The organism is Paenibacillus sp. JDR-2 (assembly GCF_000023585.1).
Lineage (GTDB): Bacteria > Bacillota > Bacilli > Paenibacillales > Paenibacillaceae > Pristimantibacillus.
The window spans coordinates 5,830,721-5,888,391 of the sequence record NC_012914.1 but is presented as its reverse complement, the minus strand read 5'-3'; the positions used below and the strand labels follow the sequence as shown (position 1 = coordinate 5,888,391).

The window sequence follows — 57,671 nt, the reverse complement described above, 5'->3', positions numbered from 1 at the left end:
AATGCGGAACGGACGCTGCGGCAGATCGACTTGGTCCTGGAAGTTGTTAATAAACACAAAGCCGGAGCCGTCCTTTTGTCTTACGCACCACCGGAGCGTGGAAGCATCGGTTACCTCCAGGTCGGATTGGCCCTCCGGCAGAACCGTTGTCATTGGAGCCAGAACGGATCCAAACGATTCCAGAAACAGGGATAAGGAGCGAATGCGGTCATACGATTCTCCTACACGGCCGAATTCTCCTAGAGGCGACTGGTAGTCGTATGTGATCCTAGGCAGGAACTGCTCATTCATATAGCCTTTCTTGCCGACCGGGTTAGAGCCGCCGTGGTACATGTAATAGCCAACCAAGTTGCTGCCGCTTGCAAGCTTCACAAGCGTCATCGCCTCAATGCTGGCAGCAGGTACGGAAGGGCGGGCATTATAGCTTACCTGCATGCCGCCTGCCATCTCGCAATAAGCGACCGGATATTCGTGGGTATCAAAGTTAACGGGTTCAGCGGGTACAACGCGCAGGTCCCGGAACATAAACTCCCGGCTTGGCGGTTGATTCGGAATCCAGGACGTATAGGCGTAGCCGGCCAGCATCGGGAGGAAGCCTTCCTCCGGAACGGCAGCTCCGCCCCAAGCCGTCGCGGTAAAGAACATAGGCTTAATCCCCGCAGCCTCGGCAATATGGCGTAGCTCTGCCAGATGCTTGTTGCCCCCGGTTCCCGAAGACAGGAATTTGCCGGCCTTATACCCCCATGCTTCGTTTGGAGCGCCGCAATGCATAAATTCATTCTCCAGCTGCACGGCGATGACAGGCCCGCCTTCCTGATAGAGGCTGCCTTTCATTTGCACCGCAATTTCCCGGTACAGCTTTCTGGCAAGGTTTAAGTATCCGGGGTCGTTTGAGCGGATCTCGATCGGTTTGGCAAGCACCCAGTCCGGGATACCGCCGTTGCGGACCTCGCCATGGCAGAACGGGCCAATCCGCAGAATAAGCGGATACTCGAGCTTTGCGCATAGATCGATAAAGTGTCGCAAGTTACGGCTGCCGCTCCAATCGAATACGCCCTCTTCCTCCTCATGGAAATTCCAGAAGACGTAGGTGGCCACGATATGCACGCCGCCGGCTTTCATTTTGAGCAGCTCTTCCTCCCATTGGAGAGAGGAGAATCGGGAAAAGTGAAACTCGCCAACGACGGGAATAAAAGGCTTGCCGTTCCTCGTCATATAGTAATTGGTGAAACCAAAGGATTCTCCTGTTGGATTGCTGCCGCCTTTGCCGCCCATTTTGCCCGGCCGAATCTCTACTTGGGCGCTGTCCGTAAGATTAAATCTAGTCATTTCGGTCATTGCAGGTATAGCCTCCTTATGATATGTTCGTAGCGATGAATTCTACTGTTCCGATAATTTTATAAATGCTGTAATTTTCTTTATATTGTAGGGCAATCGCTAGATTGTGAGGTAGAGCTGATATGGCTAAAAAACAAACCGATTATGCTATTTATAATGAACGTCCATACGGAATTTTAATTGCGGGTTATTATAACGAGACTGCTGATTATGCCATCCAGCGTCCCTCGGGCAGCAGAGATTGGCTGTTGATGTATACCGTCTCCGGAGAAGGGCAGGTTCAAAAGAACAACCAGAGCACCGTTACGTGCGGGGCTGGAGATATTGCCGTGCTTATGCCGGGTATTCCTCATCACTACGGAACAAAAGGGACGTCATGGGAATTTATTTGGGTTCATTTTATCCCGGATCCGGAATGGAGTACGTGGCTAAGGCTGCCCGGTTCGGATGAGCGGTTGTTCTTCCGGCATGTGGGGAAGGGGGATTCTCGCGACAGCATTCACGAAGCGTTAGCGCGGATGGTTCGGCATGAGACTTCCGCGGGAAGCTCGAGGCTGCACCGCCGTCTGGCGGAAATGGCGCTGGAGGAGACGCTGATTTATATTCAGCAGACTTGCCCGGCGGAGAGTGCCGTTACGATGGACCCAAGAATTGCCCAGATTCTGAGGGAGCTTCAATTGTCCCCAGCCCAAAGGATCAGCCTGCCGGAGCTTGCGAAGAAAAGCTGCTTGTCCACTTCGCGGCTGTCTCATCTGTTCAAAGAGCAGGTAGGGGACACGGTTCTGAATGTTCTATGTAAAATCCGGCTGGAGAAAGCGGCCCAGCTTCTGACGGGTACAAACCGGCAGATAACGGAAATCGCTTCTGATGTCGGATTCGACTGCACGATTTATTTTACCCGCAAGTTTAAGGAGACATTTGGCGAGACCCCTTCGACGTACAGAAGACGCGAGCAGCCAGCCGCTATAAGAGAATAGAACGAAAAAACGGCCGCGCGGGATTGCACGGCCGTTTTTTCGTTCATTTTGGCAATGGGGAAGCAACAATCACTTCTATATTGTGGTCTTGCAGCAGCTTATCGAAAGGAGCAGGCGGATTAACGTCCGTAATAAGCAGATCGATAGCGTCAAACGGGCATACGCGGTGAAACAGGCTTTTATCGAATTTGGCCGAATCGGCCAGCATGATGACCTGATTCGCCCGTTTGATCATTTCCCTCTTAAGATACGCTTCTTCCTCCGTAGGGGTGAACAAACCCTCGGTTGTAATGCCGCATGTGCCGAGAAAAAGCTTGTCTACCCGGATGTCGTTCAGCATCTCGACCGTGCGCGGTCCAAAGGCGTACCGGTGCCAGGAGTTCAGCATGCCTCCAAGCAAATGGGTAGCAATCTGCGGCTTGTCGCAAAGCACGCCGGCAACGTCGATCGAGTTCGTGACAACCACATTTTCCGTTGTGGACATAAATTCGGCGACATATTGCGTTGTGGTTCCGGTATCCAGCATGACATACTCTCCGTCCCGGATAAGAGAGGCGGCCGTCATTGCGATGGAACGCTTGCTTCCTGCCTCGGTTAATCTGTCTTTGTAGCTGCTCACCGATCTGGTCATGGACGAGAGAATCGCTCCGCCGCGCACGCGGACAATCAGGCCATCCGATTCCATCTTGACCAGATCGCGCCTTGCCGTGTCGTAGGATACTTCGTACAGGGTACAGATATCTTCCATGCTAATATTCCGGTTCAGCTTCATATAATCAACGATTGATTTAATCCGTTCCTCTTGCGTCATCTTTTGCCCACCTTAATCGTCCATTTTTCTTCCATTATAAGCAACGGTACTTTTGAATGACAAGCTAAATAGGGAGGATATGCATTTTTAACTTGATGAATTGCTAGTTTTATATTTAATTTAATTATAATTATAAGTTAAATAATTAAATTTGCATTGAAATGCCGCATACCATCTTTTATACTGATAGAGATAGGACAGAGAACGGAGAGGGAGTGCGGAGCATGAGTAAGGTTAAAGTTGGATTGGTTGGCTTCGGATTGTCGGGGCAAGTTTTCCACGCTCCAATTATTCAGTCGGTTGAAGGAATGGAGATCGCGAAGGTCGTGTCCAGCAATTTCGAAAAGGTAGGACAATACTTGCTGCATGCGGAAGTTATCGCCTCGCTTGCGGAGCTGCTGGCCGATGAAAGCATCGACCTTGTTGTCATTACATCGCCTAACCAGACGCATTATGCCTTTGCGAAGCAAGCTTTGCTTGCGGGCAAGCATGTTGTTGTCGAGAAGCCGTTTGTTATTTCGTCGGAAGAAGCAGATGATCTGATCGAGACGGCGAGGCGGCAAAACAAGCTGCTAAGCGTTTATCAGAACCGGAGATGGGATAACGATTTTCTCACCGTCAAAGGCCTTATCGAGGCTGGAGAGCTGGGAGAGATTGCATCCTACGAAGCGCATTATGACCGTTACCGTCCGGAAGTATCCAATAGATGGAGAGAAACGGCAGGTCCGGGTTCGGGCATGCTGTACGACCTGGGCTCGCATTTGATCGACCAGGCGCTGCATTTGTTCGGAAAGCCGGATACCGTATATGCCGATCTTATGGCGCAAAGAGTAGGCTCCGAGGTGACCGATTATTTCCACCTGATCTTAAGCTACGGCGCGAAAAGAGTTATCTTGCACAGCGGTTCGCTTGTGTTGCGGCATGGTCCGAAGTTCCAGGTGCATGGCAGCAAGGGCAGCTTTATCAAATACGGCCTGGATTCGCAGGAGGACATGCTGCGCAAAGGCGGCTTGCCGGGCCAGCCGGAGTGGGGCATGGATCAGGAAGCGTGGTACGGTGAGCTTACGGTACCGGTTGACGGCAAGATGGAGACCAGCAAGGTGAAGACGCAGCAGGGCAGCTATGAACGCTTCTACGAGGGAATAGTTCAGGCAATTACGTCGAATAAGCCCGTACCCGTTGCGGCTGAAGATGCCAGAAACACGATTAAAATCATTGAGCTGGCCATTCAAAGCAGCGCGGAGAAGAAGGCTTTGCCTTTCCAATAAAAGAAGAATTGCCTGGCATAAGGTTGATCAAATTCGCTCCGCCAAGGATGGCGATAGCCGTTCACCTTGTGCCGGGCATTTTTTTTAAGCGAATATGTTGAAACCACTTTTTTACAACATCGTATTGTAGTAAAGTAATTTTACCTATACTAGGAAGATGAGCAAACGATGGAGGGAACTTTGTAAAGTGGAATCGGACAGGAATAAGGACAGTTTTTGGAGTTTATTGAAAAAAGGGAATACGTCTTCGGCAACGGCGGCAGTCGGGAATACGGCAGTGGCTATCGTAAAAGGCGTAGCTGCGGTGATGACGGGAAGCGGCGCGATGTTTGCGTCCACCATGCACTCCATTGCGGATGCGGTGAATCAGGGCTTCGTATTTGCGGGCAGCGTGCTTGCCGAGAAAAAGCCGACGCAAAGATTTCCGACCGGATTCGGCCGGGTGATTAACCTGTTTTGCATGATTGCGGTTATTGTCGTTACGGTTATGGCTTACGAAACGATCAGAGAGGGCTTTCACTTGTTGGCCCACCCGTCCGAGTCGCATGGCTTCTGGATAAATTTTATTATCCTGCTTATCTCCATCGGCGTTGACGGCTTTGTTTTACATAAAGCGATGAAAGAAATTGTTCACGAATCGCGTTCAGAGGCGAAAGGTCTTGCCATTGTCGCGGCGGCGTTCAAAAATGTCGGACGGGCTGCGCCTCCGACGCGCCTCGTATTTTATGAAGATTTGGTTGCTACGACCGGTGCGTTTCTTGCGCTGATTGCCGTCGTTGTCACCTCGCTTACCAGCTTTACCTTGCTGGATGGCGTGTCGACCATTATGATCGGGCTTCTTATGGTGGCGGTGGCGTTCCGCGTAGGCTACGACAACATGGTTGGCCTGATTGGCGTGGCCGCGCCGCGGGAAGTCGAGGAGAAGGTTGCGCAGTTGATTTTCTCCCATGGGGAAGTAACCGATATTTATTCGATGCGAATTTTACAGGAAGGCCGTTACTACCACGTTGAAGGTCTGATTGAATTGAAGCCGGGGATGACGCTTGCGGAAGCCGATGATATCAAGTTCAAGGTGAGGGATACGCTTTTGCTTGATCCGGCGATCGCAGACGTTACGATAGGCATTATCGAAGATAACGGAGTCCGCAACTGGCAGCCGCAAGAGGCAGGCGTATAAGCAATGGAAGGTGCTGTCCCGGGGACAGCGCCTTTTTCTATGCTCCTCTCTGGAGATCGGTAAGTTCGATCTGTTACAATAGCGTCAAAGAGGTGAAGGCATGCTGGATTCCATCGATAATCATATTTTGCAGAGGCTGTCGCAGAACAGCCGGATTTCATATACCGATCTGGCCAAAGAGGTAGGCTTGTCGGGAGTTGCGGTGAAGGAGCGGATCGACAGGCTTGTGAATCAAGGCATTATCGAGCAGTTCTCCATTGTCATCAACGCGGAAAGATTGGGCAAAAAGATATCCGCCTACCTGGAGCTGGAGGCTCAGCCTGAGCATCTGGACGAGATTCTGGAATCGCTGAAGGCCAACGAGCGCGTTGTTGTTCTCTACGAGATGACAGGTCCTTGCCTGCTTCACGTTCATTATCTGGTGGAGGATATGGACGAGGTGGACCGGTTCATGCACGAGTCGATCTATTCGCTAAAAGGGATACTGCGCGCCCAGAATCAGATTCTGCTCAAACGCCATAAGAATCAGGACGGCCTTAATATTTAAGCTGCCGTGACAGGAAGAAACGCCGGGTGGCAGCCCGGCGTTTCTTTTTTGCTGAGTAGAATGGGATGATGGCTTAATTGGTTTTGGACAGCTTGGATTGATAGAAGCTTGCGGAATAATCGCTGATGACCGCTTTTCCGCCTGACACCTGTACGGGGGCGGTCAGCTTAATCTTTTCACCGTTATAGGTTGCGGTTGTTTGGCCGATCGTCATGGCCAGAGTATTGCCGTTATAGCTGATCGTTACGGTTTGCGTTGGCGTATTCCAGCCGACCTTGGCTCCAAAGCTTTCAAAGGCGCTTCGCAGCCCTAAAGTCTTCTGTTCCGCTTCGCCGAACTGGCCTTTTGTAATGACGGCGTGAACGCCCCAGTTGCCGTCAACGACCTGCGTAATCCCAAAGTCGGTGGACACGGACATCAGGGAGTAGGCTTCATCCTCCGTCAGATCCATTCCTTTCATCAGAAAATCCTTTGTTTTAAACGCGGCGTCTTTCATGGCCTTGTCGATCGAGGAATTGTTGTAGATGTCCTTCTGGGCATTTTCTCCGAGCTCTGCCAGGTAGTTCGCGTAGCTGAAGCCGTGTACAACCCATTCATTCTCGTTCTCAAGGAGCGGGTAGCTGAGATTGTTCAGCTTTTTGTTCAAATCCGCTTTCTTGTGCAAAATCACTTGAATGTCGCCGGTCACGGATGTCTCGATGGCCGTCCCGTTAATTTCCGCATCTCCTTGGCCTGCATGCGGATCTCCGACCTGCAGCAGTGCGCCGGGGACGGATACAGGGTAATACATCGTAGCGCCTTCCGTTACGCGCCAGTCGTCAACATTGCCGCCGAAGTAGGATGGAGGAACGGAGTCAACAACGTCTGCTTCTTTCGGTGCAACGCCCATCGTGCCGAAATGGAGTCTGACCGGAACCTTAACGCCTTCCAGTACGTTGAAATTCTCTTCGACGGTATCGTGGTCAACGATAACGCCAGGATAATCGATGGTTGGATGCACTTTGCCGTCAGGATCGGTCTGAGGCGTCCACTTGAAGCTGTATAATGCCGTAGCATAGTCGGTAACGCCGTCCGAACTCATCTCATAGATCGTGACCACTTCCCGTTTCTTTGGTTCTTCCACCATATCTCCATACAAGTAACCCCAGTTGGCGGCAGCGTTGACGCCGAAGGTTTTGCCTGCGTACTTCTCATTCCCGTTCGGACGGAGCTTCATATCCAATATTTTCACTTCCAACACGTCGCCCGGTTCGGCTCCTTCAACCGCGATTGGTCCGGTCATAATATGTACGCCGGGTCCGCGCAATGCTTCATTCTTCTCGACTTGATCCCAGTGGAAAATATCCTCTACGCCCGCATCGCCTTCAATCATTCTCTCGTAATCATCGCCGGAATGATGGGTAATAGCCTCGACCGTTACGATATCCCCGGAGTTCACGGTAAGGACCGGATCCCCTTTCCCGATATTGCCCCAACGTACATTTTCTGAATTTGCGGCAAGATAATGCGTCTTTGGCAATGATTTCGCGTCAGCATTTGCGACATATACTGGCGAGCTAAACACCATCAAAGCAGATAAAGCTGTATAAACCTTCCATGACAAACGGTTTCTCATCAACACATCTCCCTTTTTGTTTTATTTGTGTGAGTTTTTCTAACATGTTAGTGAGACTGAGTATAGCAGAAGAATATGGGATTAACAATATAAAGTTTTATCTATTTTAAGTTTGATAATTTAAGTGCTTTGTGATTTATTGTTTAAAAAGTTAATAAACTGTTTGCAGCGGAGAAAACTTCTTGATCTTTATGGAGGTCCGAAATAAAGCACAATAGGTCAGTTCATAGCATAATAAGGGCTTATCAAGCCGCCTCTTGTACCGGATAATTGGAGCAAGAGCTTTATGCGAAGCAATTCATTGAGGAGGACTAGCTCATGTCAGTAGAACAAGGAAAGAATCAGCCCTTTGAGGCTTATCTGTTTGTGCATTTTACCGGCGAGCATGAGAATGGCGAGCAGGTTTATTTTTCGGTGAGCCGGGACGGGCTGCATTGGAATGATCTGAATGACAGCAAGCCGGTATTGCAATCCGGCATCGGCGAGAAAGGTGTGCGGGATCCGTTTATTATCCGCTCTCCGCTTGATAACAAGTTTTATATCATTGCGACGGATCTCCGCATTGCGAATGACAAAGGCTGGGATACGGCACAGCATCGCGGCAGCCGGTCGATTATCATTTGGGAGTCGGCGGATCTGGTGAATTGGTCAAAGGAGAGAAGCGTTGAGATGGATCTGCCGGATGCGGGCTGCGTCTGGGCACCGGAGACGATCTTTGACGAGGAAGCGGGAGAGCATCTGATTTTTTGGGCCTCGATGACCAAAGAAGACGATTTGGAGCCTAAGCAGATTATTTACAGCTCCCGGACGAAAGACTTTATTTCCTTTACGAAGCCGGAGAAATATATCGAACGCGGCAATCACGTGATCGATACGACGATTATTCGGGAAGGAAGCACGTATTACCGATATTCGAAGGACGAGACAACCAAATGCATAACGGTCGAGAGCAGCAATTCCTTAGCTGCTTCCTCGTTCCGGGAGCTGCATTCGCCGGTATTGGACGGGCTGTTCGGAGTGGAGGGGCCGGAAGTATTCAAGTTCAACGACCGAAACGAATGGTGCCTGATGGTCGATCAGTATGCCACCGGCAAGGGGTATCTGCCGCTTATTACGGAAGACTTGTCGAGCGGGCAGTTCCGTATTCTGAATCCGGAAGAGTATAACCTGGGGGCTGCGAAGAAGAGGCATGGTTCGTTCCTGAATCTGACCGGAGCTCAATATGAGGCGTTAGTAGAAGTTTGGGGCACTCCTGGCCAATAATACAGAAGACAAAAGCTTAGCATGGGGTCCTGGTCCTTGCTAAGCTTTTTTTGTTGGAGTTGCCTTTATATTCTTTATCCATTACAATACTGAATAAACGTTCAGTATCGAAATCGGAAGTTCAAGCGAGGTGAGTCAGGTGTGAATAAGAAGCAGCAGCAAACCGAGCAGACAAAGAGAAAGATAGCAGATGCGGCGCGGACATTGTTTGTGCAAAAGGGCTACAAAGCGACCTCTATCGAAGATATCGTCAAAGCGACAGGCTGCAGCGCAGGCAATATCTATTATCATTTCAAAAGCAAGGAAGGGCTGTTCCTGCATCTGATTGAGGATTGGAACACGGAATGGGAAGAGACTTGGCTCGCGAAGGAGCCGCAGTACAAGACCACCATCGATAAGCTGTATGGCATGGCCGAGCATCTGGCGCATGATCAGCTGAATCATCCGCTTACCAAAGCCGTTGACGAGTTCTTCAACAATGCGGAGAAAAATCCGGAAGTCGAAGAACGCATTAATGAGATGGTAAAAGGTTATATTGACTTTAACCGGGATTTGCTGCAACGGGGAATCGACAGCGGTGAATTTCAATCCTCGAATGTGACCGGACTTGCGATTATTTTGGACAGCTTGATGTACGGCCTGAATCAGCACACGCGATCAATGGAACGGGAGGAAGCTCTGGCGGCTTACCGGTTGGCTATGGACGTGTTTTTGCACGGCATTGCCACACCGGCCCGCTAGGCCTTTTTTTCTGCAATAATCTAGAATGAATATTCAGTATTCGAACAGCTTGGAAATCGGGGGAATTATAAAATGACCTTATTGCTTAAAAATCGGGGAGCTCTGCTTATCCTGATGTTTAATTTATTGCTAGTGTTCACGGGGATCGGGCTTGTTATCCCGATAATGCCGAAGTTTATGGAGACGCTTGGCATTACGGGAGGAATTGTGGGCCTGCTTGTGGCGGCGTTCTCGCTGACGCAGCTCTTGTTCTCGCCGCTTGCCGGACGGTTGTCCGACAAATTCGGCAGAAAAAGGATGATCGTTATCGGCATGCTTGTGTTTGCCGTCTCCGAGGCTATGTTCGGGTTCGCGGAATCCTCGGTCCTATTATTCGTATCCAGGCTGCTTGGCGGGGTTAGCGCCGCTATGATTATGCCGGCCGTGATGGCTTACGCGGCGGATATTACGACGAAGGAAGAGCGTGCGTCGGGCATGGGCTTTATAAACGCGGCCATTACGACCGGCTTTATTATTGGTCCCGGCATTGGCGGTTACATTGCCGAGTTTGGCATTCGGGCACCGTTTTACGCTGCCGGCGCAGCGGGTGTCCTTGCAGCCGTGATCAACCTGATTATTCTTCCGGAGTCGAAGCCCGTACAGGAAGAGGCAACGGAAACCTCCGCAGCCGGGAAGGAACAGCGCGGCTTTATCACGCAGCTGCGTTATTCGTATCGAGAGCCGTATTTCCTGGCCTTGATTATCGTTTTTGTCATGTCCTTTGGACTAGCGAACTTCGAGACGGTATTCGGATTGTTCGTCGACCACAAATTCGGCTATGAGCCGAAGGATATCGCCTTTATTATTACGTTTGGCTCCATTGCCGGCGCGGTCGTTCAGGTCACGATATTCAGCTGGATTCTAAGGACGTTTGGCGAGCGGCGGGTCATCTCCATATGTCTTTTGTTTGCCGGATTGTTTATCGTGCTGACGCTCTTTGTTCATAAGTTCTGGATGGTGTTTGCGGTAACGTTTATTATCTTCCTGGCGATAGATATTTTACGCCCGGCGATCAGTACGCAAATGTCGATGGTGGCGAAGGACCAGCAGGGCTATGTGGCGGGCTTGAACTCGGCCTTTACGAGCCTTGGCAATATAGCCGGACCAATCATCGCCGGATTCTTGTTCGATATGGATATTAATTACCCTTACACGCTTGCTTGCGTCGTTCTGCTTCTGTGCTTCGCATTGACGCTAAGCGATAGAAAACGCGCTCTGCAAGAGGCCCGGACGTAGTCGGGAAGAGCTCAATCAGCTGATGTCGGTTTTTTTAAACCGATGTCAGCTTTTTTAATTTAACCCCGTTATCAAAAAAAATAGGAACTTATCCCAAAAAAAAAGGCGCTTACCCGTATTTAAGTAAGCGTTTACACTTTAGGTGTCGACAAGTTCAGCCGAGAGGGGGAGGGCTTACCGTTTCAAGCTTCGCAAGCATCCATCGTCAGTCACAATCAATTAATTGGGATGAATAGGATGGTGTCAGCATGGACAGTTCGAAGGGGATAAAAAGAAGAAAGACAGCTTCATTGTTGTTAGCCGGTACATTGATGTTCAGCGGTGCGGTGCAGATCATGCCAAGCAAGGCGTCGGCGGATGCGTTAACCTTTCATACGCAGGTAGGAGGCGTATTCGACGGAATGCCTTTGTTCGACGGGGTGCCTTCTCACCTGGATGCTTTCGTGGATACTTATTTTAATTACGTTGGCCTTGAAGGTGCTTCTTTATATGCAACGGGCATCCGCGATAACTACACGTTTGTTATGGACGATAACCCGGTCAAAGGCAAGACGGTACCGGGCGGTATCGCGGCCGCGGATAACGTATACGGCGTATCGACCGACTTTCCCGCTCTCGTTGGCCTTGGCCAATCCTGGAACAAGGAGCTGCTGACGCAGGTCGGGCAGGTTATGGGCAGCGAGAAAATCAGCCAGAACAACGTCAAGCAAGGCACGGCCAATATTCATAACGGTTCGAATGCTTCCAAGCCGATCGCTTTTACCGCATTGTCGGATTTGCGCATCAACCCGCTGAACGGACGTTTCCCGGAAGGGTACGGGGAAGACCCGTATCTGTCGGCAACGATGATTGACAATATGGCGGCAGGACTGTCCGGCACGGATCAGAACGAGAGCGATAACGGCTTCTGGATCCGGGCTATCGTAGGGACGAAGCACTTCTCCATGTACAATGCGGAATGGTTCCGGCAATCCTCCAGCACCGCGGCGGGAGCAAGGGCGATCTACGAATACCAGACCCCTTCCGCGTTCAAAGGGCTGGAATCCGGCTCCGTTTCGGGTATTATGACTTCCTTCGGCCGCACAAACGGCATTCCGAATATCATTTCTCCTTATATGATTCTGGGCGATAATGTTGCGCGGTACGGCATGTACTCGTCGCCGGACTTTAACGGGGAGCAGCATCTGTACAACACAAGCTTCGGCAATGGCTACGACACGCAGTATACGCTCGACCGCAAGCACGCGCTGGCGCTTATGGTGCTTGGTCATTCGGAATCCGTCCGCGCCTCCGGTACGGATAAGACGGATGTCGTGACGCTTGCCAACGCGGTTAAAGACGGACTGTACGGCATCACGCTGCAGGATGTGCGGGATGCGGGCAGACCGCTTGTGAATCAGCTGGTCCGTGCGGGGATTTTTAACGAAACGGACGCGAACGGCATTCCGAAATATTATCCGTTTGCCAGCCAGGCGAAGGATGTATCGTCGAGCCTTACGAGCTTCAGCACCCAAGCCCATCAGGAAGTAGCTCAGCAGGCTGCTAGGGAAACGGTTGTTCTGCTGAAAAATACGGACGGCGCGCTGCCGCTTGATAAAACGAAAAAAGCAGCGGTTGTTGGGGCTTACGCGGATATGCGCATGAAAGCCCAATATTCGGCGAGCACTCCGAGTCTTCCGGCTGCAGGCAAAACGCCATTGTTCACGATTCTGAACACGATTGGCGCTTCCAAGGTGCAATTCAATACCGGCGGCGAGGTTATCGCGCTGAAGTCGAAGGCAAACGGTAAATACCTGACTGCCGGAACGGCGGCGGGAGCGCAATTAACAGCGGATTATTCAACATCGGACAATACGTTCGGCAACGCTCAGCTGTTCGAGGTCTACGATTGGGGCCAGCAGGCGGCAAGCCTGCTCTCCAAGGAAAACAGCCGCTGGGTAACGGCGCCTACAGCAAACAATGCGGCGGTTGGCAATACGGCAACGGCAAGCCTGCTGCTGACGGGTTCGGACTGGTCCAACCTGACGTCGGTCAGCAATAACAGCACGGTTCCGGCTAAGCTGCGCATCGAAGGCAATTCGGACAATTCCGTCTCGATCATTTCCGGCGGATTGGCATTCCAGACCGGCGTATACAGCGGCCGGTATGTCACGGCGGCAGCGGACGGCAAGATTGCTACGGGCGCTGCGGCAATCGGTAATCTCGCGAACTATAATTCGCGCGGCACGGATGCGAAGTTTGAGAAAACAACGGTCAAGGAAGCCGGTGCGGATGCGGCAGCTTTGGCAGACACGCAGGATTATGCTCTCGTATTTATTGGCGCGCATCCAAGCAACAGCGCTGCGGAAGGCAATGACCGCGCGGACCTTTACCTAGGTGCCAATGATTACAAGCTGGTGAAAAACGTAGCCGCGGCTTTCGCAGCCAAGAACAAGAAAACGATCGTTGTTCTGCTCGCCAGCTCGCCGGTCATCATGGAAGAAATTCAGAACGACCCTAACGTATCGGCGGTTGTGGAACAGCCTTATTCCGGCGAATTCGACGCGCAAGGGCTTACCGATGTTCTGTATGGCGACTATGCGCCAACCGGCCGATTGACTTCTACCTGGTATGCGGATATGACGGCTTTGCCTGCAATCGATAAATACTCGATTCCGGAAGGCAGCGCGACAACGCTTAGCCAGATTGATCCTCGTTACACTGTAGATATGTCCAATGCCGATCCGGTTGAAACAAAGCTGACGTATATGTATACCTCGGCGCCTGTTACCTATCCGTTTGGCTACGGGTTAGGCTATGCGGACTTTACGTACAAGGATTTCTCGGCTCCATCAAGCGCAAGCAGCACTTCTCCGTTTAACGTATCCGTAGAGATTACAAACGAAGGCAGCATCGCAACTTCCGAGGTCGTACAGCTGTATGCCCGGAAAAACGGCTCTGCTTACGGAGCCGAAGCTCCTCAGAAGAAGCTTGTCGGTTATGAGAAAGTATCCCTTACGGCAGGCGAACACAAGGTCGTTACCTTAACCGTCGATCCTAAGGATCTTGCGATCTGGGATGTGAACAAAGGCGATTACATCGTTGAGGACGGCTCGTATTCCCTGATGGCGGGCCATTCTTCGGATGATATCCGCTTTACGGGCAATATCACGATCGGAGGCGACCAACTTGCATCGCTTTCGGCCGTAACTAAATTTAACGTCTTTGATCATGCGTTCGCGTCCAGCAATGTGGCGTATTCCGAAGCTTCCAAAGCACGGACGGTGGCCAGCCTCAGCGAAGACAAGATCGCTGGCGAATACTACACCGTTAATTCGAAGAAGCAGGGAGCTTGGGTAGCTCTGCCTAAGACCGATTTTACGGGCGCGCAAAAGCTGGCTGCCAGCGTTGCGAGCAACGGCAGCGGCGGTCATATTACGCTACGCGCGGATTCGCCGGCTAATGAGCCTTTTGCTACCATTGAAGTTCCCGTTACCTCCGTATCCACGTATACAATGCCAACCGCGGCGGATCAGACGGTACGCGAGCTTGGTTTTGCGGAAGTGGAAGCCACGGTTGACAACGCGCCGGCCGGTCTTCATACGGTTTACGTGGTATTTGATTCGCCGGATATCCGGATCGACACTCTGCAGGTTACAGAGAACGAGTTGACCATCAGCTCCCCGGCAGCGAATGCGGTACTTCCTGGAGCGGAGGTAGGAACCGCTTATGACCAGCTGCTGAATCTTGGCGCAATTGGCGGAACCAAGCCTTATGCATGGAGCGTAACCGGGCTTCCTGACGGACTTTCCTTTGACCCTGCTACAGGTAAAATTACGGGTACGCCGGCGGAAGGCAGCAATAATGCCAGTCCTTATACCGTTACGATTACGGTAACCGATGCGAATAATACGGCAATTGCAGTGACTAACACTCTGGCCGTTCATAATGCCGGTGTCCTCACGGCATCCATTACGGGTGCGAGTCAGATCTATTCCAATGCGCCGTTCAGTCTGACGGTTGGATTAAACCATGTATCCGTTCCGCTGCTGGCACAGGATATCCGGATCAGCTATGATTCCAGCGCCGTAGAATTCCTAAGCGCGGATTCGCTGGTAGAGGGAGTCAGCATTGTTGGCACGAATACGGATGAACCAGGCATCGTGCGCGTACTGGTCGTCAGCGAAGGGCCGGATCACGCAGTTACGGCTGCGGGCGACGTGATTAAGCTGAATATGAAAGCCAAGCAGGTATCGGGCAATAGGGCGGCGGTGTTTGCTATAGCCAGTGCGGAATTCTCCGATGCCGCAACCGAGATTGCGGCTGAAGCCGGCGATGCCTTAAGCGTTCAAATTCTGTACGTGAATACGCAGGCCTTGCTTGATATCATCACAGAAGCGCAAGCCTTCCATGATGCGGCGGTTGAAGGTACGGCTGTTGGCCAATATCCGGCCGGATCCAAAGCTACCCTGCAAGCAGCCATTGACGCAGCGGCAAACGTTGCCGCCGGTGCGCCAACCGAGCAGCAGGTACAAGACGCGGCAGCGGCGCTTCATACGGCGCTTCAAGCGTTCAAGCAGCTTGCTGTAACGCAGGTTGTCGGCGACGTCAACGGCGACAACAGAATCAGCGTGCTTGACCTTGCTCAAGTATCCGTCAATTACGGCAAAACTTCGCAATCCGCGGACTGGAGCTCCATTAAGCGGATGGACCTCAATAATGACGGCGTTATCGATATTTCCGATCTTGTTATCATCGCGCAAAAAATTCTGCAAGCTTAATTAAAAATCATAGGCAAGCAGGAGGAGGGATAGTCCCTTCTCCTGCTTTTATGGGGGAGTAGAAGGATGCTGCGGAAATGGTTCCTCTCGACGTTGGCAGTAGGGTTGTTGCTTGCCGGTTTGCCGGTATCTTTAGTGTTTGCCGCTGCTGCTTCTTATGAAATTAGCGCCGACCAGACAAGCGTTGGCGTGAATAAGGCGTTAACCGTAACGGTAAAAGCGAGCGAGCTGAAAAACGTATACGGTTACGAGATTGTTCTTTCTTACGATACAACCAAGCTTTCCTTACAATCCGCCAATAACCTGCTGCCCAAAAACAATGCAGCAGAACAAAACGGCTTTGCCATTTCTCCGATTAAATCCGGCAGCAAAGTGACGTTTGCTTATACGAAAGTTGGCTCCGCTACAGGCTCGGAAGGGTCAAAAGCGCTGGCCGCTTTTACCTTTGGCGGCCTTGCGGCGGGCAAAGCATCCGTCAAGATTGAATCGGTTAAGCTTGTCCACACGGATCTGACCTCGGAGAAGCAAACGCCCGATAAATCGGTTCAGGTTTACGTTTTGAATGCGAGCAGAGAGTTTACGGATGTTGCAGCAGGCTTCTGGGCGAAGGATGCTATTACGCGGGCTGCCCAAATGGGCTTTGTGAACGGTTATCCGGACGGAACGTTCAAACCGCTCAAGCAGGTTACCCGGGCGGAGTTCGTAACGATGCTGGCGCGGGCTCTGGAACTGCCGGTAGCGGAGCAGCAAGGCACCGATTTTAAAGATAACGAAAGAATAGGCAATTGGGCGAAGCCTTCTATCGCAAGCGGAGTTGCCGCGGGCTGGATCAAGGGCTTCGAGGACGGCACCTTCCGTCCGGATCTTCCGATTACGCGGGCGGAAATGACGGTTATCGTCGTGCGCGCTCTTAAGCTGGATACGGCGCAGGACGGACAGCTTGCATTCGCGGATGCGGCAAGCATTCCTTCATGGGCGAAGGATGCCGTAGCCGCGGCCGTAAAAGCAGGCCTCGTAAACGGCCGGGGCAGCAACAAATTTGTTCCTTCGGATTCCGCTAACCGGGCCGAAGCGGTGACGTTAATTTTAAGAATGGTGGATGAGCAGAAATAACGGCGCATTGATTTTCCGTTCCCCTTTGTCCCATAATAATAGCGGAAAGGGGAACGGAAGATGCGTTACCACTACGAGTTTGTCGAGACCCAGGATGATTTGCCGGTCCGGCTGTTTGTGAACAGCGTAAAGGACATCCGTTTTCATTGGCATAAAGAGATCGAGCTGATCTATGTCCTGCAGGGCGCCGTTACCGTCTATGTCGACCAGCGGCAATACCGCTTGGCCGAGGATGATATTATCGCGATCAACAGCATGTCCGTACATAAGCTTGAATGCACGAACCTGGACAATGTCCTGCTGACGCTGCAATTCGGCCCGGAGCTGCTGGATGACGAGGGGACCTTGTTTGACTGCAATTCCATGAGCCAGACGGAATACAACCGGTACCGCTATGACCGGCTCCGCCGTTGTCTTGCCCGGATGGTCTGGGAGTCGAACAAGAAAGGCCCCGGACACCGCAATTATTCCATGGGTAGCTTGCAGACGCTCATTGGCCACCTGACCCGTTATTTCACGGCAGGAACTAACGGCGGACCGCGGGAAAAAGGAAAAGACTATGACTATATGCGGCTTAACCGCATTATCCAATATGTAGACAAGCATTATAACGAGAAAATCACGCTTCAGACGATTGCCGATCAGGAGCATCTCAGCCTTCATTATTTTTCGCATTTTTTCAGCGATAAAATCGGCATTCCGTTTCAAAAGTATTTGACGCTTATTCGTCTCGAGAAGGCGGCGGCGCAGCTCTCCGATACGGATAAAAGCATGACGCAAATTGCGCTGGACTGCGGCTTTGCGAACGTGAAGCTGTTCAACCAGTATTTCAAAGGGAAATACGGAAGCACGCCTGGTTCTTACCGGGATGCTCTCGCAAACGCCAAGACGGTGGACCCGGATAGAAAGCCGCTGACGACGGAAGAGTCGTCAAGCGGCGACTACTACGAGACGGATACGATCTCGGCGATGGAGTCCTTGTACCGGTATTTGAACGACAGGGAAGGCAGTCCGCCCGTAGAGCATGATTTGCCTTCCGATATGCGGGATATGGTCGATGTTCAGGCAGATGCTTGCGTCCGGGAGGAAGTTTTCATCAAGCATTGGAATCGGGTTACAACCGCCGGCCGCGCGGTGGAAGGGCTGCGGGAGGACTGGCGCCGACAGTTTGCCGGCATGCAAGGGGATTTTCCGTTCACCCACATCCGGTTTCACGGCATCTTTAACGACGAGATGATGGTGTATTCGGAGGATGAGGCCGGAAAGCCGGTCTATAACTGGGCTTATGTAGACAAGCTGTACGATTTCCTGCTGCAGTCGGGCATTCACATTTTTGTCGAGCTTAGCTTTATGCCTGTCCTGCTGCGCCGTTCGAACGAGACGATCTTCTGGTGGAAGGGGGGCATCTCTCCGCCGGCGGAACAGGAGAAATGGAACGGACTTGTCCGCGAATTCGTCAGGCATTGCGTGAACCGGTATGGCCTTGCGGAAGTGAAGAAGTGGTATTTCGAGGTGTGGAATGAACCGGATTTAACCGATGTCTGCTGGTCGGGGACGAAGGAAGAATATTTCGCGTTCTATGAAGCGACGGCAAATGCGGTCAAGTCGGTCTCGCGGGAGCTTACGGTCGGAGGGCCGGCGTTAGGCTACGGCTCGTTATGGAACGACAACTGGGCGGAGCAGTTTATTGCGTATTGCCGCGACCGGGAAGTGCCGCTCGACTTTTTCTCGTTCCATGTGTATTCGGAATACCCGTTCCGGAAGAAAGAGATCGGCAAGCTGACGACCATTATGCCGCCTTCTTATTATTTGGACAGCATCAACCTGCTGAAGGAGAAGATCGGTTACGGCAATCCGCATACGCCTGAGCTTCATATTACGGAATGGAACTTTTCGCTGTATGACCGCAACTTGCTGCATGATACGATGTTTATGGCGCCGTTTATTATTCATCATGCGCTGGCGACATTGGGAGCGGTGGATTCCCTTGCTTATTGGTCATTTACGGACGTATTCGAGGAAAGCCAGGTGCCGCCTTCGATGTTTTATGGCGGGTTTGGGCTCATCAACCGGGAAGGGCTGCGCAAGCCCGGCTATTACGGGTTCCTTCTGTTATCTAGACTAGGCAGTCGGATTATCGCGCAAGGAGACGGCTATATCGTTACGAGGAACGGGAACGAAGACGTGCAAATCTTGCTGTACCATTATGTCCATGTCGATTCGTTGTACGCGAGCGGGGACAGGACCGGCTTAACCGAGCTGAATCGGTATTCTGTCTTTGAGGAAAAAGGGCATAAGCGGTTCCGGATTGCCCTGGAAGGCTTGTCGGGCAGCTACAAACGTACCCGGCATGTGCTGGATCGGGAGCATGGCTCGGTATTCGACGAATGGCTCCGTCTAGGTTCGCCGGCTTTTCCGACGGAGGAAGAGCTGAATTACCTGCACGGCAGAAGCGGGCCGGATATGCGGACGGACAGGCTGGAGCTCAGTGAAGGTTATGCGGAAGAGGTCGTTGTACCTCCGCATGGGGTTCAGCTGATTATGCTGGAGAAGCAGTATTGATAAGAAGTATTGATAAGGAGCTAACTACGCCCCCGGGGATAACCCGGGGGTGTTTTTTGCCGTATACGGAAGGCTTCAGGAGAACAAGCTGGGAGTAACGATGGGGATACGGCAAGAAACGGACCTGATCCCGGCAAATAAGAACGCGAAAGCGATTGGGATTGATTTTATACTAATAAAGCGGTTTCATAGACCGACTACAACGCAAGGGGGAGACAGAGATGGACCGGTTCATGAATTGGATGACCAAGAGGTTCGCTCCAAAGGTAGAGGCCTTCACCAAAAATATATGGGTAGACTCGATCCAGTCCGCGATTATGGTAATCCTGCCAATGATCTTTATCGGCTCGCTCGTGACGCTCATTTCGATTCTGAATAATTACATCCCGGGCATGCCGGATTTGACGCCGTTTACGACTTTCAGCTTTGGACTGATCGGTATATTTATTGCCTTTCTTACGCCCTACTTCGTCATGCAGAAGAAAGAACGCCACAATATTAAGCTGATTGCCGGCGCAACGGGCGTATCGCTGTTCCTGATGCTGCTTAAGCCAACCATCGGCGATGACGGGACGATTAAGTTCATTCTGGAACGGTTTGGCCCGTCCGGCATGATTACCGCGCTGCTCGTCGGAGTTGGCGTAGCGGCGGTTATGAATTTGTTCCACCGCTTCTCGTTATTCAAGAAGGATACGAAGCTGCCTGATTTTATCGTCGAGTGGTTTGATTTCCTGGTTCCGATTGCTTTATTGCTCGCGATTGGATGGGTACTGATCTATCAGCTGCACTTCGATATTTTCGAAATGATCGTCTCGGTCTTTGATCCGCTTAACGCGATCAGCCAAAGCCTGCTTGGCTTCGTACTGTTCAACTTTATCGGGGTTGTCCTCTTTTCGTTTGGCGTCAGCCCGTGGGTCATGTCACCGCTTTGGTATGCCATCTGGTTCCCGGCCATCGAGGAGAACGCCGCTCTGGTTGCCAAAGGACTTGATCCGATCAACATCAATACGTTCGAAACCTTTTTCTCCGGCTGGGTAGGCGTGGGTGGTCTTGGCGCAACGCTGCCGCTTGTCGTGCTGTTCCTGTTCGCCAAATCGCAAAAGCTGAAATCCATCGGCAAAGCAACCATCGTGCCTTCACTCTTCAACATTAACGAGCCGGTTGTATACGGTGCGCCTGTTGCCTTCAACCCGATTCTGATGGTCCCGATGTGGATCAACGGCATCGTTATTCCGGTCATTGTCTACTTGGCGCTTGATTGGGGACTGGCCGATATTCCGGCGCAAGTCTTCCAGCTTTGGTATACGCCGCTTGGTTTGTCCACTTACCTGATCTCCGGATTTCACGGGTTAATTCTGCTCGCCTTTGTATTGATTATTATGTTTGTTATCTGGTTCCCGTTCTATAAGGTCTACGATCTGCAGGAGCTGAAAAAAGAGCAGCATGCGGAAGAGACTCCAATCGTTTAAACAAATTGCACAGCAAGAAAAGGAGGTTTTCTACTTATGAAAACATCAGCGGAATTATTATCTTTAATGACCTTGGAAGAAAAGGCTTCCCTTGCAGCGGGCTCAAATATGTGGATGACGAAAGGTATCGAACGCCTCGGCATCCCCGCGATTCATATGTATGACGGCACAAACGGCATCCGTAAAACAAACAGCGACGAAGAGATGGGGGTTACCGGCCAAAACATTCCGGCCACCTGTTATCCGACCGGTTCCGCTATCGGCTCATCCTGGAACACGGAGCTGCTGCATGAGGTTGGCGTTGCGTTAGGCAAGGAAGGCCGATCGATGGGCGTTGAGCTTCTGCTGGGCCCGGGTATCAATATGAAGCGCACGCCGCTTGGCGGACGCAACTTCGAATATTACTCTGAGGACCCTTGCTTATCCGGGGAGCTTGGGGCCTCCTTCATCAACGGCCTGCAAAGCGAAGGCGTCGGCGCGTCGGTGAAGCATTTCGCCTGCAACAATCAGGAGTTCGAGAAGATGGTTACGAGCTCCGAGGTAGACGAGCGGACGCTGCGGGAGATTTACCTTAGCGCGTTCGAGCGGATCGTCAAGAAGGCGAAGCCTTGGACGTTAATGTGCTCCTACAATCTGCTTAACGGTTCGTATGCAAGCGAGAACGAGCATTTGCTTTATGATATTTTGCGGAGGGAATGGGGTTACGACGGGGTAGTTATCTCCGACTGGACAGCCGTTAACGACCGGCTTCGCGGCCTGAAGGCGGGTCTTGATCTCGAGATGCCGGGTCCTGCCGATTATAATGCGAAAGCAATTGTTGAAGCGGTCAAAAAAGGCGCTCTGGAGGAAGCGGTTCTGGATAACAGCGTCCGCCGCATTCTTGATCTGGTTGCCAAAACAACGGCGGGCTCGGAGCAGGCAGCCGAGGCAGCGGACTATCATGAGCTTGCGCGCAAGGCCGCTGCGGAGAGCATCGTGCTGCTGAAGAACGATAACGGCATTCTTCCGCTGGACCGGGAAACGCTTGGCAGCATCGCGGTAATCGGCCGGTTTGCGAAGCAGCCGAGAATTCAAGGCGCCGGCAGCGCGAACGTTACGCCAACGCGCGTAGATATTCCGTTTGATGAGCTTGAGTCGCTTGCCGGATCTTCGGTCAAGCTTTCTTATGCCGACGGTTATCCGCAGGAAGATGTTATAGACGACCGTCTTATCGCGGAGAGCGTAGCGATTGCGGCGGCTTCCGAAGCAGCCATTCTGTTCGTGGGCCAGCCTGAATTCGCGGAATCGGAAATGCATGATTTGAAAGGCATTGAGCTGCCTGTTCATCAGGTGAAGCTGATTCAGGCGGTAGCCGCGGTTCAGCCCCGCTGTATCGTGGTAACCAGCAGCGGCAGCGCTTTGGCGATGCGGGCATGGGTGCAGCAGGTTCCCGGCGTTATCCATTCCTGGCTTGGCGGTCAAGGCAGCGGCAAAGCGGTCGCCGATATTTTGTTTGGCACTGCGAATCCTTCCGGCAAGCTGTCGGAGACGTTCCCCGTGAAGCTGTCGGACAACCCGTCCCATATGCGGATCCGCGGCGAGAACGGCAAGCTGCATTACCGGGAAGGGCTGTTTGTCGGATACCGGTATTACGATAAAAAAGAATTGGCACCCGAGTTCCCGTTTGGTCACGGCCTGTCGTACACTTCATTTGCTTACTCCGGCTTGAAGACCGTTCAGCAGCCGGACGGCCAAGTAGCGGTAACGTTTACGGTTGCCAATACCGGTTCGGTGTCCGGCAAGGAAGTGGTGCAGCTGTACGTCCATGACGAGGAATGCAAGTGGACGCGGCCGGAGAAGGAATTAAAGGCTTTTGCCAAGATTGAGCTGGCACCGGGCGAGACGAAGGAAGTATCTTTTGTTCTGGAGGAACGCGACTTTGCTTATTACAACACGAAGTTCGGCAAATGGGTCGCCGAGACCGGGTACTTCCTGATATCCGTTGGCAGCTCGTCGCGGGATATCCGTCTGCGCGGACGTCTGCATTGCGATTTTGGCGAAGAGAAAGCAACCTTCCATCGGTTCAGTCTGTTTATCGACTGGCTGAATGATCCTGTGGCAAAGACGGTACTCGAGCGTTTCCTTGACGAGATGAACGCGAATATCGTGGACAAAATTCAGCTGAACGACGAGTTTGTCGGCTTCTGGGACGACTTCCCCGTCGTGAAGCTGATTCAGATGTTTGGCCAAAGCTGGCTTGGCGAACGCTCGCCAAATGAAATCATCGAAGAGCTGATCGGACAGATTGAAGAGGAGCGCCTGGCGCTCGGAAGCAAGTAAAGGAAGAGCCGCATTGCCGTTTATGGCGATGCGGTTATTCTTTTTTATTGCGGGCAAGTCATTCAAATATAACCAAGCCATCATTGAAAATGTATGGGCGCCTTGGCACAATGACGATAGTTACGTAGGGAAGAAGGCGTCTTTTATGAAGAGAATGGTCAGGATATTGAAGAATAAAGCATTTATGGTCATTGCGCTTGTTATCGTGCTCGTTTTTCTAAACAATACAACGTATTTCGCCACACCGTTTGGCGGCGAACCATTGCTGCTTGCTCATCGCGGAATGGCGCAGACCTTTACGATGGAAGACATTCAGAATGATACTTGCACCGCGGAGCGGATCTACGAACCGGTATACCCGTACCTGGAAAATACGATTGCCTCGATGGAAGCCGCTTTCGAAGCCGGAGCGGATATCGTCGAGTTCGACGTGCATATCACGAAGGATGACCAATTTGCCGTGTTTCATGATTGGACTCTGGATTGCCGTACTAACGCCACGGGCGTTACCCGGGACTATACGATGGAACAGTTAAAGCAGCTCGATATCGGCTACGGTTATACGGCCGACGGCGGAAAAACGTATCCTTTCCGAGGGAAAGGGGTTGGCCAAATGCCTTCGTTAACGGAAGTGCTGGAGCATTTTCCGACTCAATCCCTTCTAATTGACGTTAAAAGCAATGATCCCGAAGAAGGCAGGCTGCTGGCGCAATATTTGGCAAAGCTCCCCGAGGACCACAGAAGCAATCTGGCTGTTTACGGCGGGGATGAACCGATTGCAGCATTAAAGAAAGAGCTTCCGGATATGAGGGTTATGTCGAAGGCCACCATGAAGAAATGCTTGATTCCTTATCTCGCCGTTGGATGGACCGGGTATGTGCCTTCGGCATGCAGCCATACGGAAGTGCATATACCCGAGAAGATAGCCCCCTTCTTGTGGGGATGGCCGGACAAGTTTTTGGATCGCATGGCAAAAGCGGATAATCGCGTCGTGATAGTTGGCGGCGACGGCAGCGAATTTTCGAGCGGCTTTGACACGGTGGAAGATTTGAAACGCCTGCCCGAGGGATATACGGGTGTCATCTGGACGAACCGGATTGACCGGATTGCTCCCCGATATAAACGGTAACGGGGGATGATAAGCAGCTTTGCTCTTTCGTTGAGCAAGGCTGTTTCTTTTTTTGCATAAATCCGATTAATAAGGTTGGAAAAAGGAGAACAAGTTGAGCCCGGCTACATATGCTGATAGCAAGCAACACATTGTGGCAGCACGAGAGGGGCATGCGTACAGATGGGCAGAGAGTTTACAGCGCTGTTTGACGAATGGTCGGAATCTTATGATCGGACGGTTGCCGGGGAAGATGTGGAGTATCGGGAAGTATTCGCGGGATATGACCGCATCCTTGAAGCGGTAGCCGAGAGGGTTAGCGGCACGATTGTAGAGTTTGGGGTAGGCACGGGCAATTTGACGGAGAAATTGCTCAAACGGAGCGATAAGGTGTACGGCATTGAGCCCTCGGAAGGCATGCGCCGGGAGGTGTCGAAGCGCGAACTGCCGATCCGGCTTCTGGATGGCGATTTCCTGGACTTTCCCGAGCTGCCGGAGCGGATGGACGCGATTGTCAGCACCTATGCTTTTCACCATTTGACGGATACGGAGAAGGACCAAGCGATTGCCCTGTATAGCCAATTGCTTGCACCGGGCGGGCGAGTGGTATTTGCGGACACCTCCTTTGCCAATGCGGAGGAGCGTTACGAGATTGAACAATCTGCCCTTGAAGCGGGCTTTCTAAATTTATATCAAGATTTGCGCACGGAGTATTATACGTCTCTCGATGTTTTGAATAAGCTGTTTACGAATCACGGTTTTACGGTCAGCTTCACCCGTCTCAACCGTTATGTCTGGCTGCTGGAAGCGGTCAAGCTGGCCTGAAATCACATGCACCTCTAGACGGGAACAGCAGAGGAGAGATGCTTGCATGGCTATTTATCGCAATGTCCGTGAGCTGATCGGAAATACACCCATTGTTGAACTGACGCGGTTTCCGTTACCCGCAGGGGTCCGGCTATTTGCCAAGCTGGAGCTGATGAACCCCGGGGGGAGCGTCAAGGACCGTCTAGGTCTGGCGCTGCTGCGCGATGCGGCAGAGCGCGGCGAGCTGAAGCCTGGAGGGACCATTATAGAACCAACGGCAGGCAATACGGGGATTGGTCTAGCCCTAGCCGCGGTTGGTACCGACTATAAAGTTATCTTTGTAGTACCCGAGAAATTCAGCATCGAGAAGCAGACACTGATGCGCGCGCTTGGAGCGGAGGTCGTCAATACCCGGTCCGAGGACGGGATACTTGGGGCGATTCGCAAAGCGGAGGAGCTGGCGTCTTCTATACCTGGAGCGTATTCACCGGCGCAGTTCTCGAATCCGGCGAACCCTTCGGCTTATTACGATACGCTTGGTCCGGAGCTGTGGCAGGAGCTGGACGGGAAAGTGGATGTCTTTGTGGCGGGAGCGGGAACGGGCGGAACGTTTATGGGAACGGCAAGGTATTTGAAGGAGCAAAATCCGGCAGTAAAAACGGCTGTCGTCGAGCCGGAGGGCTCGATACTGGCTGGCGGCAAGTCCGGTCCGCACCGGACCGAAGGCATCGGCGTGGAAAAGCTGGCTCCGTTTATGGATCCCTCCTACTTCGATGCGATTCACACCATTACGGACGACATTGCGTTTGCCCGGGTGAAGGAGCTGGCAAGGCTGGAAGGCCTGCTTGTTGGCAGCTCCTCCGGCGCGGCGCTTGAAGCTGCTCTCAGAGAAGCGGAGCATGCGCCATCGGGAAGCCATATCGTGACGATATTCCCGGACGGAAGCGAGCGCTACCTGAGCAAGCAGATTTACGGGGGATAGGGGAGGCGGCTTGACGTTGAAGCGATTAACGAAGCTGATTCACGGCGGAACGCCGGTTGACCCGCACACCGGCGCCGTTAACGTACCGATCTACCAGACGAGTACGTATAAGCAGGAGGATGTTGGCGTACACCGCGGTTACGAGTATTCGCGTACGGGCAATCCGACAAGGCATGCGCTGGAGGAGCTCATCAAGGATCTCGAGGGAGGGGAGCGTGGACTTGCGTTCAGCTCCGGCATGGCGGCGATTCATACGGTGCTGTCACGCCTCGGCAGCGGGGATCATCTGCTTGTGACCGACGATGTCTATGGCGGCACGTTCCGAATTGTCACCCGGGTGCTTGCTCGCCTTGGCATTGAGGCCACCTTTGTGGATACGGCAGATCTGGATGCATTAGGTGAGGCTGTTCGGCCGAATACGAAAGCCTTGCTCGTCGAGACGCCAACAAATCCGCTGCTGAAGCTGACGGATATCAAGGCGGTCTCCGCTTGGACGAAGTCGCATGGGTTATTGTTTATTGTAGACAACACGTTTGGTACGCCGTATTGGCAGACGCCGCTTGCGTTAGGCGCGGATGTCGTTGTGCATTCGGCGACCAAATATTTAGGCGGACATAGCGACGTTGTTGCCGGACTGGTCGTTACGGCTGACGAGAAGCTAGGCGAAGAGCTGCATTATATTCAAAACGCCGTTGGCGGCGTGCTTGGACCGCATGATTCCTGGCTGTTGATCCGCGGCATGAAGACGCTTGGTCTTCGCATGGAAGCCCATGAAGGCAATGCGCGAGAGATCGCAAGGTTTCTTGCAGAGCATCCGGCCGTCCGTAAGGTCTACTATCCCGGCTTGCCTGACCATCCGCAGCATGAGCTGGCGAAGCGTCAGGCGCTTGGCTTCGGCGGGATGATCTCGTTTGACGTGGGAAGCACCGAGAGGGTAGCGGAGGTGCTGCGAAAAGTCCGGTACTTTACGCTAGCCGAAAGCCTCGGCGCCGTGGAAAGTCTTATCTCCGTTCCGGCCCGGATGACGCATGCTTCCATTCCGAAGGAACGGAGAGAGCTGCTTGGCATCACCGACGGGTTGATCCGCATCTCGGTCGGCATCGAGGACAGGGAGGATCTAATCTCCGATTTGGCTCAGAGCTTGGAAGACTAGTGAAGGCGGCTCCGCTCTGATCGTACCTATCGTCTTGCTTGAAGCCGCTCCCAGCACGAAATTCCCTCTACATCGACGCAGTTTTTCTCTAAATCTGACCCCTAACTAACTAGAGTCCGTCTCATCAACGGTCTTAACGATGCGCCGCATCGTTAAGCCTAGCGCAGCTGCTCAACCCGGACACCTTAACGATGCCGCACATCGTTAAGCGCATTAAAAACAGCGAAAAACCAGCTGCGACGGCTGTTTTTCGGGATCTTAACGATGCGGCGCATCGTTAAGGCCAGCGCAACTGACCAGCCCGGGCACCTTAACGATGCCGCACATCGTTAAGCGCATCAAAAACAGCGAAGAACCAGCCGCGACGGCTGTTTTTCGGGATCTTAACGATGCGGCGCATCGTTAAGGCCAGTAAAATGGGCCAGTCCAAGCACCTTAACGATGTCGCACATCGTTAAGGTCCCTTGAATAGGCAAACAACCAATACTAGCAAAAGAGGTTGTGCAGATTGCCTGTGCACAGCCTCTTTTGCTATGCGGCCCCGCCCGCAAGGATTTTCTTGGTTATTGTTCTTTATCTGACAGGTTAATGGCAAACGGAGCATTTGTATGTTCTGGAGAAGCGAAGTTTATGCTTACGAAGCAGCTTTCTTTCAGAAAGCTTTTAAGCGTTCGCTTTTGTGAAGGGATTCCTACCGCTAATAATTTAATTCAGAGGAATCCCTGAGCAACGGCGATCGGAAGAACATACAAATGCGCAGTGTGCATCTTAACCCCCACAATAAATACAATCCAAAAAATCCTGACACTCCACCTAAAAAAATGCGCCGTGATAAACGTCCCAAATTTCGTTTACAATGAAGGAAACATCTTATCGGGCCGGATCGGCGGCCAAGGAGCCAAAGCGGATGCGATCCTTTTCCTTATCCTCGCTTCTAAGGCAGTACCGTCCCCGCAGACTTCGTACCCGAATTCTGCTGGCCGTAGTGTTATTGTCGGTGCCGCCGCTAATCATTCTTGGATATATTTCCTTTAATATTTCGAAAAATACGATCGTGCATAACCATCTGGACAACAACAAGCATAATCTGCAGGCGGCAAGCGAAGTGGCGGATCTTCTGTTCCGGAACGTCATTAACATGCACCGGCTTATTCTAGCCAACGATCAGCTTCGCGACGAGCTGAAGGCAAGCGCGGCGGACGAAAGCCACGTGCTGGATATCCGGACCGCCAACCGCCTGCAAAATCTCGTTGTACGCAACTTGATCGATACCCGTCACATCGACTCTATTTGCTTGTTCGACCGGGGCTTCCACTCCGTCTGTTACGGCAGCGTTGAAGCAAACGCGGGAATCTATGACGATGAGACAAGCCGGTCGGTGATTGGCCAGACGGATTGGTACAAGCGAGCGGAAGCGGCGAACGGCAGAGAGGTATTTTTCAGCTACAACGTGCTTCAGTCCATTAATTCGGGGAATGCCGGGACCTCGTTCTCCAGCGTGAAGCTGCTTCGCGATCCGGCGAACTTCCGCGTCATCGGACTGCTTATTATTAATTTGAAGAAGACGATATTCGAGCAGGCGATGGGGGATGACGGGGATTTTATCGTGCTGGATACGACCGGCAAGTTTTCCCGCAGCGTCTATGCCCAGAATGCTTCCATTGAACATCTGATCGACCGCGAGGTTGGCGAGGACAGCGTCCTGCGCGAGCTGCATCAGCATGGTTATTTGACGGTTGGCTACCGTAACGCAACGACCAATTGGACCTTCCTTCATATCGTCAAAACAAACGTGCTGCTGCAGGATTCCAACCGCATCGGTACGGTAACGATGCTTATTGCGGGCTTTATCGCGCTTATTGCGATTATTCTGTCCATGTTTGTATCGGGCAGTATTACCCGGCCGCTCTTGCAACTGAAAAAAATGATGGTGGACTGGTCCAAGGGCTCAGGAGCCTCGGTGCAGGTTATTTCCTTCGAGGAAGACGAGGTCGGGGCGATTGGCGAGACGTTCCGCAAAATCTCCTCCGAGAACAAACAGCTGAACGAAAGGCTTATCCATTCGCAGCTAAAGGAGAGGGAAGCGGAGCTTCGGACGCTGCAGGCGCAGATTAAGCCGCATTTTCTCTATAACACGCTGGATTCGATCTATTGGATGGCTATTCTGCAAAACAACGCGGATATCGCGAAGATGACGGTTGCTTTGTCGGAGAGCTTCAAAATCAGCCTGAACAAAGGGAAGGAAACGATTCCGGTGTTCAAGGAGCTCCAGCATATCGAGCATTATATGACAATACAGAATCTCCGCTATAAGTCGCGGTTCCATTATATCGTTAATGTGGAGCAGGGGCTGATGAGCATCGAGATTCTGAAGTTGATTTTACAGCCGCTTGTCGAGAACGCCATCTACCATGGCCTGGAGCCAAAGGTTGGAGAAGGATCAATCCGGCTGACGGGCAGAATGGAGGACGGTACGGCTGTCTTTACCGTGGAAGACGATGGCGTCGGGATGGAGGATATCCAAGCAACGGAGACCGGGTACGGGCTTGTAAACGTGAGGGAACGAATCATGCTCTACTATGGTCACAGAAGCTCGTTAACGGTTCGGAGCGAACCGGGGAAAGGAACAATCGTCGAGATCCGGTTCCGGCCAAATGAAATCAGAGAGGGTTGAGAGTCATGTTAAAAGCCGTTATTTTCGACGATGAATATATCGTTACTGAGGGGCTTCAAATGATGGTGGACTGGTCCCGTTACGGCATTGAACTGGCCGGTACGGCCGCCGACGGTCTCTCCGCTCTGCAGATGGTCCGGGAGCTTCAGCCCGATATCGTGATGACGGATATCCGCATGCCCGGTTTAACCGGATTGCAGCTGATTGAAGAGATAGCGAAGGAAATGCCGGATACCGCGTGTATCGTGTTCAGCGGCTTTAACGAGTTCGAATATATCCGCAAGGCGCTAAAGCTTGGCGTGATTGATTATTTGGATAAGCCCATTACGCTTGAAAAAATCGACGAAGCGATCGGGCGGACCATCGCCCGTATCGGCCATCAGCAGGAGCATACGCAGCTAAAAACCCAGGTGGCCGCCAATAAAGAAGCTTTGCTGGAGAAGGCAACGCTTGATTTACTGCTGCTTGGGGAGCACGCCGTTGCTGATTGGAAGAAGGCCTTCGGGGAAGCTGGAGCCGAAGGGGTGAAAGGCGTCACCGTGCTTGCAGCCACGGGCAATACGGAGCGGCTCGAGGAGCATCCGTCGTACCGCTTAGTTTCTTTCTCATACGGCAAAGAGTGGGTGACAGTCGCTTTTCATTACGATTTGCCGGCAGATCAGCTGTGGGAACAGCTGACGCTCCGTTCACCGCAAATGGAGGAGTCGGTTGGCTCCGGGCAGACCTACCCCGATGCGGCAGATGCAGCCAAAAGCTACAATGAAGCGGTACGCGCTCTCAGGTACGCCGTTTTTCTGGAGGAGAAAGGCTGGACCCGGTTCGAGCATGCGGAGGACAGCTTTCCGCACGGCTTAACCGAGTGCGAGGAAGAAATCGTCTTCAACATGCGAACAGGCAATAAGGAGGGCTTGCTGCGCCTATTGGATGAATACAAGCATTGCATGGAGGCCGAGCGGCTCAGTCCCGAGTCAGTCGAGCAGGAGGTTCTCAAACTGGCTTATATCGGGTATCAGGTAGCGAAGGAATCCGGCGGGGATATGAAGCAGCAGGCAATTGTACCCTACCGGGAGCTTGGCGAGATGTCGTCAAGAGACCGGATGTTCGAATGGCTGCGGGAGCAGATGGAACTACTTCACAACTTTATGAGGGAAGACAAGCATGCAGCGAAGCATAATGCGGTGGAGAAGGCGCTGGCTTTTATCGAGAAGCATTATCTGGAGTCGTTCACCCTGCAGGAGGTGGCCGATCATGTCGGCATGAATGCCACCTATCTCAGCCTGCTGTTCAAAGAAAAAGTCGGAACCTCGTATATCAAATACGTCACCAAGCTGCGGATGGAGCAGGCGAAGATGCTGCTGCACAAAGGCATGCTTGTCAATGATGTGAGCAAGAAGGTAGGCTATTACAACTACAGGCATTTTACGGAGCTGTTCAAGAAATACGCGGGCGTAACGCCGGGGCAATTCCGTGAAGGACATGTCGGCGGCAAAACGCATGAGCAAGCGCAGGAGGTGGAGGAGCATGAGTAGGCCGGCTGCGGCAATGGGCCTAATAACCGCGTTATGCGTATTTCTCGTATCCTGCTCAAGCGGCGGCTCGTACGGAACCAATGAAGACGAGCAAATTACGGATCCGACCCGGGTTATTCATTACGTATCGTCGGATCTCGAAGAGCAGCAGCCCCGGATTATAAGCGAGCAGGCCCGCGAGTATGAGAAGCAGCATCCCAACATTAAATATGAATTCGAGAGTGTCAACACCTCGGACCTCGTTCAGAAAATCCAACTGCTTGCGGCAAGCAACGACCTGCCGGAGGTCTTCTCCTACGAATCGGGCAGACCGCTTGAACAGCTGGCGGACAACGGATTTATTTTGGATATCGAGAAGGTGTTTCGCGAGCTTGGCCTGCAAAACGAATTAAACCCGGCAGCCGTGAAGCTGCTTAAATCAATGGTACGGGACAAAGGGCTGTACGCTTTGCCGCTAGAGATTAACATCGAGGGCTTCTGGTACAACAAAAATCTGTTTGCCAAATATGGTCTGGCTGTTCCGGAGACCTGGGATGACCTTCTGCACGCGGCGGAGGTATTGCAGTCGCATGGCGTTCAGCCCTTCTCGCTGGCGGGCGGCAATAAATGGCCGATTACCCGGCTCATTAACAGCTACGTCATCCGGGTATACGGCTATGACGCGATGCAGCGGGTAGCCCGCAAGGAGCTTAAGGTAACGGATCCGGGGTTTGTTAGAGCGGCCGATACGATTCAGCGGATGGCCCAGCTTGGTTATTTCGGCAGGCATGTGAACACAACCGAGACCGACGAGGCGACAACGATGTTCCTCGAAGGGAAAACCGCCATGTATTACACGGGAAGCTGGAGCCTCAGGGATTTTAACAGCACGATCAGAAACAAGATCGGAACGGATGCCATCGGATTGTTTAATATTCCTTTGGTGAAAAACGGAGCGGGAACGAAGGATGACTGGCTGATGAACGCGGGGTTAACCACTTCATTATCGGCGGCAACGTATGACGATACGATGAAGGACTGGCTGAAGGCGGTGTTTACCGGCTACGGGGACAAGGCCATGCAGGAATACGGCGTAATCTCCGGCTTTAATGTAAAGAACATGCCGGAGGATGTGCCTAAGCTGACGCAGATGGCGCAGGAGACGATCGACAGCGTCAAGAACGGTGCTTTATGGTTTGAGGCTTTATTTGATGCCGATACCCAGACGGTTGCCTGGAATAATGCCCAGCTGCTGATTGCAAGCAAGGATTATACCGGGAAGATGTACATGCAAGACTTGCAGGCGGCATTAGACAAGCAGCAATAAGCTGGAATAACAAAATCCCGCAGACCTGATCCGGTTTGCGGGATTCGTTGCGTTTGTCAGCCTTTAACCGCACCGGCCGTCATGCCGGCAACGATTCTTTTGTTGAAGAAGATAAACAGAATAAGCGGCGGAAGAGAGATCAGAATAATATCGGCGAACAGCAGATTCCAAGACGTATTGTACATGCTGGTGAAGTTGTACAGGGTCAGCTGGATCGTAGCGTTTTTGGCACCCGGGAAGAAGTAGAGCGGATTCACGAAGTCGTTGTAAATGCCGACCGACGACAGCACGATAACCGTTGAGGTTACCGGCATAAGGAGCGGCAGGATCATCTGGAAAAACATCCGCATGCTGCCGCAGCCGTCCACGACAGCCGCTTCGTCAATTTCCCTTGGGATCGTCGCCATAAAGCTGCGGTACAGCATAACGGCGAACGAAATGCCAAGCGCAACCTCGACCAGGACAATTCCGGACATCGTCTTGAACAGATGGATCGAGTCCAGTACCCAGATCGTTGGTACAACGGCGGGAGGAATCATAAGGCCGGCCAACACAAGAAACTGAATGATGCCGGACCAGCGGTCATTGCGGCGCTGCAGCACATAACCGGTCATCGCGCTGACCACCACGAGAATAGCGATCGATAGCAGCGTGATAAGCGTACTGTTCACGAAGGACCGGATAACCATATGGTCTTGCGCGATAAGAACTTCCTTGTAGTTCGACCATTGAAGGGAGGTTGGCCAGCTTAGATCAAGCTGTGCGGCGTCCGTCTTATTTTTCAGCGAGTTGATAATGACAAAACAGAACGGGACCCAGAAAATAACGATGGACAAGACAATCGCAATAACCTCGAAAATAATTCTTTTCGTGCCTTTCAGCTTCATTACAGATCAACCTCCCTTTTGGACAGAAGCTTAAGCAGAGGGAAGGCCAGCAGGGATACGCCGATAAAGAGAATCACGTTGCCCGCCGTCGAGAGGCCATAGAAGCCGCCTTGATATTGTTTATAAATGATAGAAGCGATCAAGTCCGTGCTGAAGCCCGGCCCGCCTTTGGTCATTGCCCATACGAGGTCGAAGGAACGGAGGCCCCCGATAAAGGCCAGGATAATAACCGAGTTCATCGCGGGTGCCACAAGCGGGTTCGTAATATGCTTGAACCGGTCCCAGGCGTTGCCGCCGTCGATCTGAAGCGCTTCGTAATATTCTTCGGGAATGGACATAATGCCCGCGATAAAAATAACAGTAGCCATGCCAACGCCCTTCCATACATCAACGAAAGCGACGGACAAGAGGGCGATACTCGTGTCGCCAAGCCAGTCGGGACCAACAATGCCCGCAAGCGCCAGGCTTTTATTAATCAGACCTTGCGTCGGATGCATCATGCTGCTGAACGCGATACCTACCGCAATGGTAGAGAGCAGCGTCGGGAAGAAAACGACGGAACGCAGATAGCCTTTGATTCGGAGACCGGATGTCAGCGCGACCCCCAGCAAGAGTCCAAATACGACCTTGAGACCGCAGGTCACAACCGCATAGATTAAGGTGTTGCGGAAGCCGATATTAAGCGACGATTCCGAGAAAAACGTCTTATAGTTGTCCAGGCCGATGAAATCCCAGTCCACCAGATCCCATCTCGTCATACTGAAGAAGAAGGACATGATGGTGGGCAAGAGGAACAGCACGAAATAAATAATGCCCGCGGGCAGCAAAAACTTGTACGTATAAAACCTTTTGGAAGCCTTTGTTAGGGAAGCCTTCTGCATGGTGAATCTCTCCCATCTTACTATCTTTACAAAAAGCCCTGTCCTGCCTGAGAAGCAGGGCAGGGCTTTTGCTTTTACTTATGAAACATCACCAGCCTGCGATGCCAAGCTGCTTCGCTTGCTTCTCGACGTCTTTGTCGTACGCCTTGGCATTGTCTTCCGGCGACTTCATGCCTGCGCCGACTTCAACCGTCAGCTGCGGCAGGCTTGGTCCTTTGAGTGGGGACAGGAACTCAAGAGCCGGTGCGTTATTGCCGTTGTCGAAGTAAGGCATCATTTCTTTTACGCCGGCGTAAGCATCATCCGGCAGCGTTGCGCCCTTGATCACGTAAGGACCTTCAGGTTTTGCTTTTGTCGCCAGGAGAGCCATTCCCTCAGGCGAAGCGAAGAAGTTGATCCATTTTTTCGCGGCTTCTACGTTTTTACCGTCCTTATAGATCGCGATTCCGGCTGGCATCCATACGGTCAGAGCGGTTTTGTCCGCGCTGTCGGCAGGCTGGGCGAATACGCCGATATCGTCGATTTTGTCCGGATACGTTGCAAAGATGTTCGAGAGAGCGAAGGTCAGCATCGGGTACTGAACGCCTGTGCCGTCAACGAGCATTTTGAGCGCTTGGTCATACGTGGTGGCGAGGTAATCCTTGTTCATGTAATCCTTCATATCGGCAAGCTTTTGGAAGCTGCGCAGAGCTGCGGGCGTATCGGCGAACTTCGCTTTGTTATTGGTGAAATCATCGGCAAACGTTGGAGCATCACCCTGAACGTTGGCGTAGTCGGCCAGCACGATCAGCTGGGAGGTCCAGCTGTCCTTGTAGGAGCCGATAACCGCCGTTTTGCCTGCTGCTTTAATTTTCTCGTTGTTGGCTTTCAGCTCATCCCAAGTTTTCGGAACGGACAAGCCAAGCTCCGCATAAACCTTTTTATTGTAAAGCCAAGCTCCTGCTTGCGATGCGCCGCTTGGCGCCGCATACGTTTTGCCGTCAACGCTGACGGTTGGCAGGAAGGAATCCAGCACATTTTGCATAAACGGTTCGCTTGTCAGGTCAATGAAATATTTTTCAGGCTGCAGCGCTTTGAATAGGGAGCCGGAGTTGTAGAAGCTCAGGTCATCCATTTCACCGGTTGCCAGTCTTGTTTTTACGAGGTTGTCGCCTTCGTCGCCGCCAGGACGGAGGTCGAATTCGGTTTTGATGTTGTAGCGCTTCTCGATCTCGTCGGCTACAGCTTTAATGCCTTCCGTAGAAGTCTGGTTGTCGATCATCAGCTTCAGCGTGACCGGCTTTTCGTAGCGTTCGGATGAGGCGTCGCTTGTTGCCGCCGGCGATTCGGCTGCGGCGGTCTGGCTTGCTTCCGGGGACTTGCTTGCATTAGCGTTTGCCGCGTTGCCGTTATTATTGTTGCTGCCGCATGCCGTTAAAGCGGATGTAAGAAGTACGGCTCCTGTCAGGGCCAGAATTGTTTTCTTTTTAGAGTGTGCCATTCAGATATACCCTCCTTGTTATGTTCGAGCGTAATCAATCTGTTTCGTTTTTCGGTAGTGGTTCGGGTTTCCGGAGCCCTGTGGACCTAAGTGTAAAGGCTTTCATAACAACTTGATAAGCGCTGTTTTTTTTGGCTCTTGTCGGATTTTTTTTGGCGATGCAAGAGCGGCGCGGGGTTTCGCGGGGCGATCCAAATTAATCGTACGCTGCATCCAAAAATCGCTGACATCTATGGGAGGAGAATCTAAAAAAACCGGATGCGTATCCAAAAAGGCCGGCCTTGTTGGAAATGATGCAAGCGCATACGATTGTAGGTATATGAAGATAAGGCAGCAGGATACGGGAGGGATTTTAGATGTTAATCAATCAAACGATAGTCGATAAAGCAGAAGCATTGATACCTAAATTAATGGAAAGCGTGGTTGAGCCGAGGTCCGTTGTGGAAATAGTGGCCGATGCTGAGTCATTTCAAGGCTGGCGGGTTGAGCAGGCAGAGGATCAGGCGTGGAAGGAGCGGGTGCTCGGAAAAGGAGACAGCTTTATTCTAGACTTTGGCGATCACCTTGTTGGTTACGTAAGCTTGAAGGTGAAGCCCGTTGGCAGCCCTCCTGACGCGCCGTTAAAACTGAAGCTGACGATAGGGGAAATGCCTTGCGAGATTGCGGAGCCTTTTGAGTCGTACGACGGCTGGCTGAGCAGCTCCTGGCTGCAGGAGGAGACGATCTTTGTTGATGTCTTGCCTGCGGAGATCAAGCTCCCGAGACGGTATACGTTCCGCTATATCAAGGTGGATGTTCTGGATACTTCGAAAAAATATAACGTATCATTCGAGCAGGTGGAGTGCACGGCGGTTACATCCGGCGATGTTGCCCGCGTTGCGCCGCTGCCGGAAAGCTTGTCCGGCGAATGGTCGGAGATGGACCGGATAGCGGTTAAAACGCTGCAGGACTGCATGCAGACCGTATTTGAGGACGGGCCGAAGCGGGATCGCAGGCTGTGGATCGGAGACTTGAGGCTGCAGGCGCAGGCGAACTATTTGACGTTTAACAACCATGATTTGGTGAAGCGCTGCTTGTATTTGTTTGCCGGCATGCGGCTTCCGGACGGTGCGGTTGGAGCTTGCGTCTTTGAGAAGCCGTTTGCCCATGCGGATGATACAAGGCTCTACGATTACGCGCTGTTTTTTGTGGCTTGCTTGTACGACTATTATGAGGCATCCGGGGATAGGGAGACGCTTGAAGAGCTATGGCCGATTGCCATGGAACAGCTGGAGATTGGCGTGGAGAGACTGGATGAGCGGGGAATCGTGCGCGATGACGAGACCTGGTGGAGCTTTATCGACTGGCATCCGGAGCTGAACAAGCAGGCGCCGTCGCAAGGCGTATTGATCTATTGCCTGAAGCGCGGACTGGAGCTGGCCCGCATTCTTGGTTTGGCAGACAAGCAGCTATATATAGAAAAACAAATTGCAAGGACGGCTGAGGCAGCTGTTACTGGATTATGGGATGAGGAAGCGGGCTTCTTCGTCAGCGGCCCTGCCCGCCAGATTTCTTGGGCATCGCAGATCTGGCTTGTCCTTGCGGACGTGTTGCCAGTGGAGGATAACGCAGCCTTGCTCGAGCGCCTGTTCGAGGAGCAGCCGGCGATCGGAATGACAACGCCATATATGTACCATCATCTGATCGAGGCATTGTTCTCGGTCGGCAGCAGGGAGAAAGCCACCCGGCAGATGCAGGCTTATTGGGGCGAGATGATCAAGGACGGCGCGGACACGTTCTGGGAGCTGTACAATCCGGAGGATAAAAAGCTATCTCCGTACGGCAGCAATCTGATCAACAGCTACTGCCACGCATGGAGCTGCACGCCAACCTATTTTATTCGGAAGTATCTGATTTAGTTGGGCTGCGGTGCGGCCAGATCATGAATAAGAGCTGTCTCAAGGTTCCGGTTACGGCCGGCCCGGAGACAGCTCTTTTATTAGCGGCGGCGAAGGGCCGTTGTGTTAATGACGCCGTACCGGAACAGCAGCTTGCTGCCGAGCCAGCCAACAATGCGGTCGGTCAGGAAGCCCATCAGACCAAGGCTGATTAACCCAACAAAGATCCAGTCCGTACGGAAGTAAAGCCTGGAGTTCCAGATGAGGAAGCCTACGCCTTCGTTAGCCGCGATCATCTCCGCGCCTATGATCGCCATGTACGAGGTGCCCATAGCGAGCCGGATGCCGGTGAATATATAAGGCGTGGTAGCCGGAATGACCACATGGAGCAAAATCTGCCATTCGGAAGCCCCCATGCTGCGGGCCGAGCGGATCCGGTCCTCTTCAATGGCGAGCACGCCGGTTAACGTATTAATAATGACGATAAATAGAGTCGCGTACATAATGAGGGCAATCTTCGACTGCTCGCCAATGCCGAACCATACGAGGAACAGCGTAATAAACGCGATAGGAGGGATAAACCGGACGAAGTTCAGGAACGGCTCCGCAAAGACGCGAATCGCGGTTACTTTGCCGATGGTAAGTCCAATCGGAATGGCAAGAAGGCTGCCAAGCGCCCAGCCGGCAAATACCCGGTAGAAGCTGATGCCGATATATTTCATTAACGAACCGTCACTCAGCAGCTCCTGCGCTCCTTGCCAGGTAGCGGCAGGACCCGGAATAATTTCCGGACCATAGATCCATGCGCCAATCTGCCACACGATGAAGGTGATAACCCATAGCAGCGGAATCGTTACCCATTTCCTGTTTAATAGCTTCATGGGTACATGCCTCCTTCCTGCTCGGCATCAAAGTGGGACTGGATATGGCGCTGAAGCTCGTTCAGCTCCGGGGAGGCCGGATCGCGCGGATAGCCGAGCGGAACCTGATAGATGCTGGAGATCTTGGCATTAGGTCCGGTAGACATAACGGCGATTCGTTGTCCGAGCAGCAGCGCTTCCTGAATATCATGGGTGACGAAAATAACCGTCTTGCCGGTTTCCCGCCAAATCTGGCTTAATTCCTTTTGCATAATCCGTCTTGTCATCGCGTCCAGCGCGCCAAACGGTTCATCCATCAGCAGAATCGCCGGATCATTGGCCAATACGCGGGCAAGCTGGACGCGCTGTTTCATGCCGCCGGACAATTCGCGCGGGAATTTGTTCTCATGGCCGTACAATCCGACAAGCCGGATATAACGGTCCGATATTTCCTTGCGCTCATCCTTTGGCATCTTTTTCATTTTCAGGCCAAACTCAACGTTTTGCCGGACCGTCAGCCAAGGGAAGAGGGAGGAGTCCGCCTGCTGGAAGACAACCGCTCTTTCCTTGCCGGGCTTGTCGACTTCATCGTTCCCGACGCGCAGGCTGCCTCCGGTCTTGGAGACAAAGCCCGCGATCATATTGAGCAGCGTTGATTTGCCGCAGCCGCTTGGGCCTAGAAGAACAAAGAACTCTCCGCCTTTCACGACAAGATCGATATCTTTAATAATGTAGTGAACGGAGCCGGCAGTGCCGGGTCTCACGTCGGAATAGCTTTTATTAAGCCGCTCGATGGTAATCGTATTTGGAGATGGACTCGTATTCAACATTTGTCATCTCTCCTTATTTCTTATAGGTGAATTGATCGGGTACGGCCAGCTGTACGCCGTCCAGGCTCAGCTTATCGGCCAGGTTGAAGTCGTTTTGAATAATACCGGCTCCTACCATATAGTTTTTCTGATTCGTCAGGCTGTCGAAGGATTGCTGGGTGAAGCCAACCGTCCAGTTGTTCGTCGCCAAATCCCGGATCGTTGCTTCCTTCGGCTGCTTGGTTTCCGCAAAAAGGATGTCGGCCGTTTCGTCCGGATTAGCCGCAATGTACTTGGAGGTCTCATCCAATGCCTTTAGGAAGTTGGCAATCGCCTGCGGATGATCCTTTATCAAGGAATTAGGGGCGATAATCGTGCCGCCGATCCGAATCGATGTTTTGGACATATCGGTGAGCTCGTGCACGCCTTCAATCGCTTTGAACTTATCGATCAACGTAGCGCCTACGACCCAGCTGGCATCGATTTCGCCTTTTTTGAGCGCAACGTAAGCCTCGTCGAAGCCGCCTTGCCCAATCTCTTTCGTATCGCCAGCCGCTACGCCGTTATCCTTCAAGTAAACATCCCACAAATAAGGGAGGAATGTGCCGCGAAGGGTGCTTAGCTTCTTACCCTTTAAATCGGCAGGGGACTGGATTTCATCCCGGACAAAAAGCTTCCATTGGGCAGCGGCTGCCTCGGTATCCGTGCCTGTCGCGGCAATAATCGAAAATTCGCCTTTGCTTACCGCGTTCAGCGACGGGAAGTCCGCGCCCCAGCCGATATCCGCCTGCTTGATGAACAAGGAGTTAATACCCTCCGCAGGAGTAGCGAAGGTAATGATGTCGGCATCAATGCCGTATTTCTCGAGGAAGCCTTTGCTCTTCGCTACGCGGAATACCGGGTTGGTCGACGTGTCGGCGATTTTAATCTTAATCGGATCATTAGCAGCTTCCGCCTGCTGGCTGTTTGCCGAATTCGCTTCAGCCGCTGCCGGCTTATTATCCTTGCCGCCGCATGCGGCAAGGGTGAAGGCAACGGCCAGGACCGTTGCGAGAATACCGAACTTTTTCATCGAACATCCCCTCAGCTTTCTTCTCCGGATTCGGCCGTGCTTGGGTTTTCTTCGACGGTCGCGACGCAGAATGCGCCTTCGCCGTACTCTCCGGTACCTACGACTTCCACAACCGAACCGGTTCCTCTTGCCGCGGCGCCCGGCACCCGGTAGTCGGCAACGTCGAGCGGAACAATCGCTTCTTCAACGGGCTTCTCGAGCTGAGGTATCCACTCGTAAGGGACGCGGTAAGCTCGGTAGACCATGTTGGCGTTGATTTTGTTCTTGTAAGGGGAGATGTACTCCCACACCAATTCATGTTCGCTCGTCACCTCGAAAATCCGGCCGTCGGCGCCTTCCGTAATAAGCGTATTGCCGTTTGGCAGGCGCTGCGCGGAGCTGATGTACGGGCTGTAGAAACGATAGGAATCGAGCGGAGCCATAAAGCCGGCTTCCGTTGGCGTATACTGCCATTCAATCTCGAGTGTGACCGGATTGATCTCGAGAATACGGGAATGATCGCGGACTGCATTTTTGATGCCGTAAGGAGATGCAGGGTTCGGAAGACCGTAACCGCCCCAGCCGCCGTTATCGAATACAAGCAGATTGCCTTCGCCAGGCAAGCCTTGCGGAATGATATGGGCATGATGCTGGCCGATAATCCAGCCCAGATGCTTGACTTCCGGCTTCGAATAGTCAGGGCCAAGCTGCCAGACGATTTTGCCGGTTTGGCGGTCCGTAATGGCGATAATATTGGATTCTCTCGCATCCCAGATAATGTTGTCCGGGTGGAAGCGCTTGTCGCCGGCATCGTAAAATTTGTTCGGTCCTACCCATGACGCGGAGTTGATATGCATCCAGTCGCCGCCCGTATTGCCGCCGAAGTGACGGCCGTTAGGATCGCGGAACAGCACGTTTTTCGCAGCTTCGTCAAAGCCCAGCTCTTCGAAATGATCGCTTACCGCCCATTGCCACAGAATATTGCCTTCCCAGTCCACTTCGAGAATAACGTCGTCGAGCAGCAATTTATCGGAGATCTCCGGCTTGGTCACGTTGCGGTGAGCAAGAATGAGGGTGCGTCCGCCGTTTGTCTGCGGTTCCTGTCCCGGAGCATAGTAGCCAACCGGATTGCCTTCGCGCTGGTAATCATGATGCGCGCGCGCCATCCACTCCGGCTCGTAACCCGGATCCTCTATGTATTCGAGGCGGTTGAATTTCCATACGATATTGCCGTTCCAGTCCACCTGTACCAGATCGGCTTCGTCTTGGAAGCCGTATTTCGGATCGCGTTCCTTGGTGCTGCCTACCACGTAACCGCCAGGCAAAATTTTGTTCGGGAAGCCGCGCAGACCTTTCCACAAATGAACTTCTTTGCCACTCATATCAATCAACAGGGCGCCAACGTTGGCCGCTTGGAAAATCGTATAACCGCTCCATGCCTTCTCAGGCAAATAAACCGTTGCTCCGGTTGGATAAATAGTGGGATGTCCCATTCTCAACACTCCTAAAATGAATTGTGAAGCCATTCATGCTTCGTAAGCATTAGCTTAATGAATTTGCGAAATAGATTAATAATTCAGAAAATAATTTTGATTCGGTTTGGCGACAGGCGGCTTTTTTGGTTTTTCATCCGTTTTCTCTTCCGCCTTTTGCTCTTCGTATTCCTTGACCATTGCCATATAGCGCTCCGAGAAGCCTTCCAGATTGGCATAAATACGTTCGAAAATTTCCTTCTGGCAGGCGAGCTCTTCCTCGCTAAAGCTGCCGAACAGGAGACTGACTCCACGCTTGCCAAGCTCCGGATACCGTTCTAACAGCTGCCGGCCTTCCTCCGTAATGTCCAGCCATACGTTCCTGCGGTCGCCTTGCAGACGCTGCCGCTCGGCGAAGCCTTTTGCTTCCAGCTTGTCGCATAGCGCCGTGATTGCGCCGGAGGTCAGATCAAGCTGCTCCGCCAGCTCTCCAAGCTTTTGCGCGCCGCCCAGCTGAATGCTCCGGAGAATAAGGAAGCCGGGCAGGGCGATGTCCTCGATGGATATTTTGTCGCGTTCCTTAACGAATCTGCGGACCATCCTCCTGAACAGCCAATCGTTTTCTTCCATTTGGGATATGAAATCTGCCATGTTGTTCTCTCGTTACCTCCTATAGAGCGACTCGTGATGAATCTTACTTCGAAAGCATCCGAAGAAGAAAAAAAAGGCCGCAACAGACGTCCCGTGATCAGGTACGTGAGTTGGGCCTTTGGTTATCCAATCGGCTTTATCCAATTAGTTCAACGTTAAAAGAATGAACGTTGAAGGATTATGGATTGATATTAACCCCATAATTCCGACAAGTCAAGTGGTATTTAAAAATATTTTTACGCTTGATGCCTTTCCCTGAATTGAAGCGGCGTCATGCCTTCCTGGTCCCGAAAGCATTTGCTGAAATAGCTGGTCTGCGAAAAGCCGGTTTCGAGCGCAATAAGCTTGACCGATAAGCGCGTTGAGGCAAGGAGCTGCTTCGCCCGCAAAATGCGCGCTTCGGTCAGGAAGTCGGAGAAGGATTTGCCAAAGGTTTGATTAAATTTTCGGCTGAAATAATGGGAGCTGTACCCGGCAATCGCTGCCGCCTGCTCAAGGGTAAAGGGCTGATTGCAGTTGGCGCGTACGTAATTGGCAGCCGCCCGGATTTTGTCCGCGGTTTGATGAACGGACACGTTAAGCTGACTCGCGGTAGTCTGAATTCTGGTGAGCAGCTCGTACAGCGTGGAAGCAGCCGCGTACTCGTCATCTACTTCATAGCTTCTGCCAAGCTCAAGGAGGCGTTCCATCAAGGCCTCAACAGGAGCAAGATCGGGCAAATGAAAGAGCCAAGGTTCATCGAGACCCTTTCCGTCCAAAAATTCCTCCGGCCTTGCGCCATAAAAATGCACCCACCGGATACTCCAAGGATCCCGGGCATCCGAATGATACGTTTGTCTAAGCCCGGGTCCGTACAGAAAACCTTGCCCTTGCGTCAGCTCGTAGGTCATGTTGTCCGTGTGCAGATAACCTTTGCCGCCTAGCACAATATGCAAATTGTAATAACGGTCCAGATTGTTTTCGGTAGTGGCAAATTCCCGGTTGACGGCATGCTCCGGAAATTCGCTGTAGCCGCCGATGAAGTCGGGGAAGCAGATATGACGAGGGAAAATCGGCTTGGGAAGGAAGATATGTTCTTTCATTGGAAACTCCTCTTAACAACGCAATATTTTTATACGATATCTTCATGTAGAAGATAATACAGCAACTAATGGGTTGATTGATGACAATATTTTAATACAGTTCGCATCTTTTTGTCATATCCTTCTGCCCGGGTGTCCACTAGAATGGAGGTAGAAGCAAGATGCGCTAAGGAGGATGTCGCAATGGCAAAGTCGATTCAAATGGACGAGTTAACATTAGGAGTATGTTATTATCCGGAGCATTGGCCGGAGGGGCTGTGGGAAGACGATTTCCGCCGCATGCGGGAGATGAATATCTCGGTGATTCGGATGGCGGAATTTTCTTGGGCGATGCTCGAGCCGCAGGAAGGCGTATTTGATTTTACCTTTTTCACGCGGGTGATGGACCTGGCGCATCGTTACGGTCTGAGAGTTATTCTGGGTACGCCTACCGCAACGCCGCCGGCTTGGCTGACGCATAAATATCCAGAGGTGCTGAATGCAACGAAGGAAGGCCTGCTGATTAAGCATGGCATGCGCCGCCATTACAATTATTCCAGCGCGAAATACAGGGAGCTTTCCCAGCGAATCGTGCGCAATATGGTGAACGCTTACAAGGACCATCCTTCGGTTATAGGGTGGCAGATCGATAACGAATTTAACTGCGAGAAAAACGTGTTTTATGCCGAAGCCGACCATGCCGCATTCCGGGTATGGCTCAAAGAAAAGTACGAGACGTTGGAGAAACTCAATAAAGCTTGGGGTACGGTATTCTGGAGCCAGACTTATACGGATTGGGAGCAGCTGCACCTGTCGCAGACGGATTCGCCGAACCCGCATCTGGCATTGGACGAGAAACGGTTTATTTCGGATAACGTCATTTCGTTCGCCAAGCTGCAGGCGGATATTATCCGCGAGCTGGCGCCGCAGCATTGGGTAACGACGAACGGCTTGTTCGGCCATCTGGACAATCATAAGATGACGGATGAGCTGCTCGATTTCTTCTCGTATGATTCGTATCCGCAGTTCAGCAGCGTTTTCTATAACGACAATGAAACCGATCCTCTGCTTGACCGCCAATGGAGCATTAATTTGACCAATGTAAGGTCCATTTCGCCGAACTTCTGCGTCATGGAGCAGCAGTCCGGCCCCGGCGGCTGGGTCGACCGGATTGAGATGGGAACGCCAAGACCGGGTCAAATCCGTTTATGGTCGTATCAATCGGTGCTGCATGGAACCGATTTGCTAGTCTATTTCCGCTGGCGCACGGCAACCTTCGGCACCGAAATTTATTGGCACGGCATTAACGACTACCACAATCAGCCGAACCGGAGAGTTCGGGAAGTAGCGCAGGTAGGAGGTGAGTTCGCCAAGATCGGTTCTCTGATCGCAGGGACGGCTTATCAAGCGGAAGTTGCTTATATGCAGGATTACAGCAATAACTGGGATGCGGAGATGGATGTATGGCATGGCCCTCTTCAGTGGCAGAGCATGCGCTCCTGGTTCAAGCAGCTGCAATACCGTCATGTTCCGGCAGACTCCATTTTCTTGCGTTCGAATACGACTCTCGAGGAGTTAGCCAAGTACAAAGTAGTTGTCTACCCGCATTCGGCGATTATGACCGATGAGACGGCCGAGCTTCTGACCCGCTATGTGGAGCAGGGCGGCAAGTTGTTCCTGGGTGCCCGCACGGGGTACAAGGATATGAACGGACAATGCTACATGCGTCCATTCCCGGGTCCGGTAGCCGGACTATGCGGCATTACGGTTGAGGACTTTACTCTAATCAAAGGAAAAGTGAATGCGGCGGAGCTGCAATGGGAAGGCCGATTGTCCGAAGGTACAAAGGCGGCAGGCTTCAACGAGGTGCTTAGCGTTCAGAATCCGGAAGCGGAAGTTGTCGCCCGGTACTCCTCCGAATATTATCAAGGGGAGCCGGCTTTAATCCGCAGGAACGTTGGAGAAGGCCAAGTCTGGTACTTAGGAGCTGCCTACAGCGAACCGGTAGTTGACGGGATTTTGGATGAGATTGGTTTAAGCTCGCCTCTCGCGGACCGGATCACCGCCCCGGCCGAAGTCGAGATCGGTATTCGCGCTTCTAAGGATGCTTCTTACGCTTTCCTGTTGAACTATTCGGATAAGCCGGTAACGGTTCAAGTGAAGCAGCGCGCAACAGACCTCCTGACCGGAGCAGCACTGGAAAACGAGGTAGTGATGCCGGCATACGGCGTTATGGTTTTGGAGCTTTAATGTATTGAGCCCCCGCGGGAATATTCCTGCGGGGGCTTTTGCTGTGCAAACAAAAAGCCTGCGGCAATCAGCCGCAGGCAACAATAGAGAATATATAAATAAAGGGGGGTCTTGTCTCTTATTATAGTAGCCGATAATGAAAGGAACCTGAGCGGAATATTACAGGAAGGTTACAAGTGAATGGTTGAAGCGGGTTGGCTCATTCATCATTCAAGATGCTTTACCTTTAAGCGAGCTACAATCCAAGTGATAATAAACAGCAACGGAATATAAGCAAAATGGAAATAAATCGCGCATTTATTAATGAATGTACCAAATGCGTCAATTTGTGTCCGTTCCTTCAAGGTTAACGCAGCGATCAAAAGCGCTGCCAACACAAAAGGTAAAGATAGCCCGGGCTTTACTGAACAAACTCTTTTCATAATTCTTGTACAGCACCAAATGGGAATACAAACCGTTGGAATAATAATCAACTGCCACATAAATATAAAGACGTATTCGAATCTTGCGATGAAGGAAAACTCAATGATTTGCGTCATAGCCATAGTTGGCCATAAGGTATGTCTTAGAAGACCTTGACTGAAAAACATCAGGGTTACAATCATGATTGCGGCATATTTGAATGTTGAAAACATTAGAGCGAAATGGGCCCACTTTGCATTCTTTTGGGCAGATTTCAAGAAAGGCAAATAGATAAGCAGAGGTTCAAGCCCAAAGAAAATAATGCAGGATGACTTTGAGCTTTTTATTACATCTAGAAAAGAATGATTGAGAACAGGCAGCAATAGTCCGAGATCCCCTTGACGGGCCGGAAAAAACAACCAGAAAAGCATGGGAATCAGCGCTAAATAAAAAAAGCTGAACCCGGCAACAACCCTAAACCCGCCGGAAACAACATAGTAGATTATGCAGATAAATAAACCTGCAATAACCCATGTGCGAAGCGAAGGAAATACCCATACTTGAATAACTTCCATGTAAGAACGGAGAAAGAATAGAGCCATTAAGAAATAGTAACCAACAACGATGAAAGAAAGAGCATTTCCCATGTATTTACCGAAAATCGATTGATGGACGTCAATAACATCTTTGGCCGGATTGCCGAGCAATTTATAGATCATCCAGATGATCAGATGAAGGCTCACGCCTATCAAAATAATCGATATCCAAGCATCCTGGCCGGCATTCACGAGCACAAGGTTCTGAAAATTAAATATAGTCGCGGCAGCTTGGGTAACAGCAATTAAGAAAAATACAAAGTATCCGGAAATCGCGTAATTTTCCTTTATCCGTTGTTGCATTATTGCCCAACCCCCGCGTGTAATATATTAACGCTCGTCTTGACTTCAAAAGATAGATGAGGGTAGATTTTTGCGTAATACTCATCCTCTTTGAATATTGGATGCTGCCTCCTGTATTTCTCTCCAAAGCCGATCGGATCGACCTTGTTTTGCTGTAGACGGATCAACATCGACTTAATTTCCGAGGATAACTTCTCTTCAATTTGCTTCTTGATTTCATCTAAATCGTCCTGGTTCTGTATGTTCATTTGTTCCGGGATTTCTCTAAGTTGGATAGATAATTTAAGGGATACCGTTGTTTTGCCGTCTTCGTTAACGTCAATTTTGGACTTGCCGTTCAAAATAACAAAGGAGTACATGGAACTTGTGCCGGCAATAAAATCGTATTCGCCTGTCCGTTTTTTATCTTTAAGCAGTTTTAGATACAAACCTTCGTTGACATTTAACCTAAGTTTTAAATCGTCTCCTTTAAAGACGGCTACGCCATCCATTTGAAACACGCCTTTATACATATTGATAACCGGGAAGTAAATGTCTTGGCCCTCTCCATAATATTGATTAATGAAAGTATGATAATTCGTATTTGGCGTATTTCCGTGATCCATGTTTTGATCGATCAGCTCGGACAAGAAGAAGGGAGGTTTTTGGGAGGCTTCGGTAATAATCGTTTTTGTGCTTTGGTCCGTTAACACAATAGAAGCTTTGGTGCTTTTCGTGAATTGTCGATTGATAATATCGGCAAGTTCGGATATGTATTTCTTAGCAAACTTTTCGTTAAGGACTAATGTACGCATTTGTCCCATTTCAACGGGTTGAGAAGATTTGCCTGTCAGGGCCGTGAAAACCCCATAGACCACATTAGACTCCGTAGTTACAAGGGATTGCCCCCCTGAAGCTTTGATATATTCCGGATACGAAACGTTTAGTTTAAACTTCTCTTCTTCCACGTCTACGCCCATGTACTGGAGAATATTGATTTGGTCTACGACCCGTTCTTGGGCGCAGCCCGACAACAAGATGCAACAGCAGATTAGGACTACCGCATGCCTTCTCATGATTTCAATTTCTCCCATCCGTTCTGATCATTCGTTATTGTAGTCGTCGCCAATATCCTTATTTTTTTTCACGTTATATCTTCTCGTTGATAGCGGACGAGTCGTAAAAAATCGATTATTCAAATGGGTAAAAGAAGAGCGGATAAAGCTATCGCTGAAGCTATTGTTTCGAAAAGGGAAAATCGGCACGATATAAGGTGCGCCTAGCGATTTTAAACGTAATAAATGGCCTAATATAAACATCAACCCGATCATGATGCCGAATCCGCCCCATAATGATGCTAAAAGGATGAGCGGAAAACGCAAAAACCGAATCGTGTTCGAGATTTTGAAGATGGGCGTGGTAAAGGAAGCCAATGCCGAAAGCGATACGATGATAAGCAAAATATTACTGGTTAAACCGGCCGCCACCGCAGCTTGTCCAAGTATAATGCCTCCAACTATACCCAAGGTTTGGCTGACCTTTGAAGGAAGTCTTGACCCGGCTTCACGAAGCAACTCAATGGTCATTTCTAAGAAAAGCACTTCCAACACGGGCGGGAAAGGCACGTTTGATCTCGATTCGATAATTGGTCCTAAAAGCTCCCGGGGAATGACGATGTAGTGAAACGTAAGAATAGCTACGTAAAAGGAGGAAGCAAGAATCGAAAACGCAACTCCAAAATAACGAATAAGACGAAAGCACGATCCCAGAATCCAAGGTAAATAGTAGTCTTCGGGAGAAACGAAAAAGCTAAAAAGGCTTGTGGGTCCCGTGAGTACAAATGGGGAGCCATCGCAAAGAATGGCTACTTCCCCGTTCAACAGAGAGTACATGATTCTATCCAGGCGCTCACTGGACAAAAATAACGGAAACGGAGAATTGGAGTTGTCAGTGATGAGTTGTTCCAAAAGAGAACTTTCGAACACGACGTCGAATTCCAGATCCGAGATCCTTTGCCTGGCAGTGTTTATATACTCCGGATTCGTAATGCCGTCTAAATAAGCAATGACGATTGTCGTTTGTGACATCGTTCCGATGGATAGTTCCTCAAAGGTTAGCTTCTCGGTAACGAGTCCCCTTCGAAGTAATGTCAAGTTGATTTCCAAGCTTTCGACAAATCCGACCTTTGGACCAATGACGCTAAACTCATTCTCAGTATCATTGTGATCGCGATGCCCCGATTTTTGATCCGAAATATCAATGATTAGACCTTCGTGTAAATGGGGATCCAATTGAAGAAAGATTGAACCGCGTACCACGTTTTTCAAAACCTCGTTCAAATCTCCCGTAATTTTCATCCCTTCAAGAGGAATCATCGCTTGAAGATCTTGCAGACGGCCCAAATCGCTTTTTGAAGAAAATTGAATGAAGGAAAGTACATCATGGTGAAATTTTTCTTGATTGATAAGCGTGCTGAAATAAGTAAAATGGATGCGGTTATTATTAATGATGATGCTCGATTGCAGCAGATCTGACGACTTCGTGCTTTCTTTCAAATCATGAAGTAAATTGGGAAGCATACATTTCACCGCCTGTCTGAACAAGAAATATGCTCCTAGTATGATTGATGACGGCTGAGTTTATACCCTGTATTTCCCATGCATAACAAACGATAATCATAGGGAAAATTCGAATCATGCCTAAAATTTCATGTCACAGATAACGAACGCTAATTGTCTAATTATCGTAAGAGCAATTCAGATACAAGCTATACACAACAGGAGGATTAATATGAAGATTGTAGTGATTGGCGGCAGTGGATTGATCGGGAAAAAAGTTGTAAGCAACCTTCGTGATCAAGGTCATGAGGTCGTTGCGGCGTCACCATCCTTAGGTGTCAATACGATCACGGGCGAAGGACTCGAGGAAGCGCTTAGCGGTGCGCAAGTTGTTGTTGACGTATCAAATGCGCCGTCGTGGGAGGATCAGGCGGTTATGGATTTCTTTGATAAGTCGACTCGGAATCTCCTTGCCGCCGAAGCAAATGCCGGCGTAAGCCATCATGTTGCTTTGTCGGTCGTTGGAACCGAACGCCTTCTTCAGAGCGGATATTTCCGTGCTAAAAAGAATCAAGAAGAGCTGATCGAGAATGCCAACATTCCTTATACGATAGTCCGCGCAACGCAGTTCTTCGAGTTTGTCGGCGGCATTGCCGATGTGGCTACTGAAGGGGAGAGCGTTCGTTTGCCTTCCGCCCTTATGCAGCCTATTTTCTCTAAAGACGTTGCGAACGCGGTAGCTGATTTTACTCTTAAGCCACCGGCTAACGGCATTGTTGACGTTGCTGGTCCGGACCAGATTCCGATGGACGAATTCATTCGACGATACTTTAGCGTAACACAGGATAAACGCCAGGTGATCACGGACGCTAAGGCGCTTTATTACGGTTCGGTCGAGGTGAATGATCAATCTCTCGTTCCGAATGGCGATAGACCCGTAACCATTACGAAGGCGCATTTCCAAGATTATCTCAGCAGTTTGAAAAATTAGGATTACAAGAAAACCGAAGTGCCTAACTTTGCTGAATGGCAAGGTGGGGCACTTTTTTTGATCTTTTTATTTTCCATCCCCAATAATTGCCGATTCGTAAAGGGTGTAACCTTTAAATTCATCGTTGCGTCTAGAAAGTACATCTGAGCAGAAAGGAAGAATATAAATATGCGTAAAAAAAATCTCATGCTGTCCAGTCTTCTTGCCGCAACCGTGCTTTCGGCAGGCAGCGCCCCACTAGCACACGGAGCAGAAAGCCAACCAACCGCGTCCGCGGCTTCTTCCGTTACTTTTATAATTAACGATGTTCATTATAGCGATAATACGGGTAAGCATAGCCTGCTCTCCGCCCCTTATGTTAGCAACGGGAACACGATGGTTCCCGTTAGAGCCGCTGCCGAATCTCTCGGTTCATCGATAAGCTGGAATAACAAAGATCGATTGATTACCTTGTCGGGGAAAGCCTTCGGAACGATTACATTCACCTTGAACTCTTCTTATGCGGTAAATGCGAAAGGAGAGAAAACCAAGCTGCCCGAGCAGGTTCGCCAGGCAAAGGGAACGGTATTTGTTCCGGCGCGGTCGTTGGCAGCTCTTATGGGAGCCAGTCTGCAATGGGAGCCTGCAGCCCATACGGTTACTCTCACCAATCAGGCGAATACGCCGGCTAGTCTAGACTTCAATTATCAGTTTACGAAGGATACGGAAGGATGGAAGGGCGGCTTCGCCGATATGCCGACCGACTATAATAAAGAGATCTACGAGCTTGACTATGCACGTAACCTGATTCCGGTACAAAACAATACTTCTAACTACGGCTTGAAGCTGTCCGGGCATAATCGCAGCGATGATTTGTTTATGTTTCTTTCCAAAGGTATTGAAGGCTTCAAGCCAAATACTTCTTACAACGTTAATTTGAAATTTGCGATGTACACCGAAGCGGGAGGAGGATCGATTGGTATTGGCGGTTCGCCTGCCGAATCTAATTTCTTGAAGGCAGGCATCCTGCCGAGCGAACCGTTGTCTGTGCCAACCTCGTCTTCGGGTGAAGAATATTACAGAATGAACGTGGACATCGGCAGCCAAGGAACCGGCGGCAAGGATGTCAAGGTCATTGGCAATGCGGCTAAACCGGATGTGGACAAGGAAGGGTATCAGCGTGTTGATTTTGACTACAACGCCAAGGTAACGGCAAACGCCAAAGGCCAGATCTTTATTCTTATTGGCTCGGATTCGGGATTTGAAGGGTTGACTGCCCTTTACTTTGACGATATCAAGGTAAGCGCTAAGGTCGCAGACTAAGGGAAATAAGACACGAGAAGAAACAAAAAGCCTGCGGCAATCAGCCGCAGGCAACAATAGAGAATATATAAAGGGGGGTCATGTCCTTTATTATAGGAGCCGATGATGAAAGGAACCTGAGCGAAATATTACAGGAAGATTACAAATGTTCCTGACGCAAAATTTTCTTGACAATCTGCTCAATCGTGGTCCGGGAAAGGGACTGCTCCATTTGCTGCTGGGCATCGCGCAGCGGATCGCTTAATGCTTGTTGAATCCCTTTGCCAACTACGCAATGCTCGTTTGTATTTTGATGGAGCGTAAACAGCTCCTTTTTTTCGGGCAATTCGACGGCCTTATAAACATCAAGCAAAGAGATGTCGGCAATCGGATGCTGGAGCTTAATGCCAATGACTCCGGGCTGGGAAGAAATAAGACCTGCTTTGCTTAACATACTCATAATTCTACGGATAACAGCGGGATTCGTGTTGACGCTTGAAGCTATATATTCGGAAGTAACATTTCCGTTATTGATATGAACAAGCGCTAGGATATGAACCGCTACGGTAAAACGGCTGCTGATCATGGAGATACAGTCCTTTCGGAAAGAAGCTACCTTCATTAAAACATAATAACCAATCTATGACTACGGCAGTGGTGTCAGGAATAGTTGTTGACACATCATAATGTAACTGATATAGTTACACCTAGTTGTTGTAACTTGAATTGTTACAACTTAAGCGTGCATAATGTAACCAATCTGGTAACATTATATTGTAGTTAAGATAACGAGATGACGGAGGTTATGTTAATGAATCATCTAATCGTGTATGCCCATCCTCATGAGGAAAGCTTTAACCACGCTATTTTAGATACGGCAGTGAATGCATTAAAAGAAGGAGGCCATGAAGTTACTGTCCGCGACTTGAACAAGCTTGGTTTTAATCCGGTGCTTTCGCCCGTTGATACGGCTGCGCTCCGGGAAGGCAACCCGCCTGCGGATATTAAGACGGAGCAAGCCTTTTTGGAAGCGGCCGATTTCATCACCTTTATTTATCCGATTTGGTGGACGGGTCTTCCGGCTATTATCAAAGGCTATGTAGACCGCACCTTCTCTTACGGATTCGCTTATCAGTACAATAGCGAAGGCGGAATCGATAAGCTGTTTACGGGTAAAAAAGGCATCCTTATCAACACTTATGGTACCCCAGGCGAGATTTACGAATCCATTGGCATGAACAATTCCTTGAAGCAAACCTCCGGAAGCGGGATTTTCGAATTCACGGGCATTGAGGTTGTCGAGCAGTTCCTGTTTGGCGGCGTTTCGTCGGTTACCGACGAGGCTCGCAAAGAAATGCTGGCTCAAGTCGATAAAAAATTCAGCTCGCTGTAATAGCGATCAGCAAAAAAAGCCGCAAATTTGCGGCTTTTTTTAATTACCATTAAAACTTCTATGACTTCAATTCCTTGTATTCCTTAGGGGAGCAATCTGCAAATCTCTTAAACATTTGCGAGAAGTATTTATAGTCGCTGTAACCGACCTTCTCAGCCACGGCATACGTCTTGGCACCCGGTTCGGATAGGAGGAGCTTGGCCTTCTCGATTCGATAACGGTTAAGCCATTCCACGAAGTTAACGCCGATTTCCTCTTTGAAGATCCGACTTAAATAATTTGGCGTTACATAAACAATGGCAGCAACGTCGGCCAGACTTACCGCGCGATTGTAGTTCTCTTCCATATAACGCAACGCGGTCTTGATTACGCCTTTGAACTTCTGATTTTTGTTCTCCTGCACAAGCTCCGATAGGCGATGCAGGACGTCGTTCATCCATTTTCGCAGATCTCCTAATGTGTCGAAACGCTCCATCTCACGGTAAGGATTGAAGTTCGTTCCAATGATGCTCCCTACGTCAACACTCATTTCTTCCACGCCGCTCACCGCCATGAGCAGCAGTCTGCCGCATATGCTTCGAATAACCGGCGCATCCGTCTGTCCTGCGGCAAAACGGTCGAAGATCTGATCTATTGCAGAGTGGAGCTCAGATGAGTTAAGCGTCTTCAAACAACCGATAATGACCTTTTCTTCTTCGGAAGGATAGAGGACATTTTGCATCTCCGTTGACATCATGGACTCCTGATAGCGGATGAGACTGCCTTTGCCTTTATGGATTTTGGCCTTTAAGGCGCTGAAGGCTTCCGCATAAGACGTGCTCAGCACGGCTATATCTGTGCAATTCCGGCTGATTCCAATCGAGATAGACAGCTTCAAATAGGTCTTGACGGCCTGTTGAATCTCTTCGCACACATGATCAACGAAATCGGCGCGCAACCCGCCGCCGCTCATCATCCCAATAAGATGATCAAATTGGCTATAGCAGACCAGCCCTTGAGTTCGTGACAGCAGCACCTCTTCAGCGATATTCATGACCGAGAAGCGGATAAGTTCGCGTTTGTTCTCCGGAAGGTCTTCCGTCATAAGGGCAAAGTCATCGATATCGATCGCAAGGATGGAATACTCCGGGCCAGACAGCCTTATTTTGAGTAGCTCCGCCTTGTCGAAGATGGCGGAAGAGTCCGTAACGCCTCCTTGCAGAATTCGATTGATAAAGTCCGACTTGATCGTCTGATAGTTTTCGTTAATCATCATGTTAAGGGACTGCCTGTTTCGTTTATCCGCTTCGGCCAGCTTGATCTCCTCGCTCAGCTTGAGCATTAGGTCGACTAATTCTTCTGCTCCAACCGGCTTAAGCAAATAATCCTGAACGCCGATGGCTAAGGCCTCTTTGGCAAAGCTGAAATCTTCATATCCGCTAAGAATAACAATACGAGTGTCGGGAAGCTGGTTCTTCAGATGCCGGGACAATTCCAAACCGTCCATAAGCGGCATGCGGATATCGGTGACTGTAATATGGGGCTTTAATTTAAGTGCTTTCTCCAGGCCTTCAACCCCGTCGGCCGCTTCGCCAACAACCTCAATTCCGTAATCCTCCCAATCAATCGAAGTCCGGATGCCTTTGCGGATATTAGGCTCATCGTCAACAATCAGCAGCGTAATCATTTCCTCATCCTCCTAAGTTGTAAACGGTTGTCTGACGATAACGGTCATTCCGTTGCCGGGCGAAGTATGGAAGGCAAGACCAAATTCCTGACCGCAAATAAGCTGAATTCGGTCATTGACGTTCTTGATCCCGAATCCCCGGTTGTCGTCCTTCACCTGCTGAAGCAGCGAAGTGATATCGGCTTCCTCTACGCCAACGCCGTCATCGGTAATCCGGTACACAAGCTCCTTGTCCTCGCGTTTAATCGTGATTCGTACAGTGCCGCTCTTTCCTTTTTTCTCTATTCCATGATGGATCGCATTCTCGACAAGCGGCTGAAGAACCAGCTTGACGGTCCTACAGGCCAAAGTCTCGAGTTCGACGTCAATGTCGAAGAGGATACAGTCCTCGAACCGCTTCTCCTGAATCAGAATATAGGATCTGAGATGCTCGACTTCGCTAGCGACCGTTGTCTGCTCATTGCCGCTATTCAGGGCGAGACGGAACAGCTTGGATAAGGCCTGCACCAGCTTCGAGCTTTCATAAGCCTTCTCCATGCGGGCCATCCAGTAGATCGTATCCAGCGTGTTATAGAGAAAATGCGGATTAATCTGAGCCTGCAGTGCCTTAAGCTCCGCTTCTTTCTGCTTGATTTGTCCGGCATACACCTCGTTGATCAGCTCATCGAGACGCCTCGACATCCGGTTGAAGCTTCGGCTGATGAGCGCGATTTCGTCGTTGCCTTTTACGGGAATGTTCACGTTGAAGTTCTCATCCTCAATGGCTCTCATGGATCTGCGGATCCGGTTGAGAGGACTGAGCACCTTGAGCGAAAACAGAATGATCATAAGCGAACAGAGGATGAAGCTCCCTAAGACAGCATAAATCGTGACGTTCCGGATCAGCTTCGTATCGCTTGACAGCTCATTCATAGGTACCAGATTGACCAGCTTCCAGCCTGGACGCGACAGATTGTAATAGGTTTCGATATACGGATTGCCGTTCAAGGATGCTTTGAAATAACTGCTGTTTTGCTGATAAAGCCTATGATCATCGTATTTGCTGTCCATCGTTGTGCCGATCTTGGATTGGTCCAGTGACGAAATAATTCTCTTGTTCTCATCGATAATAAAAAATTCACTGCTGCCGCTGAGCAGCTTATCCTTGTAAATATTGGAGATCTCCTGCTCATCGATATTGATTTTGATCAGAGCAAGATCGGTAGAGATTTTATCAATATTTTTAAGGATTTTGATATAAGAGATAACCTTTAGCGGCGTATGGTTGTATTGCGTAATCTCATCGGCGATCCATTGTCCCTCGCCCCGGAGGTCGAACATCTGCTTCTGCAGTTCCGGCGTGATCACGTTGGTGCTGCTGGCCGAATCGAACTCGAGTCCGTTCATTCCTTTTACATAAATCGAGTAAATATTGGTGTGAAATACGGCAAAACGGTTCAGCGTGTTCTGGGCAGACAGCAGGTAGTTCCGGGAGCCCGCCACCTGGCTGTAAGAAAGCATGAAGTAATTCATAAACTCTCTGTTCTGCCATAGATTCAGAGCCGAATTGTTCATGTCATTGAAGAAGAAGTTAATGCTTTCCCCAATCTGCTGAACGGTTTTTAAGTTGGAGAGGCTGACTTTGTCTTCTATGATTCTGGTTGATTGGAGATAAGAGAATCCGCTTACAAAACCAAGGGGGATAAGGACAATCAAGAGCGAGAAGATCATGAATTTATGCTGCAGGCTGAAGAACCGTCGTTTAATCATAAGACCTCCGAAAGTTGTGATTGCTACATCTAATAAATAGAGTCGATATGCTTTGAGTCTTAATATAAACGCCTGTTTTTCGTTTGGCAAAGGGATTTTGGGCGTATTTCCGCCATTGGCGCGTTTCCGCGTAAATCGCAGACATTTTAATAAAATCGTCACCTGTCGAAAACTAAATGGCCTATGTACAATTAGAAACGTGCACAAGATAACCGGTTACAAATTCGAGAGAATAGCAGGAGGGCGTCATGAAATCTAAACGTTGGAACAAAGCGGGGATGTCAGTAGCGGCACTAACTTTGGGAATGTCCTTAATCGCTGGCTGCGGGGGAAACAACACAGACAATAGCTCCTCGGCTTCGCCGGCAGTAAACGGAAACAATCAAGAAGCCTCGGGTTCAACAACCCCGGCCAAGGAGCCGGTCAAAGTCAAATTCATGAACATGTGGGCAAAGGACAGCACCGAGAACGTAGCCGTTACGGTACGTGAGCAGTTGGCCAAGTTTCAGGCGGATAACCCGGATATTATCGTCGAAGAAGAATCGATTGGAGACCAGAACGCCTACTATACGAAACTGAAAACATTGGCGGCTTCCAACGACCTCCCGGATATCTTTATCAGCAAAGGCTCGGAGCTTGCGATGTTCGCGCAAAACGAAACGGCCGCTCCGCTGGATGAG

43 protein-coding genes (2 of these 43 running past the window's edge) are annotated in these 57,671 nt (G+C 50.8%); 25 read left to right on the top strand and 18 right to left on the bottom strand.

Annotation, left to right across the window (positions count from 1 at the left end; translation table 11 throughout):
• Positions 1-1,338 carry the 5' portion of a beta-galactosidase gene (locus PJDR2_RS25755; protein ID WP_015846671.1) on the bottom strand. 993 nt of this gene lie to the left of the window's left edge, so 1,338 of the gene's 2,331 nt are visible here — the first part of the coding sequence; the start codon lies at positions 1,336-1,338; its stop codon lies beyond the left edge, outside the window.
• Between the two features lie 122 nt (positions 1,339-1,460).
• Here PJDR2_RS25755 and PJDR2_RS25750 point away from each other — a divergent pair, with 122 nt between their 5' ends.
• Positions 1,461-2,315: a helix-turn-helix domain-containing protein gene (locus PJDR2_RS25750; RefSeq protein WP_015846670.1), complete on the top strand. Its 855-nt coding sequence runs from the start codon at positions 1,461-1,463 to the stop codon at positions 2,313-2,315.
• A 43-nt stretch (positions 2,316-2,358) separates the two neighbouring features.
• On the opposite strand, the gene PJDR2_RS25745 is transcribed toward PJDR2_RS25750, so the two are convergent.
• A complete protein-coding gene (locus PJDR2_RS25745) occupies positions 2,359-3,126 on the bottom strand; it encodes a DeoR/GlpR family DNA-binding transcription regulator (protein WP_015846669.1) in 768 nt (255 codons plus the stop codon).
• Between the two features lie 224 nt (positions 3,127-3,350).
• Here PJDR2_RS25745 and PJDR2_RS25740 point away from each other — a divergent pair, with 224 nt between their 5' ends.
• From PJDR2_RS25740 to PJDR2_RS25730, 3 genes are all read left to right on the top strand, one after another.
• A complete protein-coding gene (locus tag PJDR2_RS25740) occupies positions 3,351-4,394 on the top strand; it encodes an oxidoreductase (protein WP_015846668.1) in 1,044 nt (347 codons plus the stop codon).
• A gap of 187 nt (positions 4,395-4,581) precedes the next feature.
• Positions 4,582-5,571: a cation diffusion facilitator family transporter gene (locus PJDR2_RS25735; RefSeq protein ID WP_015846667.1), complete on the top strand. Its 990-nt coding sequence runs from the start codon at positions 4,582-4,584 to the stop codon at positions 5,569-5,571.
• A gap of 100 nt (positions 5,572-5,671) precedes the next feature.
• Entirely contained in the window at positions 5,672-6,118 is a 447-nt protein-coding gene (locus PJDR2_RS25730) for an Lrp/AsnC family transcriptional regulator (RefSeq protein ID WP_015846666.1), read from the top strand.
• 73 nt (positions 6,119-6,191) lie between these two features.
• Here PJDR2_RS25730 and PJDR2_RS25725 read toward each other — a convergent pair whose 3' ends face one another.
• On the bottom strand, positions 6,192-7,733 hold the full coding sequence (locus PJDR2_RS25725) for an acetamidase/formamidase family protein (RefSeq protein WP_015846665.1): 1,542 nt from the start codon (positions 7,731-7,733) through the stop codon (positions 6,192-6,194).
• 318 nt (positions 7,734-8,051) lie between these two features.
• Here PJDR2_RS25725 and PJDR2_RS25720 point away from each other — a divergent pair, with 318 nt between their 5' ends.
• From PJDR2_RS25720 to PJDR2_RS25650, 15 genes are all read left to right on the top strand, one after another.
• Positions 8,052-8,996, top strand: coding sequence for a glycoside hydrolase family 43 protein (locus PJDR2_RS25720; protein WP_015846664.1), 945 nt, complete (start codon positions 8,052-8,054; stop codon positions 8,994-8,996).
• A 141-nt stretch (positions 8,997-9,137) separates the two neighbouring features.
• Entirely contained in the window at positions 9,138-9,737 is a 600-nt protein-coding gene (locus PJDR2_RS25715) for a TetR/AcrR family transcriptional regulator (RefSeq protein WP_015846663.1), read from the top strand.
• Between the two features lie 72 nt (positions 9,738-9,809).
• Positions 9,810-11,012, top strand: coding sequence for an MFS transporter (locus tag PJDR2_RS25710; RefSeq protein WP_015846662.1), 1,203 nt, complete (start codon positions 9,810-9,812; stop codon positions 11,010-11,012).
• 248 nt (positions 11,013-11,260) lie between these two features.
• Entirely contained in the window at positions 11,261-15,772 is a 4,512-nt protein-coding gene (locus tag PJDR2_RS25705; protein WP_015846661.1) for a glycoside hydrolase family 3 C-terminal domain-containing protein, read from the top strand.
• Between the two features lie 66 nt (positions 15,773-15,838).
• Entirely contained in the window at positions 15,839-16,885 is a 1,047-nt protein-coding gene (locus tag PJDR2_RS25700) for an S-layer homology domain-containing protein (protein ID WP_015846660.1), read from the top strand.
• Between the two features lie 60 nt (positions 16,886-16,945).
• Entirely contained in the window at positions 16,946-19,447 is a 2,502-nt protein-coding gene (locus tag PJDR2_RS25695; protein WP_015846659.1) for a GH39 family glycosyl hydrolase, read from the top strand.
• 221 nt (positions 19,448-19,668) lie between these two features.
• Positions 19,669-20,916, top strand: coding sequence for a PTS sugar transporter subunit IIC (locus tag PJDR2_RS25690; protein ID WP_015846658.1), 1,248 nt, complete (start codon positions 19,669-19,671; stop codon positions 20,914-20,916).
• A gap of 36 nt (positions 20,917-20,952) precedes the next feature.
• Positions 20,953-23,235 carry a beta-glucosidase family protein gene (locus PJDR2_RS25685; protein WP_015846657.1) on the top strand — a complete coding sequence of 761 codons (2,283 nt, stop codon included), beginning with the start codon at positions 20,953-20,955 and terminating at the stop codon, positions 23,233-23,235.
• Positions 23,236-23,380: 145 nt separating this feature from the next.
• On the top strand, positions 23,381-24,364 hold the full coding sequence (locus PJDR2_RS25680) for a glycerophosphodiester phosphodiesterase family protein (RefSeq protein ID WP_015846656.1): 984 nt from the start codon (positions 23,381-23,383) through the stop codon (positions 24,362-24,364).
• Positions 24,365-24,526: 162 nt separating this feature from the next.
• Complete coding sequence (locus PJDR2_RS25675; protein WP_015846655.1) at positions 24,527-25,168, top strand: class I SAM-dependent DNA methyltransferase; 642 nt, start codon at positions 24,527-24,529, stop codon at positions 25,166-25,168.
• 46 nt (positions 25,169-25,214) lie between these two features.
• Positions 25,215-26,132: a PLP-dependent cysteine synthase family protein gene (locus tag PJDR2_RS25670; RefSeq protein ID WP_015846654.1), complete on the top strand. Its 918-nt coding sequence runs from the start codon at positions 25,215-25,217 to the stop codon at positions 26,130-26,132.
• Positions 26,133-26,148: 16 nt separating this feature from the next.
• Entirely contained in the window at positions 26,149-27,285 is a 1,137-nt protein-coding gene (locus PJDR2_RS25665) for a bifunctional cystathionine gamma-lyase/homocysteine desulfhydrase (RefSeq protein ID WP_015846653.1), read from the top strand.
• A gap of 907 nt (positions 27,286-28,192) precedes the next feature.
• A complete protein-coding gene (locus PJDR2_RS25660) occupies positions 28,193-29,959 on the top strand; it encodes a sensor histidine kinase (RefSeq protein WP_015846652.1) in 1,767 nt (588 codons plus the stop codon).
• Between the two features lie 5 nt (positions 29,960-29,964).
• Positions 29,965-31,488 (top strand): response regulator, encoded by a 1,524-nt coding sequence (locus PJDR2_RS25655; protein ID WP_015846651.1) that lies wholly within the window; start codon positions 29,965-29,967, stop codon positions 31,486-31,488.
• Complete coding sequence (locus PJDR2_RS25650) at positions 31,481-32,794, top strand: ABC transporter substrate-binding protein (protein ID WP_015846650.1); 1,314 nt, start codon at positions 31,481-31,483, stop codon at positions 32,792-32,794. The genes PJDR2_RS25655 and PJDR2_RS25650 overlap by 8 nt, the downstream gene beginning before the upstream one ends.
• 56 nt (positions 32,795-32,850) lie before the next feature.
• Here the strand turns inward: PJDR2_RS25650 and PJDR2_RS25645 are convergent, their stop codons facing one another.
• From PJDR2_RS25645 to PJDR2_RS25635, 3 genes are all read right to left on the bottom strand, one after another.
• Positions 32,851-33,681, bottom strand: coding sequence for a carbohydrate ABC transporter permease (locus tag PJDR2_RS25645; protein ID WP_015846649.1), 831 nt, complete (start codon positions 33,679-33,681; stop codon positions 32,851-32,853).
• Positions 33,681-34,562: a carbohydrate ABC transporter permease gene (locus tag PJDR2_RS25640; protein WP_015846648.1), complete on the bottom strand. Its 882-nt coding sequence runs from the start codon at positions 34,560-34,562 to the stop codon at positions 33,681-33,683. The genes PJDR2_RS25645 and PJDR2_RS25640 overlap by 1 nt, the downstream gene beginning before the upstream one ends.
• Before the next feature lie 88 nt (positions 34,563-34,650).
• The gene (locus PJDR2_RS25635; RefSeq protein WP_015846647.1) at positions 34,651-36,042 is read right to left on the bottom strand and encodes an extracellular solute-binding protein; all 1,392 of its coding nucleotides are present in this window, start codon (positions 36,040-36,042) and stop codon (positions 34,651-34,653) included.
• A 356-nt stretch (positions 36,043-36,398) separates the two neighbouring features.
• Here PJDR2_RS25635 and PJDR2_RS25630 point away from each other — a divergent pair, with 356 nt between their 5' ends.
• On the top strand, positions 36,399-37,940 hold the full coding sequence (locus tag PJDR2_RS25630) for a family 78 glycoside hydrolase catalytic domain (protein WP_015846646.1): 1,542 nt from the start codon (positions 36,399-36,401) through the stop codon (positions 37,938-37,940).
• Between the two features lie 80 nt (positions 37,941-38,020).
• Here PJDR2_RS25630 and PJDR2_RS25625 read toward each other — a convergent pair whose 3' ends face one another.
• The 6 genes from PJDR2_RS25625 to PJDR2_RS25600 form a co-directional block, all read right to left on the bottom strand.
• Positions 38,021-38,800, bottom strand: a complete 780-nt coding sequence (locus PJDR2_RS25625; RefSeq protein ID WP_015846645.1) for an ABC transporter permease — start codon at positions 38,798-38,800, stop codon at positions 38,021-38,023.
• Entirely contained in the window at positions 38,797-39,609 is an 813-nt protein-coding gene (locus tag PJDR2_RS25620; RefSeq protein ID WP_015846644.1) for an ABC transporter ATP-binding protein, read from the bottom strand. Before PJDR2_RS25620 ends, PJDR2_RS25625 begins: the two co-directional genes overlap by 4 nt.
• 13 nt (positions 39,610-39,622) lie before the next feature.
• Complete coding sequence (locus PJDR2_RS25615) at positions 39,623-40,660, bottom strand: ABC transporter substrate-binding protein (protein ID WP_015846643.1); 1,038 nt, start codon at positions 40,658-40,660, stop codon at positions 39,623-39,625.
• A gap of 11 nt (positions 40,661-40,671) precedes the next feature.
• Positions 40,672-42,132 carry an aryl-sulfate sulfotransferase gene (locus PJDR2_RS25610; RefSeq protein ID WP_015846642.1) on the bottom strand — a complete coding sequence of 487 codons (1,461 nt, stop codon included), beginning with the start codon at positions 42,130-42,132 and terminating at the stop codon, positions 40,672-40,674.
• A 75-nt stretch (positions 42,133-42,207) separates the two neighbouring features.
• Positions 42,208-42,762 (bottom strand): MarR family winged helix-turn-helix transcriptional regulator, encoded by a 555-nt coding sequence (locus PJDR2_RS25605; protein WP_015846641.1) that lies wholly within the window; start codon positions 42,760-42,762, stop codon positions 42,208-42,210.
• 236 nt (positions 42,763-42,998) lie between these two features.
• Positions 42,999-43,844 carry a helix-turn-helix domain-containing protein gene (locus tag PJDR2_RS25600; RefSeq protein WP_015846640.1) on the bottom strand — a complete coding sequence of 282 codons (846 nt, stop codon included), beginning with the start codon at positions 43,842-43,844 and terminating at the stop codon, positions 42,999-43,001.
• A 183-nt stretch (positions 43,845-44,027) separates the two neighbouring features.
• Between PJDR2_RS25600 and PJDR2_RS25595 the strand changes: the two genes are divergently transcribed.
• The gene (locus PJDR2_RS25595) at positions 44,028-46,073 is read left to right on the top strand and encodes a beta-galactosidase (RefSeq protein ID WP_015846639.1); all 2,046 of its coding nucleotides are present in this window, start codon (positions 44,028-44,030) and stop codon (positions 46,071-46,073) included.
• A 206-nt stretch (positions 46,074-46,279) separates the two neighbouring features.
• Here the strand turns inward: PJDR2_RS25595 and PJDR2_RS25590 are convergent, their stop codons facing one another.
• The 3 genes from PJDR2_RS25590 to PJDR2_RS25580 are packed head-to-tail and all read right to left on the bottom strand — an operon-like array spanning position 46,280 to position 49,932.
• Positions 46,280-47,374 carry a GerAB/ArcD/ProY family transporter gene (locus PJDR2_RS25590; protein ID WP_015846638.1) on the bottom strand — a complete coding sequence of 365 codons (1,095 nt, stop codon included), beginning with the start codon at positions 47,372-47,374 and terminating at the stop codon, positions 46,280-46,282.
• Complete coding sequence (locus PJDR2_RS25585) at positions 47,374-48,447, bottom strand: Ger(x)C family spore germination protein (RefSeq protein WP_083778196.1); 1,074 nt, start codon at positions 48,445-48,447, stop codon at positions 47,374-47,376. Before PJDR2_RS25585 ends, PJDR2_RS25590 begins: the two co-directional genes overlap by 1 nt.
• A gap of 9 nt (positions 48,448-48,456) precedes the next feature.
• Positions 48,457-49,932 carry a spore germination protein gene (locus tag PJDR2_RS25580; protein WP_015846636.1) on the bottom strand — a complete coding sequence of 492 codons (1,476 nt, stop codon included), beginning with the start codon at positions 49,930-49,932 and terminating at the stop codon, positions 48,457-48,459.
• Positions 49,933-50,143: 211 nt separating this feature from the next.
• On the opposite strand from PJDR2_RS25580, the gene PJDR2_RS25575 reads away from it, so the two are divergent.
• Entirely contained in the window at positions 50,144-50,902 is a 759-nt protein-coding gene (locus PJDR2_RS25575) for an SDR family oxidoreductase (protein WP_015846635.1), read from the top strand.
• A gap of 168 nt (positions 50,903-51,070) precedes the next feature.
• Positions 51,071-52,204, top strand: coding sequence for a copper amine oxidase N-terminal domain-containing protein (locus tag PJDR2_RS32140; RefSeq protein WP_015846634.1), 1,134 nt, complete (start codon positions 51,071-51,073; stop codon positions 52,202-52,204).
• Positions 52,205-52,343: 139 nt separating this feature from the next.
• Here the strand turns inward: PJDR2_RS32140 and PJDR2_RS25560 are convergent, their stop codons facing one another.
• Entirely contained in the window at positions 52,344-52,769 is a 426-nt protein-coding gene (locus tag PJDR2_RS25560) for an Rrf2 family transcriptional regulator (RefSeq protein WP_015846633.1), read from the bottom strand.
• Between the two features lie 225 nt (positions 52,770-52,994).
• Here PJDR2_RS25560 and PJDR2_RS25555 point away from each other — a divergent pair, with 225 nt between their 5' ends.
• On the top strand, positions 52,995-53,576 hold the full coding sequence (locus PJDR2_RS25555; RefSeq protein ID WP_015846632.1) for an NAD(P)H-dependent oxidoreductase: 582 nt from the start codon (positions 52,995-52,997) through the stop codon (positions 53,574-53,576).
• 58 nt (positions 53,577-53,634) lie between these two features.
• On the opposite strand, the gene PJDR2_RS25550 is transcribed toward PJDR2_RS25555, so the two are convergent.
• The gene (locus PJDR2_RS25550; RefSeq protein WP_015846631.1) at positions 53,635-55,242 is read right to left on the bottom strand and encodes a response regulator; all 1,608 of its coding nucleotides are present in this window, start codon (positions 55,240-55,242) and stop codon (positions 53,635-53,637) included.
• 12 nt (positions 55,243-55,254) lie between these two features.
• Positions 55,255-56,991 carry a cache domain-containing sensor histidine kinase gene (locus PJDR2_RS25545; RefSeq protein ID WP_015846630.1) on the bottom strand — a complete coding sequence of 579 codons (1,737 nt, stop codon included), beginning with the start codon at positions 56,989-56,991 and terminating at the stop codon, positions 55,255-55,257.
• Between the two features lie 248 nt (positions 56,992-57,239).
• On the opposite strand from PJDR2_RS25545, the gene PJDR2_RS25540 reads away from it, so the two are divergent.
• A protein-coding gene (locus PJDR2_RS25540; protein ID WP_015846629.1) for an extracellular solute-binding protein crosses the window boundary here: on the top strand, positions 57,240-57,671 show its beginning. Its footprint extends 954 nt past the window's final position; 432 of the gene's 1,386 nt are visible here — the first part of the coding sequence; its start codon is at positions 57,240-57,242; the stop codon falls past the right edge of the window.

What these genes read in the sequence shown, in the direction of transcription:
- PJDR2_RS25750 (WP_015846670.1), top strand. Translation starts at nt 1,461, where the DNA reads ATGGCTAAAAAACAAACCGATTATGCTATTTATAATGAACGTCCATAC.
- PJDR2_RS25745 (WP_015846669.1), bottom strand. Translation starts at nt 3,126, where the DNA reads ATGACGCAAGAGGAACGGATTAAATCAATCGTTGATTATATGAAGCTG.
- PJDR2_RS25740 (WP_015846668.1), top strand. Translation starts at nt 3,351, where the DNA reads ATGAGTAAGGTTAAAGTTGGATTGGTTGGCTTCGGATTGTCGGGGCAA.
- PJDR2_RS25730 (WP_015846666.1), top strand. Translation starts at nt 5,672, where the DNA reads ATGCTGGATTCCATCGATAATCATATTTTGCAGAGGCTGTCGCAGAAC.
- PJDR2_RS25725 (WP_015846665.1), bottom strand. Translation starts at nt 7,733, where the DNA reads ATGAGAAACCGTTTGTCATGGAAGGTTTATACAGCTTTATCTGCTTTG.
- PJDR2_RS25720 (WP_015846664.1), top strand. Translation starts at nt 8,052, where the DNA reads ATGTCAGTAGAACAAGGAAAGAATCAGCCCTTTGAGGCTTATCTGTTT.
- PJDR2_RS25710 (WP_015846662.1), top strand. Translation starts at nt 9,810, where the DNA reads ATGACCTTATTGCTTAAAAATCGGGGAGCTCTGCTTATCCTGATGTTT.
- PJDR2_RS25705 (WP_015846661.1), top strand. Translation starts at nt 11,261, where the DNA reads ATGGACAGTTCGAAGGGGATAAAAAGAAGAAAGACAGCTTCATTGTTG.
- PJDR2_RS25700 (WP_015846660.1), top strand. Translation starts at nt 15,839, where the DNA reads ATGCTGCGGAAATGGTTCCTCTCGACGTTGGCAGTAGGGTTGTTGCTT.
- PJDR2_RS25695 (WP_015846659.1), top strand. Translation starts at nt 16,946, where the DNA reads ATGCGTTACCACTACGAGTTTGTCGAGACCCAGGATGATTTGCCGGTC.
- PJDR2_RS25690 (WP_015846658.1), top strand. Translation starts at nt 19,669, where the DNA reads ATGGACCGGTTCATGAATTGGATGACCAAGAGGTTCGCTCCAAAGGTA.
- PJDR2_RS25685 (WP_015846657.1), top strand. Translation starts at nt 20,953, where the DNA reads ATGAAAACATCAGCGGAATTATTATCTTTAATGACCTTGGAAGAAAAG.
- PJDR2_RS25680 (WP_015846656.1), top strand. Translation starts at nt 23,381, where the DNA reads ATGAAGAGAATGGTCAGGATATTGAAGAATAAAGCATTTATGGTCATT.
- PJDR2_RS25675 (WP_015846655.1), top strand. Translation starts at nt 24,527, where the DNA reads ATGGGCAGAGAGTTTACAGCGCTGTTTGACGAATGGTCGGAATCTTAT.
- PJDR2_RS25670 (WP_015846654.1), top strand. Translation starts at nt 25,215, where the DNA reads ATGGCTATTTATCGCAATGTCCGTGAGCTGATCGGAAATACACCCATT.
- PJDR2_RS25660 (WP_015846652.1), top strand. Translation starts at nt 28,193, where the DNA reads ATGCGATCCTTTTCCTTATCCTCGCTTCTAAGGCAGTACCGTCCCCGC.
- PJDR2_RS25655 (WP_015846651.1), top strand. Translation starts at nt 29,965, where the DNA reads ATGTTAAAAGCCGTTATTTTCGACGATGAATATATCGTTACTGAGGGG.
- PJDR2_RS25650 (WP_015846650.1), top strand. Translation starts at nt 31,481, where the DNA reads ATGAGTAGGCCGGCTGCGGCAATGGGCCTAATAACCGCGTTATGCGTA.
- PJDR2_RS25645 (WP_015846649.1), bottom strand. Translation starts at nt 33,681, where the DNA reads ATGAAGCTGAAAGGCACGAAAAGAATTATTTTCGAGGTTATTGCGATT.
- PJDR2_RS25640 (WP_015846648.1), bottom strand. Translation starts at nt 34,562, where the DNA reads ATGCAGAAGGCTTCCCTAACAAAGGCTTCCAAAAGGTTTTATACGTAC.
- PJDR2_RS25635 (WP_015846647.1), bottom strand. Translation starts at nt 36,042, where the DNA reads ATGGCACACTCTAAAAAGAAAACAATTCTGGCCCTGACAGGAGCCGTA.
- PJDR2_RS25630 (WP_015846646.1), top strand. Translation starts at nt 36,399, where the DNA reads ATGTTAATCAATCAAACGATAGTCGATAAAGCAGAAGCATTGATACCT.
- PJDR2_RS25625 (WP_015846645.1), bottom strand. Translation starts at nt 38,800, where the DNA reads ATGAAGCTATTAAACAGGAAATGGGTAACGATTCCGCTGCTATGGGTT.
- PJDR2_RS25620 (WP_015846644.1), bottom strand. Translation starts at nt 39,609, where the DNA reads ATGTTGAATACGAGTCCATCTCCAAATACGATTACCATCGAGCGGCTT.
- PJDR2_RS25615 (WP_015846643.1), bottom strand. Translation starts at nt 40,660, where the DNA reads ATGAAAAAGTTCGGTATTCTCGCAACGGTCCTGGCCGTTGCCTTCACC.
- PJDR2_RS25610 (WP_015846642.1), bottom strand. Translation starts at nt 42,132, where the DNA reads ATGGGACATCCCACTATTTATCCAACCGGAGCAACGGTTTATTTGCCT.
- PJDR2_RS25605 (WP_015846641.1), bottom strand. Translation starts at nt 42,762, where the DNA reads ATGGCAGATTTCATATCCCAAATGGAAGAAAACGATTGGCTGTTCAGG.
- PJDR2_RS25600 (WP_015846640.1), bottom strand. Translation starts at nt 43,844, where the DNA reads ATGAAAGAACATATCTTCCTTCCCAAGCCGATTTTCCCTCGTCATATC.
- PJDR2_RS25595 (WP_015846639.1), top strand. Translation starts at nt 44,028, where the DNA reads ATGGCAAAGTCGATTCAAATGGACGAGTTAACATTAGGAGTATGTTAT.
- PJDR2_RS25590 (WP_015846638.1), bottom strand. Translation starts at nt 47,374, where the DNA reads ATGCAACAACGGATAAAGGAAAATTACGCGATTTCCGGATACTTTGTA.
- PJDR2_RS25585 (WP_083778196.1), bottom strand. Translation starts at nt 48,447, where the DNA reads ATGGGAGAAATTGAAATCATGAGAAGGCATGCGGTAGTCCTAATCTGC.
- PJDR2_RS25580 (WP_015846636.1), bottom strand. Translation starts at nt 49,932, where the DNA reads ATGCTTCCCAATTTACTTCATGATTTGAAAGAAAGCACGAAGTCGTCA.
- PJDR2_RS25575 (WP_015846635.1), top strand. Translation starts at nt 50,144, where the DNA reads ATGAAGATTGTAGTGATTGGCGGCAGTGGATTGATCGGGAAAAAAGTT.
- PJDR2_RS32140 (WP_015846634.1), top strand. Translation starts at nt 51,071, where the DNA reads ATGCGTAAAAAAAATCTCATGCTGTCCAGTCTTCTTGCCGCAACCGTG.
- PJDR2_RS25560 (WP_015846633.1), bottom strand. Translation starts at nt 52,769, where the DNA reads ATGATCAGCAGCCGTTTTACCGTAGCGGTTCATATCCTAGCGCTTGTT.
- PJDR2_RS25555 (WP_015846632.1), top strand. Translation starts at nt 52,995, where the DNA reads ATGAATCATCTAATCGTGTATGCCCATCCTCATGAGGAAAGCTTTAAC.
- PJDR2_RS25550 (WP_015846631.1), bottom strand. Translation starts at nt 55,242, where the DNA reads ATGATTACGCTGCTGATTGTTGACGATGAGCCTAATATCCGCAAAGGC.
- PJDR2_RS25545 (WP_015846630.1), bottom strand. Translation starts at nt 56,991, where the DNA reads ATGATTAAACGACGGTTCTTCAGCCTGCAGCATAAATTCATGATCTTC.